The sequence below is a fragment of the Phytohabitans sp. LZ39 genome (genome assembly GCF_059359075.1).
The window spans coordinates 285,325-342,995 of sequence record NZ_JCADBM010000008.1 but is presented as its reverse complement, the minus strand read 5'-3'; the positions used below and the strand labels follow the sequence as shown (position 1 = coordinate 342,995).

Below are 57,671 nucleotides of genomic sequence, written 5' to 3'. Positions count from 1 at the left end.
GTGCCGAGCTCGGTGAGGCGTACGGCAGCGCGGCGGCGTTCGGCACGTTCGGCGAGCTGCTGCAAGGCGCGCTCCCCGACGGCGACGACTTCCTCGTGACGATGCCGATCGCCCGCTGGAGCCGGGCCCGCCTGCTGTTCGACCCGCGCGCTCACGCCGTGCACGTACGGCCGGCGCACAAGTCGAAGGCGCGCTGGCTCGTCGAGGCGATGCTGCGCCACCACGGCGCCCGCGGCGGCGGCGTGCTGCTGCTCGACTCCGACCTGCCCGAGGGCAAGGGCCTGGCGAGCTCGTCGGCCGACCTCGTGGCGACCGCGCGGGCCGTGGGACAGGCCATCGGCGCGGCACCGGCGCCCGCCGAGATCGAGGCGCTGCTGCGCCTGATCGAGCCGACCGACGGCGTCATGTACCACGGCGTCGTCGCGTTCCACCACCGGCAGGTGCGGCTGCGCGCGGAGCTGGGGCACCTGCCGCCGATGACGGTCGTGGGGGTCGACGAGGGCGGCGAGATCGACACGCTGTCGTTCAACAAGGTGCCCAAGGTGTTCTCCACCCAGCACCGCCGCACGTACCAGCGGCTCCTGGCGGCGCTGACCGCGGCGATCCGGGCGGAGGACGTGGCGGCCATCGGCGAGGTGGCCACCCGCAGCGCGGTGATGAACCAGCGCCTGTGTCCAAAGCGGACGCTCGACCGGATGCTCGACATCTGCCGCCAGGTCGGCGGGCTCGGCGTGGTCGCCGCGCACAGCGGCACCGCGCTCGGGATCCTGCTCGCCGACCGGCAGCCGGGCCACGACGAGCGGCTGCGGCGTACCCGGCGGATGTGCGCCGCCCTCACCGGCACGGTGTGGGTCGACCATTCCCTGCCGGGTCCGGACGGCACGGGCTACCTGTCCCGCGATAGCGCCGCGATAGGTAGGTGAAGGCCGGCCCGACCACCGTGTACCGGGTCAGGACGGGCAACCGGACGGAGGTGAGGCGGTGTCCAGCATGCAGGGCACGGTGCCGGCGCTGGTCGCCGCGCGAGTGGCGGCTTCGCCCGACGCGACCGCGGTGGTCGACGGTTGCGGCACACTGTCCTATCAGGAGCTGAACGCGCGCGCGGACCTCGTCGCGGCCCGGCTGACCGCCGCGGGCGTCCAGCCCGAGTCGGTGGTCGGCGTGCTGATCGACCGGTCAGCCACCATGGTCGTGGCCTGGCTCGGCGTGTTGAAGGCCGGCGCGGCCTACCTGCCCCTCGACCCGTCGTATCCGGCGTCGCGGCTGCACTTCATGCTCGCCGACGCCGGCGTGAGCCTGGTGCTGTGCGACCCGCGGACCGGCGGCCTGCTGGCCGGCACCACCCACCGGGCGATGACGCTGGGCCCGGACTGGAGCGACGAGGCCGCACCGGCGACCGCCGACGTGGCGCCGGACGACCTGGCGTACGTCATCTACACCTCCGGCTCGACCGGCGAGCCCAAGGGCGCCATGGTCGAGCACCGCAACATCGTCAACACCGTCCGCTGGCTCGTCGACGAGGTCGGCGTGTACCCGGGCGACCGGGTCGGCCAGACCGTGGCGAGCGGCTTCGACGTGGCGACCTGGGAGATCTGGGGCGCCCTGAGCGCCGGCGCGGAGGTGCACATCGCGCCCGAGCCCGCCCGCCGCGCACCGGAGGAGCTGTGCCACTGGCTGGCCGCCGCCCGGATCGACACGGTCTTCCTGATCACCTCCGTCGCCGCCGTCGCGCTCCAGCACGGCTGGCTCGACGGGACCAGCCTGCGGACGCTGATGGTGGGCGGCGAGAAGCTGCACGCGTGGCCGCCGGCGGGCGTACCGTACCGGTTCCTCAACCTGTACGGCCCGACCGAGACCGCCGTCATCGCGACGTACGCCTGGTTCGACGGACACGACGAGGGCCTGCCGCCGATCGGCCGGCCGATATCCCACACCACCGCGCACGTCCTGGACGAGCGCCGGCAGCCGGTGCCCCTGGGCGAGGTGGGCGAGCTGTACCTCGGCGGCGCCGGCGTCGGCCGCGGCTACCTCGACCGGCCGGAGCTGACCGCGGAGCGGTTCGTGGCGGACCCGTCCGATCCACAAAGGACGCTCTACCGGACCGGAGACCTCGTGCGGTGCCGGCCGGACGGGCAGCTGGAGTTCGTCGACCGCGCCGACCGGCAGGTCAAGGTCCGCGGCTTCCGGATCGAGCTGGGCGAGGTCGAGGCGCACCTGCGCGCCCACCCGGTGGTCGACGAGGCCGCGGTCACCGTCTGGACGCCGGAGAGCGGCTACCCCCGGCTGGTCGGGTACGTGTCGGGCGCAGGCGTGGACGGCGAGGAGATCCAGCGGTGGCTCGGTGAGCGGCTGCCCGCGTACATGGTCCCGGCCGCCGTCATCCCGCTGGCCCGCATGCCGTTGACGCCCAACCAGAAGCTCGACCGCGGCGCCCTGCCCGATCCCACCGCGCTGTTCGCCCGGCGGCCGGCGGTGCCCGGGGCGGACGCGTGGGAGTCGGCGCTGGCCGAAGACTGGCGCGAGACGTGCGGCGTGGTGCCCCGGTCGCCGGCGGACAGCCTCGTCGAGCTGGGCGCCGGATCGCTCGACCTGATCGCGCTGCGGGCCCGGGTCCGCGCGCGGCGCGGGCTGACCGTGGCACCGTCCACTCTCACCCTCACCCAGACGCTGCGCGAGCAGGCGCTGCTGGTGGCCGGGCTGGCGCCGGGCACACCCGCGGCGCGCCCGGCCGGAGCGCGGTCCGGCGCCGGGAGCCTCGGCCAGGAGGCGCTGGTCTTCCTGGAAGAGATCAACGGCAGCGGCATGGGCTACCAGTACCAGATGGTCCTCGACGGGCCGGGCGAACCGGAGGTCTGCCATCTGGAGGAGGCCCTGCACGCCGTGCTGGAAGGGCAGGCGGCGCTGAGCGCCCGGTGGCGGATGACCGCGCGGGGGCTGGTCGGCGAGCCGGCCGGGCCGGCGGGCCCGCTGCTGCGCAAGCACCGCGCCGGCGCCGGCGAGCTGCCCAAGCTGCTGCGCGCGCTTGTCGCCCGCCCCATCCGGTACGACGACTTCCCGTTGCTGGGCTGGGATTTGATCACCCATCCGGGCGGCACGGCACTGCTCCAGCGCGAGCACCACATCGTCCACGACGGCTGGTCCGTCGGCGTCTTCCTGCAACAGGTGCGGGAGGCGTACGGCCGCTTCGCGCGGGGTGAGGGCTGGTCCCCGCCGTCCGACACCACGAGCTACTTCGACTGGGCCCGGGAGCAGCGGGAGTGGGTCGCCGGCCCGGACAGCGCGGCGGCGCGGGAGTACTGGTCCGGACAGCTGGCCGGCGTCGCCGGCGAACCGGCCGAGGACGCCGCCGTCCCGGAGCGGGGCCTGGCCACGGCGCGGACCGACACGCAGCCGCTGGGCGAGCGGCGGTCGGCACTGGTCGACCGGACCGCGGCCGGCCTCGGCGTCACCGCGTTCGCGCTGCTGCTGGCCTGCTACCGCCGGCTCGTCTTCGAGACCGCGCCGGGCGCGTGGCAGGTCATCGGCTCCAGCTTCGCCAACCGCGACGTCGACACCCGCGACATCGTCGGCCTGCTGGTGAACGTCCTGCCGCTGGTGTCGCGGCGGGAGCCGGTCGGGTCCCCTGTGGACGGTGCGCGCGCGGAGATGGGGCTGATCGCGGCGGCGGAGGTACACCAGCGGATGCCGACGCCCGAGATCCTCCGGCTGGCCGCCGGCCGGAGCCTCGCCAACAGCCAGCTCTACCCGGTCATGTTCAGCAAGCACGACTCGCCCCAGCCGGCCCTGCGGTTCGGCGACTGGCGGCCGGAGGTGCGGGAGCTGGCCAACGGGTACGGCCGCACCGGCCTGAGCGTGATCGTGATGAACCGGGGGCTTCAGCACGCCCGTAGCACCGCGAGCCATGGCGCCGGCGCGTACGCGCTGCGCTGGACGCACGACCGGGCGCGGTACCCGGACGCGGCCGTCGCCGAGCTCCAGCGGCGCTTCGTCCAGCTCCTGGACCGGGCGTGCGCCGAACCGACCAGCCCGTGGCCGAGCCACATTCCCGCCGCCTGAAGAGGTGCTCACATGCCCACCGAGACCGTGCAGCTCGCCGAGACCATCCGTACCCGCTGGTGTGAGGTGCTGTCCGTCAGCGACGCCAGCCCGGACGACGACTTCTTCCTCAGCGGCGGCCACTCGCTGTTCGCCGTGCGGCTGACCGCCGTCCTGCGCGAGGACCTCGGCGTCCGGGTACCCGTCGCCGCCATCTTCGAGACCCGCACCCTGGGCGCCTTCACCGACCGGGTGGCGAGCTTCGTCCACGACCAGGCGCCGGCCGATGGCTGAGGTGGTCGACGTGACCGCCCGCGTCCGGGAGGCGTGGGAGGTCGTCCTCGACGCGCGGGTGTCCGACGACGCCAACTTCTTCGCGCTCGGCGGAAACTCGATGGCCGCGATGTCGATCTCCGGCCGGCTGGAGGAGGAGTTCCGGGTGCGGCCGAAGCTGCGCGCGCTCTTCGACCACCCGCGGTTCGCCGACTACGTGACCGAGGTCTCCAGGATCCTTCGGGAGGTGCCCTGATGTTGGACACGAGCGTCGACTTCGTACCCACCACGGACCCCGCGCGGATGCTCGACGATCCCGCGGCGGCCCGCGCGATCCTGCGACAGGTCCTGGCGTACCTGGACGAGCGCGCCGCCGACCTCGACCCGGCCGCGCAGCTTGACCTGGCCCGCCGGGTGGGGCTGCGGTCCGGGCTGTACGCGGCCCAGTTCCCGGTCGAGTACGGCGGCTGGGACATGACCGAGACGCTCGCCGCGGAGCTGCGCGAGGAGGCCGCCGCGACCGGCACCGGCTACTCGCGGGTGATCCTGTCCTCGCACGAAGGCCCCAGCCGGATGCTGCTGTCGGCGACGCCCGAGCAGCGGGAGCGGTGGCTGCGCCCGCTGGTCGACGGGCGCCTCACCCGGTGCCTGGCGATGACCGAGGAGCGCGGCGGCTCCGACCTGACCCGGGTCGCCAGCAGCGCCACCTGGTCGGGCGGCAAGTGGGTGCTGACCGGCCGCAAGTTCCTGATCAGCAACGCGGCGCAGGCCGACGTCGCGATCGTGCTCGTGCGGGCGGTCGGCGCGCGGGTGGAGGGGCCCACGTTCTTCGTCTTCGGCACCGACACGCCGGGGTGGCGCGTGGTCCGCGCGCTGCCCGGCATGGACCCGCTGTACACCCAGTACGAGGTCGAGCTCGACGCGATCGAGCTGCCGGAGGACGCGGTGGTCGGCGGTCCGGAGCGGGTCGGCGGCGCGGCCGGCGTGGCCAGCGAATGGCTGCCGTTCGGCCGGATCTGCCTCGCCGCCCGGGCGGTCGGCCTGGCCCGCTGGGCGCTCAACGTGGCCCGCCGCCACGCCGACCAGCGGGTCGTCTTCGGCGTGCGGCTCAGCGAGAAGCAGTACATCCGGGAGTTCATCGTCCGGTCCGACATCAAGGTCGAGGCGTCCCGCGCGCTGCTGCGAAAAGCGGCGGCGGCACTGGACGCCGGCCACCTCGCCGTACGCGAGGCGGCGATGGCCAAGCTCTGCGCGACCGAGGCGGCGTGCGAGGTCATCGACGACGCCATGCAGGTGCTCGGCGGGCGCGGCTGGCTCGTCGAGTACGGGCTGGAGCGCGCGTACCGCGAGGCGCGCCTGCTGCGGATCGTCGACGGCACCTCCGAGATGCTCAAGGAGACGGTGTTCCACATGCCGCCGCACACCGGCGAGAGGAGCTACTGATGGCGGCGCCGTCGCTGTGGCTGCACCAGATCCGGGAGGGGGACGCGCCGTTCGTGTTCTTCCCGCCGGCGGGTGCCAGCGCGTCGTCGGCCTACGCGGTGGTCGGCGCGTTCGGTCCGGAGTGGTCGGTCTGGGGCGTGCAGTATCCCGCGCGCGGACCGCGCCTGCGCGAGGCGGCACCCGGGTCCATCCGCGAGCTGGCGGCGGCCTGCCTTCCGTCCATTGTCGACGACGCGGGCCGCACCGTCCTGTTCGGACACAGCTTCGGCGCGTACGTCGCGTACGACGTGGCCCAGCTGCTGGAGGGCCTGGGCAGTCCGGCCGCCGGCCTTGTCGTCGCCGGGGTTCCCGCCCCGGGTACGCCGCTGCCCGGCCTGTCCGCCGAGGACCTGGCCGAAGGCGCGCTGATCGCGGCGCTGCGCCGGCAGGGCGGCACCGCGGCCGACCTGCTCGCCGACGAGGAGCTGATGGAGCTGATCCTGCCGGCCCTGCGCGCCGACCTCACGCTCAGCCGGGAGTACACCGACGACCACGGCCGCCGGCTCACCACCCCGGTGGCCGTGCTCGGCGGCCGCGACGACCATGTGGTCACGGCGGAGCAGCTCGAAAGCTGGGCGGGCACGACGGAGTCCTGGCTCGGCTGCGAGCTCGCCGGCGGTCACCACTTCTTCTACGTCGACGACCCCGACCTCCTGGCCCGGACCGTCGACCGCCACTGGTCGCGCGTGGCTTCGGCATGACACCGCCCGATCCGCTCACCCGCTTCGCCCGGACGGTGCGGGAGGCGCCCGCATGGCCGGCGGTGCGGTGCGGCGGCACCGTGCTCAGCTTCGCCGAGCTCGACGAGCGGACGGCACGCCTGGCCGCGATGCTGCGGGCACAGGGGATCGGGCCCGGCGACCGGGTGGGCGTCAGCCTGCCCCGCGGTGTCGACCTGGTCGTGGCGCCGCTCGCGGTGTGGCGCGCCGGCGCCGCCTACGTGCCCCTCGACCCGGGCTACCCGGCGGAGCGGCTGGCGTTCATGGCCGCCGACGCCGGCATCGCCACGCGAGTCACCTCGATCGCGCCGGCCGGCGGCCCACGACCGTCCATTTCGGACTGGGCCGCCCCCGAGCTGCCGGCGTACGTCGTCTACACCTCCGGCTCCACCGGGAGGCCCAAGGGCGTCGAGGTGACCCGCGGCCACGTCGCCGCGCTCATGGCCGCGCTCGAACAAGCCGGCGTGTATCCCGCGTGCCGCCGCGTGGTCGGCTGGAACGCCAGCATGTCCTTCGACGCCTCGGTCAAGCAGTGGATCCGGGTGTGCCGCGGCGACACCGTCGTCGTGCTGGAGGACGCCGACCGCACCGACCCGGACCGGCTGCGGGCGCTGGTGGAGACGGCCGGCATCCAGGATCTGGACATGACGCCCACCCACTGGCAGATCGCCGGCGAGGAGCTGGGCCGGCCACTGCCCGCCGGCCGGGTGCTGCGGCTGCTCCTGGGCGGCGAGCCGGTGCCGGAGCGGATCTGGCAGGAGATCGCCGAGGCGCCGTGGCTGGACGGACTCAACCTGTACGGCCCGACCGAGTGCACAGTGGACGCCACGGTCGCGCCGATCGCCGGCCCGGTGCCGCACCTGGGCACACCGTTGCCGGACAGCACCGTGTACGTGCTGGACGGGAAGCTCTGCCCGGCCGACGACGGCGAGGTGTACATCGGCGGACCGCGGGTGGCGCTCGGGTACGTCAACCGTCCCGGCCTGACCGCGCGGCGCTTCCTGCCGGACCCGTTCACCGGCGGCCGGATGTACCGCACCGGCGACCGCGCCCGCCGCACCGCGGAGGGGCTGCTCACCTTCGCCGGGCGCGCCGACCGCCAGGTCAAGTGGCGCGGCTACCGGGTGGAGCTGGGTGAGATCGAGCACCACCTGCGCACCCACCCCGAGGTCGCGGCCGCCGCCGTCGTGCTGCGGGGCGAGCGGCTGGTGGCCTACGTCGTACCCGCCGGCGCGGAGCCGCCGCGCGGCGACCGGTTGGTGCGCCACCTGCTCGGCTCGCTGCCGGAGTTCATGCTGCCGTCCACGTTCGTCGCGCTCGACGCGCTGCCGGTCACCCCGAACGGCAAAGTGGACCTCGCCACACTCGCCGGGTAGGCCGCGGGGCGCCACGGCCTACCCGGCCACGTCGCTACGCCATGATCCGGTTGACCGCCGACAGCACGGCGTTGAGCGCCGCGCGGGCCGGCGCCGGGTCGAGGCCGACACCGTAGGCGGCGGCACCGTCGACGGACGCCTCGGCGTACACGGCGGTGTACGGCCCGGCCGGGTCGGCGACGCTCTGCTCGGTCACGGCGCGCACCTCCACCGGCTGGCCCTCGCGCCCCAGGCCGTCGGCGAACGCGGCCACCACGTCGGCGCCCGCACCGGCGACCCGCGCCTCGCGGCCGTCGGCGAACGCGACAAGGGCGTCGAGCCGGACCAGGTCGCCGTCGCGCCACTCCTGAAACTCCTTGAGCAGCAACGACGGGTGCGGGTGCAGGTACTCGTTGCGGAACGTGTCCCACAGCTGCCGCGAGTCGAGCTCCATGCCGCTCTCGTCGGCCGCCCGCTGGACCACCTTGGCGAACTCCGCCCGCAGACCCACCGGGACGTCCAGGCCGTACCGGGTGCGCAGCACGTGTGCCACACCGCCCTTGCCGGACTGGCTGTTGACCCGCACCACCGACTCGTACGTGCGGCCGACGTCCCGCGGGTCGATCGGCAGGTACGGCACCGACCACGGCAGGGCGCCCGGCGGCCGCTCCTCCGCGCGGGCCCGGTCCTCCAGCGCCCGGAAACCCTTCGCGATGGCGTCCTGGTGGGTGCCGGAGAACGCGGTGTACACGAGGTCGCCCACGTACGGGTGGCGCTGCCCGACCGGCATCCGGTTGCACTGCTCGACGGTGCGGCGGATGTCGTCGATGTCGGAGAAGTCGAGCTGCGGGTCGACGCCGTGGCTGAACATGTTGAGCGCGAGCGTCGCCAGGCAGACGTTGCCGGTGCGCTCGCCGTTGCCGAACAGCGTGCCCTCCACCCGGTCGGCGCCGGCCAGCAGCGCCAGCTCGGCGGAGGCGACGGCGGTGCCCCGGTCGTTGTGCGGGTGTACGGACAGGACGATCGAGTCCCGGCGGTCCAGGTTGCGGTGCATCCACTCGATCTGGTCGGCGAACACGTTCGGCGAGTCGGTCTCCACAGTGGACGGCAGATTGACCGTCACCGGCCGGTCCGGCGCGGCGTCCCACGTCGCCGCCACCGCGTTCGCCATCTCCAGCGCGAACTCCGGCTCGGTCACGTTGAACGTCTCCGGCGAGTACTCGAAGCACAGCCGGGAGCCGGTCATCCGGTCGGCCAGCCGCGCCACGTGCGCGGCGGCGCCGGTGGTCACCTCGCGCAGCTGGGCGGCGGACATCCGGAACACCACCTCCCGCCACAGGCACGCGGTGGCCATGCACAGGTGCACCATCGCCCGGTCCGCCCCCTCGATCGCCGCGAACGTGCGCTCGATCAGGTCGAGCCGGGCGGGCGTGAACACGGCGATCGTCACGTCGTCGGGGACGCGGTCCTCGGTGACCAGCCGCCGGACGAAGGTGAAGTCCGCGTCGCTGGCGGACGGGTAGCCGACCTCGATCGCCTTGAACCCCATCCGCACCAGCAGGTCGAACATGGCGCCCTTGCGCGCCGGGGACATCGGGTCGGGCAGCGCCTGGTTGCCGTCCCGCAGGTCCACGGAGCACCACAGCGGCGGATGGTCGATGGTCCGGCCGGGCCAGGCACGGTCGGCCGCTCCTCCCGGGCGCCGCTCCTCCCGGGTGTACCGGTGGACGGGCATCGAGGACCCCCGCTGAAGGTTCCAACCGGGCTGCCCGGGCCAGGCCGGGCCCGATGGCGTCCGCAGTCCCGGATGGCTTGCCGGCGCCGTGTCTGTGTCGAACATCGGCTGTACTCCTCACCGTGCGACGGATCGACCCGTGGACGGTAGGGAGCCGCGCCATTCCCGGCCTATCGGCGGCCTTTCCGGACCCGCGGCTCGATAGCGCGGTGAGACCCGGAAGATAACCGCCGGCCCGAAGGTGCCCGCATGGACCACGACCTGGTGCCGGTGCCGCGGGCGCAGCAGGCGCTGTGGCTCGCCGACCAGCTGACCCAGGGCACCGCCGTGTACCTCAGCAACACGTTTCTGCGCCTGGCCGGCCCGCTGGACACCGACCGGCTGGCCCGGGCCCTGCGCGCGGTGGTGACCCGGCACGAGGTGCTGCGTACCTCGATCCTGCCGCGGGACGGCGAGGTCGTCGGGCGGGTCCGGCCGCCGGAAGCGTTCGCGCTGGAGGTCAGCGACGTCGACGAGGCCGGCCTCGCGGTCGCCATGGGCGCGGAGTCGGCCACGCCGGTCGACGTGAGCGAAGGGCTGCCGATCCGGGCCCGCCTGCTGCGGCTCGCCCCGGACGACCACGTGCTCTGCCTGGCCGTGCACCACCTCGCGTACGACCGCGGCTCGGTCCAGATCTTCTACCGGGACCTCGCCCGCCACTACAACGACCCGGCGGCCGGCGTCGCGCCGGTGCGGAGCTTCCGGGAGGCCGGGCTCGCCGACGACGCCCGGCAGGACGCCGGCGAGCTGGCGCCGATGGTGCGCGAGCGGTGCGCGGCGCTGGCCGACCTGACCCCCTTCGAGCTGCCCGCCGACCGGTCGCGGCCGGCGGTCCGCGGCGGCGCCGGTGCGCTGCGCCACGGTTTCGCGCTGCCGCCCGTGACCGCCGAGCGGCTGGCGGAGCTGGGCCGCGAGCAGGCCGCCAGCCTGTACATGGTGCTGCTGGCCGCCTGCCAGGCGGTGCTGTACCGGTACACCGGCCGGGCCGACGTGTCGACCGGCACGTCCTCGTCGACCCGCCGCGACCCGGACGTGGTCGGACCGTTCTTCAACATGCTCGTCATCCCGGGCGACGTCTCCGGCAACCCGACCTTCGCCGACCTTGTCCGCCGGGTCCGCGACACGACACTGGACGCGTACGAGGCGCGGTGGGTCGGCTTCGACACGCTCGTCAACGAGCTGCGGGTGCCGCGCGACCCGGCCCGTACCCCGCTGTTCCAGATCCTCGTCGACCTGACCACCCCGGTCGCGCTGCCGGCGCTGTCCGGCCTGGCGGTGACCGAGATCCTCACCCCCGGGGCGGGCGCGAAGTACGACCTGACGCTGGAGTTCCGGCACGAGGAGGGCGCGGTCGGCTGGTCGGTCGAGTGGGACACCGAGCTGTACGAGACCGCGACCGTGCTGCGGCTGATGGCGCACCTGCGGGCGGTGCTCGTCGCGGTCGCCGGCGACCCGTCGCTCCGGGTGGACGACGTGCCGATGCTGAGCCCGGACGAGATCGAGGCCGCCCGCGCGTACGCGGAGCCAGATCCCGAGCCGCTGCCCGACCGGTGCCTGCACGAGCTGTTCACCGACCAGGTGGCCCGGACACCCGGCGCGGTCGCGGTGCGCGACGGCGACACCGCGTGGACGTACGCGGAGCTCGACGCGCGCACCACGGCGATCGCGCGCGGGCTCGTCGCGCGCGGCGTCGGGCCGGACGTACCGGTCGGGATCCTGCTCGACCGCTCGGCCGACCTCGTCGCCGCGGTGCTCGGCGTGCTCAAGGCCGGCGGCGCCTACGTCCCGCTCGACCCGGAGGCCCCGCCGGCGCGGACGGAGGCGCTGCTACGCCGCTCCGGAGCGCCCGTATGCATCGCGCCCACAGCGTCCGGCTCCCGCGCGGTCGACGTCGGCACGCTGATGGAGGGCGGCGCGGGCCACGAGCTGCCGGGGGTCCGCCCGGACCACATGTGCGCCGTCTACTTCACCTCCGGCTCGACCGGCGAGCCGAAAGGCGTGCAGTCCACGCACCGCGGCTGGGTGAGCCAGATGCTGAACATGCACCGCCGCTACCGGCTGGCGCCCGACGAGCCGGTGCTGCTCAAGACCCCGCTGAGCTTCGACGACGTGGCCCGCGAGATCTTCTGGCCGCTGATGGTGGGCGGGCGGATCGAGGTGCTCGGCCCCGGGCTGCACCGCGATCCCCGGGCGCTGCTGCGGGCGGCCGCCGACCACCGGCTCGTCTGGCTCCAGTTCGTACCCAGCATGCTCGTGGCGTTCCTGGAGGAGATCGGGCCGGACGACGCCGAGCGGCTGCGGCACCTGCGGCACGTCGTCTCCGACGGAGACCGGCTCCGGCCCGCGACCGTGCGGGCCTTCCACGAACGGCTCGGCCGCTTCGGCTGCCAGCTCAACAACCACTGGGGTACCACCGAGGTCTCCATCGACTCGACCCACCACGTGTGCACCGCCGCGGACGCCGACGGCGGCGACGCGGTCACGCTCGGCCGTCCGATGGAGCATCACACCGTCCACCTCCTCGACGCCACGCTCCAGCCGGTGCCGCACGGCGCGGTGGGGGAGCTGTGCATCGGCGGGGTCGGGCTGGCCCGGGGATACCTCGGCGACCCGGGGCGTACCGCACGCGCCTTCGTCCCGCATCCCTGGCGACCCGGCGAGCGCCTTTACCGCACCGGCGACACCGGCCGGCTGCGCCCCGACGGCCGCCTGGAGTACCGGGGGCGCCGCGACCACCAGGTGAAGGTCCGCGGCGTGCGGATCGAGCTGGGCGAGGTCGAGGCCGCCGTGCGCGCGTTTCCCGGCGTGACCGACGCGGTCGTCACGACCTGGGACCCCGCGCCCGGGGACCGGCGGCTCGTCGCGTACGCGGCCATCCCCGGCGCGGGCGCCGAGGCGCGGGCCGGCCTGCGCGACCACCTCGCCGACCGGCTCGCCCCGGCGGCGGTGCCGAGCGTGGTCACGGTCCTTCCCGACCTGCCCCGCAACCCGAGCGGCAAGGTGGACCGCCGGTCACTGCCGCCGCCGGACCCGGGCGAACTGGCCGGCGCGCCGTTCACGCCGCCGGCGACCGACACCGAGCAGGCCCTCGCCGACCTCTGGGCCGGCGTGCTGGGCGCCACCCGGCTCGGCGCGGACGACGACTTCTTCGCCTCCGGAGGGCACTCGCTGCTGGTGACCCGCGCGGTCAACCGGATGCGGGAGGCGTTCGCGGTGGACGTGCCGGTGCGGTTCGTGTTCGAACACCCGACGGTGCGGCGGGCGGCCGCCCGGCTGGAGGAGCTGATCGTGGCCGAGATCGAGGCGATGAGCGACGCGACGGCCGAGCGCCTGGCCGCCGCGGAGCCGACGGGACCACAGGAGAGAGTCGATGTCAGCTGAACCCATGTACAAGGTCGTCGTCAACGACGAGGAGCAGTACTCCATCTGGCTGGCCAGCCGGGAGATACCGGCCGGCTGGCACGCCGAAGGGACCGAGGGCACCGAGGACGAGTGCGTCGCGCACATCGAGCGGGTGTGGGTCGACATGCGCCCGCGCAGCCTGCGCACCTGAGCCGGCAGGGGAGTGGCACATGAGCATCGACAGTGGACGGACCGCGGCCCTGTCGCCGCAGAAGCAGGCCCTGCTGCGCCAGCGGCTGCGGGGCCGGGCGTCGAGCGGCTCGGGCATCCCGCGCCGGCCGGACGGTCCGGCGCCGCTCTCGCCGGTGCAGCACGCCATGTGGGTCACCAACCAGTTCCTGGAGTCGACCGCCAACTACACGGTGCCGCGCGTGTTGCGCGTCGGCGGCGCGCTCGACGTCGACGCGCTGCGCGCGGCCCTGGACGCGCTCGTCGCCCGGCACGAGACACTGCGCACCACGTACTCCGGCGCCGCCTCGCCGGTGCAGCGGATCGCACCGGCCGGCCCGGCCGCACTGCGCACAGTGGACCTGCGCCAGCACCCGGGGGCACAGCAGTGGGACGAGGCGATGCGCCTTGTCGCCGCCGAGTTCGCCACCCCGTTCGACCTGGCCCGCGGGCCGGTCTTCCGGGCCCTGCTGGTCACGCTCGACGACTGCCACGTGCTCGGCCTGGCCACCCACCACATCGCCACGGACGGCTGGTCCAGCGCGGTGCTGCTGCGCGAGCTGGACGAGCTGTACGGCGCGTCGACCGCCGGCCGCCGGCCCGACCTCGCCGCGCTGCCGATCCGGTATGCCGACTACGCGCACTGGCAGCTGGAGCGCGCCGCGGCCCGGCGCGAGCGGCAGCTGGCCTACTGGCGCACCGCGCTGGCGGAGACGCCCCAGGTGCTGGAGCTGCCGACCGACAAGCCCCGCCCCACCGCCCAGTCCTACCGCGGCGAATGTACACGGTGGACACTCCCGGCCGAGCTGAGCGCGGCGGTGAGGTCGCTGGCCGCCGCCCACGGCGTGACCGTCTACACAGTACTGCTCGCGTGCTTCGCGACGGTCCTGGGCCACTACTGCGGCCAGCGGCGGTTCGCGGTGGGCTCGCTGGTGTCCGGGCGGGTGACCGCGGAGACCGAGCCGCTCGTCGGGCTGTTCACCAACCCGGTGGCGCTGGCCGTGGACCTGTCGGACGAGCCCGACTTCGCCGCGCTGCTGCGCCGCGTCCAGGACACCGTGCTCGGCGCACTGGACCACCAGGACGTGCCGTTCGACCAGGTGGTGGCGGCGTCGCGGGCAAACCGGTCGGCCTCGCGCAACCCCGTCTACCAGGTGCTGTACCAGTGCTTCGAGGGCAGCGAGCGGACCGGGCACCTGCCCGCACTCGACGCCGACCCGGTAGACCTCGTCGAGCAACCGGCCATGGTGGACCTCACGCTCACCGCCGTGAACGGCACCGACGAGATCGACCTCAACCTCGTCTACGCCACCGACCTCTTCGCACCGCGGACCGCGCGGCGCGTCCTGCGATACCTCGTGAACGTGGTGGAACACGTGACCGCGCACCCGGACGGCACCGTGACGAGCGCGGTCGTGACCGGTCCGGAGGAGCGCGCGCGAACCCTGCGCTGGGCCGGCGACGCCACCGCCCGGCCGCCCTCGGGCACGGTGGTGAATCTGTTCCGGGACCGCGCCGCCGCGGCGCCCGACGTGCCGGCCGTGTGCTGCGGCGACCGGACCCTGACCTACGGCGAGCTGGACCGGCTCACCGACCGCGTCGCCGCCGGGCTGCGGTCGCGCGGCGCCGCACCCGGAGACGTCGTCGGCGTGGCGATGGCGCCCGGCGTCGACCTCGCCGCCGTGGTGCTGGGCGTACTCAAGGCCGGCGCCGCCTACCTGGCGATCGACCCCGCCTTCCCGGCCGCCCGCCGCGAGTTCATGCGCGGCGACGTCGGCGCCCGCCTCGTCGTCGAAGACCTGGCGAGCTGCCTGGTCGACGGCGCGCCGGCCGGTGACCTGCCGGACCCGGCGCCGGCCGATCTGGCCTACGTCGTCTACACGTCGGGCTCGACCGGCACGCCGAAAGGCGTGGACGTCACGCACGGGTCGGTCACCAACCTGCTCGCCGGGGTCCGCGACCTGGCCGGCGCCGCGCCGGGCCAGCGCTGGCTGCTGCTGTCGCCGATGGGCTTCGACGGTTCCACCATCGAGCTGTTCCTCCCGCTCGTCACCGGCGCCACGGTGGTGATCGCGCCGGACTCGGCCCGGGTCGACGGCGCCGAGCTGCGCGCCGTCGTCACCGACCACGGCGTGACGCACCTGGAGGCCACCTCGTCGGGCTGGCGGCTGCTGTTCGCCGCCGGCTTCGACGGGCACCTGGACCTCGCCATCACCACCGCCGAACCGATGCCAGAGTCGCTCGCCCGGCGGATCCGCACGCACGCCGACCGGCTCGTCAACGCGTACGGACCCACCGAGATCACGGTCCTCGCGACGTACACGGACGTGCCCGACGGCGCGGACGAGAGCGTCATCGGGCGGCCCATCCCCAACGTGCGCGCCTACGTGCTCGACGAGTGGCTCGACCCGGTGCCGGCCGGCGTCCCCGGCGAGCTGTACATCGGCGGCGCCGGGGTGTCCCGCGGCTACCATGCCCGGCCCGGCCTGACCGCCCGGCGCTTCGTGCCCGACCCGTTCGGCCCGCCCGGGGCGCGGTTGTACCGCACCGGGGACCGGGTCCGACACACCCCGGACGGCGCGCTCGACCTGATCGGCCGGATCGACAGCCAGGTGAAGATCCGCGGGCACCGGGTCGAGCCCGGCGAGGTCGAGGCCCAGCTGCTCGCCCACCCCGACGTCGGGCAGGCGGCCGTGGTGGCGGTACCCGGCCCGAACGGCGGCCTCCGCCTCGTCGCCTACGTCGTGGCCGGCGGCGGTCCGGCCGTGGAGATCGAGCTGCGCCGGTACCTCGCCGGCACGCTCCCCGCCTACCTCGTGCCGAGCCGGGTCGCGGTGCTGGACCGCATGCCGTACACGCCGAGCGGAAAGATCGACCGCAAGGCGCTGCCGGCCGACCTCGGGGGAGTGGAGTTCGTCGCGCCCGGCACCGCGCCCGAACGGACACTCGCCCAGGTGTGGGCCGACGTCCTAGGGTCCGGGCCGGTCGGGGTGCACGACAACTTCTTCGACCTCGGCGGCGACTCCGTACGGGCCATCCACGTGGTTGCCGGCGCCCGCGCGGCCGGCTGGACGATCACCCCGCGGCAGGTGCTGACCCGGCAGACGCTCGGCGAGCTGGCCGCCGCGGCCGTGCCGGTGAGCGCGGCGTCGAGCCCCGGCGGCGGCGACACCTACCCGCTCACGCCCCTACAGAACGGCATGGTGTTCCACGCGCTCTTCGAGCCCGAGAGCACCGACTACATCGTCCAGTTCGTCTTCGCCATCGACGGCGACCTCGACCCGGCCGCGCTGCGCCGGGCCTGGGAGCACGTCGTCGAGCGGCATCCGATGCTGCGCACCACGTTCGCCTGGGACGACCTGCCCGAGCCGGCGCAGACCGTGCACCCACACGCGCCGGTCGAGCTGCGCGAGCTGGACTGGCGGGACACGCCGCTCGCCGAGGTGCCGGACCGGATCACCGCCCACCTGGCCGCCGAGCGGGCCCGCGGCGTCGACCTGGAACGCACGCCGCCGCGCCGGTTCGACCTGATCCGGATCGCGGACGGCAGCCACCGGTTCGTCTGGCACGGCCACCATGTCCTGCTGGACGGGTGGAGCGTGCAAATCGTCCTCGACGAGGTGCGCGCGACCTACGACAGCCTGCACCGCGATGGCACGCTGCCGCGGCTGCCCGAGCCGGTGCCGTTCCGGCCCTATGTGGACTGGCTGCGCGGCCACGACCCGGCGAAGGCCGAGGAGTACTGGCAGCGGGTCCTCGACGGGGTGACCGCGCCCACGCCGCTGACCCTCTTCGCGCCGCGCACGGCAGGCGGCTGGGGCACCAACCAGGGCGTGGCGATGGCGTTCGGCACGGTGCCGCCGGACGTCATGACCCGGCTGCGGGACCTGGCCCGGCGGCACCGGATCACGGTCGGGTCGATCGTGCACGCCGCCTGGGCGCTGCTGCTGTCCCGGTACGGCGGCGGGCCGGACGTGCTGTTCGGATCGACGGTGACCGGCCGGTCCGCGCCCGTGCCGGAGGTCGAGCGGGCCGTCGGCCTGCTGATCAACACGCTGCCGGTCCGGGTGCGGATACCGCACGAGGCCACCGTCGAGGAGTGGCTGCGCGGCGTCCACGAGCAGCTTGTGGAGCTGCGCGACTTCGAGCACTGCGCGCTCGTGGACGTGCAGCGGCAGAGCCGGATTCCGGCCGGCCAGCGGCTGTTCGACACCATCCTGATGTTCGACAGCCCGGCACCCGGTCCGGAACTCGCGCCGGACGGCCTGGCGATCACCCCGGTGCGGACCTGGGAACAGACCGGCTATCCCTTGGTACTCAACGCCCAGCTCCGCGACGAGCTGCGGCTGCGCCTGGACTACCAGCCGGCGCGGGTCGACGCCGGCAGCGCGGAGCGGCTGCTGACCCACCTGCGGTCCCTGCTCGCGACCCTCGGCACCGGCGTGACCGAGCGGGTCGGCGCGCTGCCGGCGCTGCCGGCGGAGGAATGGCGGGCGGTGGTCCGGGAGTTCAACGACACCGCGGCCGCCTACCCCGCAGAGCTCTGCCTGCACCAGCTGTTCGAGGCACGGGCGGACCGCCAGCCGGACGCCGTCGCGGTGGTGTCCGGCGGCGAGCCGGTCTCGTACCGGGAGCTGGACGAGCGGGCCAACCGGCTCGCCAACCACCTGCGCGCCCTCGGCGCCGGACCCGGGTCGTACACCGGGATCTGCGTGGAACGCGGCGTCGAGATGGCGGTCGCCGTGCTCGGCGTGCTCAAGGCCGGCGCCGCGTACGTGCCGCTGGATCCGGACTATCCGGCCGAGCGGCTCGGCCTGATGCTGGAGGACACCGCCGCGCCGGTGGTGCTCACCCAGGTCGGGCTCGTCGACCGGCTCGCCGGCTACCGGGGCCGAGTGGTGTGTGTGGACGGTGGCGAGGACGCGGCCCGCATCGCCGAGAGCCCGGCGTCGCGGCCGCGGCCCGCCGTCACGCCGGAGCATCTGTCGTACGTCATCTACACCTCCGGCTCCACCGGACGGCCCAAGGGCACGCTGATCCGGCACAACGGGATCGTCAACTACATCTGGTGGATGGTGACCGCGTACCCGCTGGCCGAGGGCGACCGGGTGCTCCAGCTCGCCGGGCTCAGCTTCGACATCTCCGTGTACGAGATGTTCTGGCCGTGGAGCACCGGCGCGACGGTCGTGCTCGCCCGCCCGGACGGCTACCGCGACCCGCAGTACATCGTGGACACCATCATCGGCGAGTCCATCACCGCCGCGCATCTGGTGCCCTCCATGCTCCGCGCGCTCCTGCCGCTGCTGGACGGGCGGACCCTGCCACTGCGCCAGCTCCTCGCCAGCGCCGAGGCGCTCACCCCGGACGTGGTGTCGGAGCTGGCGCGCCGGTGCCCGGACGTCCGGCTGGACAACCTGTACGGCGCCACCGAGGTCTCCGTCGACTCCACCGCGTGGCGCTGCGACCCCGCCGCCGGCCAGATCTCGGTGGGCGCGCCGATCGCCAACACCCGCGTGTACGTGCTGGACGGGATGGGCCAGCCGGTGCCGGTCGGCGTGGCCGGCGAAGGGTACCTGGCCGGCGACAGCGTCGGCCGTGGCTACCACGACCGGCCGGGCCTGACCGCGCGGCGCTTCGTGCCCGACCCGTTTGGCCCGCCGGGCAGCCGCATGTACCGCACCGGCGACCTGCTCCGCTGGCAGCCCGGCGGCACCCTGGAGTTCCTCAGCCGGCTCGACCACCAGGTCAAGCTGCGTGGGTTCCGGGTGGAGCTGGGCGAGATCGAGGCGGCGCTGAGCGCACAGCCGGGGATCTCCCAGGCGGTCGTCGTCGTCCGCGAGGAGCTGGCCGGCCAGAAGCGGCTCGTCGCCTACCTGGTGCCCACCGGCGCCACCCCGCCGACGACCTCGCAGCTGCGCGCGCACCTGCGCGCCCGGCTCCCCGACTACATGGTGCCGGCGGCGTTCGTCACGCTGCCCGCGCTGCCGCTCAACCCGAACGGCAAGGTGGATCGGGCGGCCCTGCCCGCACCCGAGGGCTCCCGCCCCGAGCTGTCCACGGAGTTCGTCCCGCCGCGCAGCCGGGTCGAGAAGATCCTCGCCGACATCTGGAGCCGCGTGCTGCGCGTGGAGAACGTGGGCGTGCACGACAACTTCTTCGACCTCGGCGGTGACTCGATCCTGTCGATCCAGGTGATGGTGACCGCCCGCCGGGCCGGTGTCGTGTTGACACCGCGGCAGATGTTCGCCGACCCGACCATCGCGCAGCTGGCCGCCGCGATCGGCGTCGAGCCCACGCCGCCAGTGCCGGTCAGCGCCGAGCAGGGCACCGTCACCGGCGAGCTGCCGCTCACCCCGATCCAGCGCTGGTTCACCGCGCTGGACTGGCCGCACGACCACTACAACCAGGCGGTGCGGCTGTGCTGGGACCGGCCGGTCGCGGAGGAGACGCTGCGCGCGGCGCTGGTGGCCCTCGTGGCACACCACGACGCGCTGCGGCTGCGACTGCGCCGCCAAGAAGGCGGTGTGTGGCACCAGCACGTGGCGGCCGCGGAGAGCGCGGAGCTGCTGCGCGTCGAGGACGTCAGCGGCCGCGAGGAAGCCGTCGAGCGGCTCGCCGGCGACCTGCACGCCAGCCTCGACCTGGAAACCGGCCCGCTGCTGCGCGCGCTGCTGCTGCGGTACGGCAACGGCCGCCCCGACGAGCTGATCGTCACCGTGCACCACATCGCCGTCGACACCGTCTCGTGGGGCATCCTGCTCGAGGATCTGGCCACCGCGTACCAGCAGGGCGCGTTGCCCGCCAAGACCACGTCGTTCCGGGCCTGGGCGGCGCGGCTGGCCGAGCACGCCACGAGCGACGCGTTCGCCGCCGAGGCCGGCTACTGGCGGCTGCCGCGGCCGCGGCCCGTGCCGCTGCCGGTGGACCATCCGGGCGGGCGCAACACCGAGGGCTCCGCGGCCACTGTGACCCGCACGCTCCCGGACGGGCAGACCGAGGCGCTGCTGCGGTCGGCGCACACCGCGTACCGCACGCGCGTCACCGACCTGCTCGTCACCGCGTTGGCCCAGACGATCGGCGAGCGCACCGGAAGCTCTACTGTGGACGTCGACCTGGAGGGGCACGGCCGGGAGCCGCTGTTCAACGACGTCGACCTGACCCGGACCGTGGGCTGGTTCACCACGTTCCACCCGCTGCGGGTGGAGCTGGGGCGCGGGCCGGACCCGGCCCGCGACATCAAGGCGGTCCGCGAGCACCTGCACACCACCCCCAACCACGGCATCGGGTACGGGATCGCCGGCGTCGACGGCCCGCCCGCGAGTGTCAGCTTCACCTACCACGGCCAGCTGCACAGCGATCCGGGCGGCCGCCCGTTCGTCCAGCTCGGCTCGGTTCCGGGTGCGGTCAGCGCGCCGGGGGGCATCCGGCCGTACCTGATCGAGGTCGACGGTGTCGTGGTCGACGGCGTCTTCCGGGTGCACTGGACGTACTCCACCGAGCAGTTCGACGACGGCACGATCGGCGCGCTGGCCGACCGCTTCGTCGAGCGGCTCCGCGCGCTGCTCGACCACTGCCGCGGCGTCGCCGCCGAGCACCACCGGGCGGCCCTGCCCGAGCGGGCCTTCCTCGGTCGGCTCTCCCCGGGCGTACCGGCGATCCGGCTGTGCCAGCAGCGGCACCACATCGCCGGTGCCAGCGTGGCCCTCGTCGCCGACGGCCAGGTCGTCGAGGCGTGGGGCGAGGGCGTCACCCGGGCCGGCGGCGGCGTGCCGGTGCGCGCGGACACGGTGTTCCAGGCCGGGTCCACGAGCAAGCACGCGGCGGCGGTCGCGGTGCTCCGGCTCGCCCGGGAACGCGTGCTCGACCTCGACGAGGACGTCAACCTGTACCTGCGCGGCGGCTCGTTACCGCCGGTCGACCCGGACCGGCCGGTCACGCTGCGTGGCCTGCTCTCGCACACCGCCGGTGTGAACGACGGCGACTTCGGCGGGCTCGGCGCCCGTCCCCGCGACCTGCCCGTGCCGACCGCCCGCGACGTGCTCGACGGCCGGCCACCGGCGCGGACCCCACCGGTGCGGTGCGTCGCGCCCGCCGGCGCCGGGTTCTCCTACTCAGGCAACAACTTCGTCGTAGTCGAGCAGATCCTGGAAGACGCGACCGGCCGCCCGTTCGCGGACCTGATGCGCGAGCTGGTCTTCACACCGCTCGGCATGGCCGACAGCGGCTACGGCGAGGAGTTCGCGGCCGCCCGCGGCGAGCACGTCGCCACAGGGCACGACAGCACGGGAGCACCCGTAGACGGCGGCTGGCGGGTCTACCCGTCCGCGACCGGCGGCCTCTGGACCACGGCCGCGGACCTGGGCCGCATCGCCGCGGAGATCCAGCGCGCCCACGCCGGCAACGGCACCGTCCTCGACCGCTGGGCGGTAGGCGAGATGCTGGCATCCCTGCCCGACGCCGCCTACGGGCTGGGCACGGTCGTCCGCGTCAGCGACGGCGTCCGCTGGTTCGGGCACTCGGGTGAGACCGTCGGCTACCGGTCGCACTCAGCCTTCGGCCTACAGACCGGCGCCGGCCTCGTCGTCATGGCCAACGGCGACGCGGGCAACGAGTTCGTCATCGACCTGCTGGTCGAGATGGACCTCGGCCTACGGGTGTGGGTCGACCGCGGCGTCGACTGGGGCACGGCCGCGCGCGGCCGCTGAAAACCGGATCCCAGACAGAGATGCGAGCTACCGCGACGTCCGCGGTGGTCCGGACTACCGCGGACGTCGCGGTAGCCCAAAATCTGTGTTTCGAATCGGTGGTGGAAAAGCCCCGCCAAACGAAACCGGCCAGCTCTCGCGAGGGCTGGCCGGTTTCGTGTCACCGTCAGAGGCAGCGCTGTGCCTCTGCACTGTGGATGGTCTCGCGGACGGTGCTGAGGAAGTCGCCGACGACGCCCTCGTCGTCCCGGTACGCGTCGACCCGCTTGGCGAGGAGGTCCAGGAGGTCGCGCACACCCGGGCTGAACCGGTCGAAGCCGGTCATCGTCGCGGCCTGGAAGCAGGCGGCGGCCAGCACGGAGACGATCGTGCCGACGTTGTCGACCAGCCGCAGCGACTTGCGGGCCGCGATGAGGCCCATGCTGACGACGTCCTGGTTCTGGCCGTTCGACGGGATCGTCTTGACCGACGCGGGCGCGGCCAGGTCGAGGTTCTCCGACGCGATGCTCGTCGCGAGGTACTGCGCGCCCTCCAGGCCGCAGTACAGCCCCTCCTCGCCGAGGGCGAAGAAGGCCGGGTACGCCTTGTTCAGGTGGGGGTCGAGGAGCCGGTTGAGCTGCCGCTCAGCCAGGACGCCTATCTCGGTGACCGCGATGTTGAGGAAGTCGCACGCCATCGCCACGTACTGGCCGTGGAAGTGTCCACCGTGGAAGATGCTTTCTGGCGACTCGAAGATCAGCGGGTTGTCGTTGCAGGAGTTCAGCTCCTCCTCGACAATGGTCCGGCAGTAGCCGATGGCGTCCACCACCGGGCCGAGGATCTGCGGCACGCAGCGCAGCGTGTACGCGTTCTGTAGGTAGTCGTCGACCTGGGTGACGTCGGACTCGGCGCTCGTGGCCGCGGAGATCATCCGCATGATCTCCTCGTGGTCGCGGGTCAGCTCGCCGCCGGCGAGCAGGTCGCTGATCCGCTCCGCGACCATGGTCTGTCCACTGTGGTTCTTCAGCACGTGCCCACGCTTCTCGAAGGCGCGGGTGGATCCCCGCAGCACCTGGACGAACACTGCCGAGGTCCACAGTGCCAGGCGCACCAGCCGCTCGGCGCGGACCAGGGCCAGGCAGGCGGCGCCGGTCATACCGGAGGTGCCGTTGATCAGGGACAGGCCGTCCTTGTACCCCAGCCGCACCGGGTCCAGACCGGCCTCGGCCAGCACGGGCGCTGATTCGCGTACCGCGCCGCGGTGGCGCACCCGGCCGGCCCCGATCAGCGGGAGCGCCAGGTGCGACAGGGGCGCGAGGTCACCGCTGGCACCGAGCGAGCCCTGCTGCGGCACCACCGGGTGGATACCGCGGTTGAGAAACTCGCCCATGAGGTGCAGCGCGTCCGCGGTGATGCCGGAATACCCCTTCGTCAGGCAGTTGAGGCGGGCCACGAGCATCGCCCGCACCACCTCGTCGGGAAAGTCCTCACCGCCGCCCGCGGCGTGGCTGCGCAGCAGGTTCTCCTGAAGTTCCGTCTCGTACTTCGGGGGGATGCTCATGTAGACCATCTCGCCGAACCCGGTGGTCACGCCGTAGATGGGATGGCCGTCAGCGCCCCAGCGCTTGACCCGTTCACAGGTCTCGTCGACCATCTTGAGCTGGGTCTCGTCGATCCGGACGTCCTCACCGTGTACCGCGACACGGTAGACGTCCTCGACCGTGAGACCCTCGCCTCGAATTAACACAGCACCTCCCTGGATATGTCGCATGTGGACATAGGTGAGGCAAGAGTGCCGCGCGGCGCCATCACGAGCCTTTCGAACCCGTATCGCCCCAAGGGGTTGACCCGCGCCGACTCCAGCGGCCCATACTGCGGTCATGCGCCCGCGTCCCCGACTGGGCTTGCTCGGTGACCCCGACTTCCGGCACCTGTTCCTGGCCGACACCGTCAGCCAGCTCGGCAGTCAGATCACCCTGCTCGCGCTGCCGCTGGTGGCGGTGCTCGCCCTGCGGGCGTCCAGCTTCGACGTCGGTGTCCTGGTCGCCTGCCACACGGTGGCATTCCTGCTGGTCGGGCTCCCGGCCGGGGCCTGGGTCGACCGGATGCGGCGGCGCACCGTGCTCATCGCCAGCGACCTGGGCCGCGCCCTGGTGCTCGCCTCGGTGCCGGTGGCGTGGGGCCTGGGCGTGCTGCGGATGCCCCAGCTGTACCTCGTCGCGCTCGCCACCGGCGTGCTCACGGTGTTCTTCGACGTGGCGTACCAGAGCTACCTGCCACACCTGGTCGGCCGGGAGCGCCTCGCGGAGGGCAACGCCAAGCTGGAGGCGGTCCGGGGGGTGAGCCAGGTGGCCGGGCCGACGCTCGGCGGCGTGCTGATCCAGGTGCTGACCGCGCCCCTCGCCGTGCTCGCCGACGCGGCCAGCTACGCGGTGTCGGCGCTGTTCCTCCTGCGCGTCCGCAAGCGCGAGCCGCGCCCCGAGCGCGCTCCGGACGTGCGCCTGCGCCACGAGATCGCGGAGGGGCTGCGGTTCGTGTTCGGCAACCGTCTGCTGCGGGCGATCGCGGCGTCGACGGCGACGTTCAACTTCTTCGCCGGCATCACCAACGCCATGCTCGTCGTGCTGCTCGCGACGGTCCTGCGGCTTCCGCCCGGCACCATCGGCGTCTTCTACTCGGTCGCCGCCGCGGGCGGCCTGGCCGGCGCGCTCGTCGCCACCCGGGTGGTCGCCCGCTTCGGGCAGGGACCGACGATCTGGCTTTCGCTGCTCGCCACCGGCGTGTGCGGCTTGGCGGTGCCACTCGCGCAGCGCGGATGGCCGCTGTGGGGCGCCGCCGCCGGGTTCGCGCTCTCCTGTGCGGCCAACGTTGTCTACAACGTCACCCAGCTCAGCTTCCGGCAGGGCCTGACGCCCGAACGGCTGCTGGGCCGGATGAACGCCAGCATGCGGTTCCTGGTGTGGGGCACCATGCCGCTGGGCGGCCTGCTCGGCGGCGTGCTCGGCCAGCTGGCCGGGGCCCGCACCGCCCTGTGGGTGTCGGCGGTGGGTGCGCTGCTCGCGCTCCTGCCGATGGTGCGGTCGCCGCTGCGCACCACGCGCGCGCTGCCGACCCTGACCGAGACCCCGAGCGGGGCGCCGGTCAGCACCGCCGATAGATGACGTACATGTACGGCGAGATGAGCAGGGCCAGTTCATACCGCTCGTCCGCCCGCGCGATCGTAAATGTCAGCGTGATTTCCGTGTTGGCCGCGGGCAGTCCCAGCTCGGCGAAATAGGCATTCGTCTCGAATGTGATGCGGAACAGGCCCGGATCCGCTTGCCCGAGACCGCGTAATTGCGCAGTTGTACCATCCTCGCCGGTCGACCCGGCCGCGACCGTTCGCCATCGGTCGTGGCCCAGCCGGTCCAGCCGGACCGAGACGCCGGCCGCTGGCCGCCCGCTCCAGCCGTCGACCACGAGGGTCGAGATGACCACTATGCCCTCCTGTCCTCGATGTGCAGAAAATCATTCACCGGCGTGCTATCGCGCGACTACCAGCGCATTGTCGAAGGCAATTGGCTCAGATTGCCGGCACCAGGGTGTACCGCTATCCTGACGAGCAGGGATCTCCTACAAAAGGACTACGGTTTCGTGCGTTACCGGATCCTCGGCGAGCTCGAAGTCGCCGGCCCCAGAGGAGTCCTTCAGACGTCCGCGCCGCGACAGCTCGTCGTGTTGGCCACGCTGTTACTCGACGCCAACCACGCCGTTTCGGTCGACCGGCTCGTCGACGCGGTGTGGGACGAGACGCCGCCGCCGACCGCGCGCGGCCAGATCCAGATCTGCGTGTCCGCGCTGCGCCGGGCACTGGTAAACGCGGGCATTCCGGACGCGATCCACACCCGGCCGCCCGGCTACCTCATCCGCGTCCCGAGCGGGGAGCTCGACCTCCAGGTGTTCGGCCAGCTTGCCGCCAACGGCCGCGCCGCCGTCATGGAGCAGCGGTTCGCCGACGCCGCCAAGCTCTACCAGGAGGCGATCACGCTGTGGCGGGGCCCGCCGTTCACCGGCGTCGAGAGCCGCCTGCTGCAAGGTGCCGCGGTGGGCCTGGAGGAGCGGCGCATCGCCCTGCTGGAGGAGAGCATCGAGGTGCGGCTCCAGCTCGGCCGCCACCACGAGCTGATCGGCGAGCTGATGGCGCTGACCGCCGAAAACCCGGTACGCGAGCGGCTGCGGGCCCAGCTGATGACCGCCCTGTACCGGGACGGGCGGCAGGCCGAGGCGCTGGAGGTCTACCGGCAGGCCCGGCAGGTGTTCGTGGAGGAGCTGGGGCTGGAGCCGGGCAGCGCGCTCCAGAGCCTCGAGCGCGCGATCCTCGCCCGTGAGCTGGCACTCGACCCGGCCGAGGCGGACCCCGCCGGCGGCGGGGGTGCCGAGCGGGTGCCGGACACCGACGCGCCGCCCCGCATGCTGCCCGCCGACATCGCCGACTTCACCGGGCACGAGACGATCGTCCGTGAGCTGCGCGAGGTGCTCGCTCAGCGCGCCGACACGTCCCCGGTGGCCATCGCCGCGCTGAGCGGCAAGGGCGGGGTCGGCAAGACGACGCTCGCCGTCCACGTGGCACACCAGCTGAGCCACGACTTCCCCGACGGCCAGCTGTACGTCACGCTGCGCAGCAACGACGCCCGGCCGGTCAGCCCGGCCCAGGTGCTGGAGCGGTTCCTGCGCGCGATGGGCGTGCCCGGCTCCGCGCTGCCCAAGGGGCTCGACGAGCGCGCCGAGATGTACCGCGACCGGCTGGCCGGCCGCCGCGTGCTCGTCGTCCTCGACGACGCCACCGACGAAGACCAGGTGGCCCCCCTGCTCCCCGGCACCGGCACCAGCGCGATCGTGGTCACCAGCCGGCCACGGCTGACCCGGCTCGCCGGCGCGCACCGGGTCGACGTCGCCGTGTTCGACCTGACCCGCGCGACCGAGCTGCTGAGCAAGGTCGCCGGCGAGGATCGCGTGCACGCGGAGCCGGAGGAGGTGCGCTCGCTCGTGCGGCGCTGCGGCGGGCTGCCCCTCGCCCTCCGGATCGCCGGCGCGCGGCTGGCCGCCCGCCCACATTGGACGTTCGCCCGGCTGGTGGCCCGGCTGGAAGACGAGCGGCGCCGGCTCGACGAGCTCGACTACGGCGGGCACGGCGTCAGGTCCAGCCTCGCCGTCTCGTACGAGGCGCTCGACGAGCGCGCCAAGCGGTTGTTCCGGCGGCTGGGCGTGCTGGAGGCGTCCGACTTCGACTCCTGGACCGCCGGCGCGCTGCTCGACGAGCCGGCCGACGACGCGGAAGACGCGCTCGACGCGCTGGTGGACGCCCGCCTGCTGGACGTCGAGCGGACCGGGCGGCACGGCGTCCGATACCGCCTCCACGACCTGATCCGCGTGTACGCGCGGGAGCGTCTCGCGGTCGCGGAGGCGCCGGAGGAGCGGCGCGCGGCGCTGCGCCGGGTAAACGGCGCCTGGCTCCACCTGGCCGGTGAGGCGCACCGCCGCGAGTACGGCGGCGACTTCACGATCCTGCACGGGACGGCCGCGACCTGGCCTGTCCCCGGGACGGACGAGCTGCTCGCCGAGCCCCTCGACTGGTACGAGCGGGAGCGGTCCGCACTCGTCGCCGCCGTCCGGCAGGCGGCCGAAGCCGGGCTCGACGAGCTCTGCTGGGACCTGGCGATGAGCCTGGTGACGCTCTTCGAGGCGCGCAGCTACCACGAAGACTGGCGGGAGACCCACTACGTCGGCCTGGCCGCCACCCGCAAGGCCGGCAACCGCCGGGGCGAGGCGGCGATGCTCTACTCGCTCGGCTCGCTCAACATGCTGGAAAAGCGCTTCGACGACGCCGCGCAGCGCCTCGGCACCGCGGCGGAGATGTTCACCCAGCTGGGCGACGAGCACGGACGCGGGCTGGCCGAGCGCAACCTCGCGTACATCGACCGGGTGCGCGGCGACGCCGCGGGCGCGCTGGCGCGGTACGAACGCTCCCTCGACGACCTGCGGCGAGCCGGCGACACGATCGCGGAAGCGCACGTGCTCACCAACATCGCGCAGGTCAAGGTCGAGGCGGAAGAGTACGAGGAGGCGGAACGGCTCCTCGGGACGGCGCTGGAGATAGCACGAAAGCTCCAGGCCAAGCGGGTGGTCGCGCAGGCCCTGTACCGCCTCGGCGAGACCTACCACCACCAGGGCCAGTACACCCGTGCCGCCAGCGCGTTCGAGTCCGTACTGGAGATCGTCGACGCCACCGGCGACCGCGTCGGCGCCGCCTTCGCCCGATACGGGCTGGGCCTCGTCAAGGTGCGGCTCGGCGAGATCGGCCAGGCCGAGTCGAGCCTGCGGGCGGCGCAGCTGATGGCCGCAGAGGCGGGGGAGTCGCTGCTGGTCGCCCAGGTCCTGCTGGCACTCGGCGACGCCTACCGCACGTCCGGCCGGCTCGCGGAAGCTCTGGAACGGCTCACCGCCGCGCGCGACTGGTTCGCCCGCATCGGCGCCACACCCTGGCTCTCCCGAGCCGAGCAACTCCTCGCCGAAACCCGCGCCGCCGCCGGGTAGCGCCGCGGACTTCTTTCCCAGAAGATTTTGGGCTACCGCGATGTCCGTCGTGGTCGCTCTCCGTTGCTCCCGCGGCCTCACCCGTCCGCTGTTGCTTGCGGTTACTGCTGCGCCTCCGGCGGGGCCTCGGGCTCCGGCCGGGCCGTCCCCGGCTTGGTTCGGTTTGGGGATGTGGCTCGGCAGGTGGGCGGCACCATGATCGTTAGCCCGAAATGGGCGTGACACGGCGAAGAGCACGCCCCTATCGGGCTAACGATCATGCGATGCGGCCGCCGCGGTCTCGCATCTCCCACGTGACGGGAACATCGGGCCATGATCTGGAAGGCATCACCGAAGCGCGAGAGACACCGGGCTTGCGGAGCCTTGCTCGGCCGGGCCCCACGCCCGCCTGAAATCGCGAAAGTCGAGTGGTTGCCCCGGCGACCATGAGTCTTCTTGATCTACTTGGGTCGTCCCCGGCTGCCTGCGAGAAGGCGACAAACGGCCTAAAGCTGGCGGCGAAGGCGTCCTGAAAGCGTCGATCTCGGCGTCCGCCCCGGTGACGCGCACGCAGAAGCGGGGCAGCTCTACAGCGAAAGGGTGAGCGACCAACAGCGGATGGGTGAGGCCGCGGGAGCAGCGGTCCGGACCACGGCGGACATCGCGGTAGCTCAGAATCTTGAAATGCCTCGAGGTCACGGGCGCTGAAGCGGCCCGACCTCGGCGGGAGTCGCGCGGACGGTCAGAGGGTCTTGCCCCAGTGGGTGTCCTTCGGGGTGGTCATGGCGAGTGCGGCGCTGGATCGCGTGACAGACACGTTGGGCTCCTATCCGGTTCGGACTTTCGGTTACCTCGTACCCAACGAACGGCGACTATTGCTGGCCCTTCGTCTGACCATCGCTGGCCGGAACGGTGGCGATAGCCCGGCGATACCGTCTGCTCCCACGCTGGTCCCATGCGATTCGCATCGATCGTGGCCGCCGTCGGGCACACTCCGCTGGTCCAGCTCCGCCTTGGTCCGGGCGACGCGGTCTGCCACGCCAAGCTGGAGATGCAGAACCTCTACGGGATGAAGGACCGCGTGGCGCGGCAGGCGATCCTGCACGCGCGGGAGACCGGGGAGCTGGCGCCGGGAGCCGCGATCGTGGAGAGCTCGTCGGGCACGATGGCGCTCGGCGTGGCCCTGGTCGGCACCGCGCTCGGCCACCCCGTGCACATCGTCACCGACCCGCGTATCGACCCGATGACCCTGACCAAGCTTCAGGCGTTGGGCTGCGCCGTGCACGTCGTGCCGCGGATGACCGGCAACGGCTGGCAGAGCGCGCGGCTGGAGCGGCTCGCCGACCTGATGGCCGAGCTGCCCGGCGCGTTCTGCCCGCAGCAGTACCGCAACCCGCAGAACCCGCTGGCGTACCGGGCGCTGGCCGAGGAGCTGCTGGCCGATCTCGACCGGATCGACGTCCTCGTCGGTACGGTCGGCAGCGGCGGCTCGCTGTGCGGCACCGCCCGTGCGCTGCGCCGTCACCTCGACCGCCTGTGGGTGGTCGGCATCGACTGCACCGGGAGTGTCCTGTTCGGACAGCCCGACCGCCCGAAGCGGTTGCAGAGCGGGCTGGGCAACAGCCTGATCCCGGCCAACCTCGACCTGGACCAGATCGACGAGGTGCACTGGCTCAACGACCGGGAGGCGTTCGAGGCGACCTCGCGGCTCGCCGCCGAGCAGGCCATCTTCGGCGGCAACACCTCCGGCTCGGTGTACCGCGTGCTGCGGCACCTGGCCCGCGAGCGCGGTCCCGGCGCGAGCGTCGTCGGCCTGCTCCCGGACCGCGGCGACCGCTACCACGCGAGCGTCTACAGCGAGGACTACCGCCGCGAGCACCGGCTGCACGAGCTGGCGACCCGGGACGAGCCGGAGCTGGTGACCTGGCGGACCGAGGTCGGCGCGTGGTCCCGCGCGCTGGTGCCGCCGGAAGCGGAGAGGAGTCGGGTTGCCCAGGCGGCTGCTGTTCGTTGAGTCGAACACCACCGGCACCGGGATGCTCGCGCTGGACATCACGCGACGCCTCGGGCTGGAGCCGGTGTTCCTCACCGGTGACCCCGGCCGTTACCGGGGCCTGGACGACACCGGCGCGGAGGTGGTCGGCTGCGACACCAACGACGCCGGCGAGCTGCTGCGCGCGGCCGCGCGCGTGCCCGACGTGGCGGGCGTGACCACGACCAGCGAGTTCTATCTCCAGGCGGTCGCGGAGGTGGCACAGGCGTTCGGCCTGCCCGGCAACCCGCCCGACGTCGTGCGGGTCTGCCGCGACAAGGCCGCGGTGCGCCGGGCGATGGCGGCTCGCGGCGTGCACCAGCCCCGGTTCGCGGAGGTGCGGTCGCCCGGCGAGGTGCCGGCGGCGGTGGCACACACCGGATCGCCGTACGTGCTCAAGCCGGTCGACGACTCGGGTTCGGTCAACGTCCGGATCTGCACCGAGGTGGCGGAGGGGATCGTGCACGCGGCGACGATCCTGGCGGTCCGGACCAACGTACGCGGCCAGCCGGCGGCCGGGGCGGCGCTCGTCGAGCAGTACGTCAACGGCGCGGAGTTCAGCGTCGAGATGTTCAGCGCGGGCGGGCGGGCCCACTGCGTCGGCGTCACCCGCAAGGCGGTGAGCCCGTCCCCGTACTGCGTGGAGACCGGCCACGTCTACCCGGCCGACGTCGACGCGGCGACCGGGGAGGCGTTGGTCGGCGCCGCCCGCGCGGTCCTCGACGCCACCGGCGTCCACTTCGGACCGACGCACACCGAGCTGCGGCTCGGCCCCGACGGCCCGGTCGTGATCGAGCTCAACTGCCGGCTCGCCGGCGGCATGATCCCCGAGCTGGTCCGGCTGTCGACCGGGGTCGACCTCATCGAGCAACAGCTGCGCTGCGCCACCGGCGAGCCACTCCGGCTGCCCGAGATGCGCACCGGCCGGTGGGCCGGGATCCGGTTCGTCACCGCGCCCCGGCGGGGCGTCTTCGCGGGCGTGACCGGGATCGAACAGGCCCGCCGGCATCCCGGCGTGGTGCGCGCGGCGGTCACGATGCGTCCGGGCACCGCGGTCGACCGGCCGCGAAACGCGTACGACCGGATCGGCTACGTCATCGTGGCCGGCGACTCGCCCGCCGGGGTGGCCGACGCGCTGGCCGCCACGAGCCTCATCGAACCGATCCTGCGGTAGCGGTCTGGGTCAGCGGCGAGCGCAGCAGCCAGAGCGCCGACACGCTGATGCCGGCGGCGGCGGCGAAGAGGGCACCGCGGGCACCCAGCCACGTGCCGAGAACCCCGCCGACCATGCCACCCACCGGCACCGAAGCCCAGGCGAGCACCCGGATGGCCGCGCCCACCCGGCCGAGCGTCCCCTGTGGACAGATGACCTGGCGGAGGCTCAGCTGGGTGACGCTGTAGAGGGCGCCGCCGTAGCCGAGACCGAACCAGCCGGCGGCGAACAGGACGGCCCGCCAACCCGGCCCGGTCAGGGGCAGCAGGAAGGCGAGCGGTTGGGTGGCCACAAGGGACAGCCAGATCGTCCGGTACGAGCCGAGGCGTGCCGTCCACACCCGCGCGGTCGCCGCGGCCGCCAGCCCGCCGGCACCGGTCGCGCCGAGGATCAGACCGACCGCCCCCGGCGACAGGCCGATGTCGCGGGTCAGGAAGTACACCGCGAGGGCCGCCAGCATCGACATCCACAGGTTGACCCAGCTGGAGCAGCAGGCGATCGCCCGCAGCACCGGATCCCGGCCGACCCACCGTAGCCCGTCGACCATTCCGGCGAGGACCGCCCGGTTACCCGATCCGCTCCGGGCCGGCTCCGGATCGCACCGCATCCCGCGCAGGGTGGCCGCGGAGCCGAGCAGCAGGGCGGCCGACCCGAGCAGGGTGCCGCCCGCACCGGCGACGGCCACCATCACGCCGCCGGCACTCGACCCGGACACCGTGGCGGCCGACTGGCTCGCCTGCATCCGGGCGTTGGCGTCGACGAGCCGGTCCGGCTGTACGAGCGCGGGCAGGTAGGCCTGCTGGGCGAGGTCGAAGAACACCGTGGCGACGCCCATCACCAGGGCCACGGCGACGAGCTGACCCAGGGTGAGCCACCCGGCCGCGAGCGCCACCGGGACGGTCAGCAGCGCGAGCACGCGGGCGAGGGAGGCGGCGATCATCAACGGCCGGCGCCGGACGCGGTCGACGACGACCCCGGCCGGCAACCCGACCAGCAGGACCCCGACGGTCTGCGCCGCCGCGAGCACGCCCATGTCCAGCGGTGTCGCGCCGAGCCCCCGCACCGCCAGCAGCGGGATCCCGATCTGCGCGATCCGGGCGCCCAGCAGGCTGGCGGTGGTCGCGGTCCACAGCCTGGTGAAGTCACCGGTCACCAGGCGATCGGCAGCTCGGCCGGTCCGCGCCCGGACAGGCCGGCCTTCCACGGCACGTCCTCCACCTCCACGCCGAGCCGCAGCGCGGGGAACTTGTCCATCAGCGCGCGGATGGCCTCCTGGAGCTCCATGCGCGCCAGTGACGAGCCGAGGCAGTGGTGCACGCCGGGGCCGAAGACGACGTGCGGGTTCGGGGTGCGACCGAGGTCGAGCGTGGTGGGGTCGTGGAACACGCGCGGATCCCGGTTGGCCGCCGCGGTGGAGACCATCACGGCGTCGCCGCGACGGACCAGCACACCGCTGATCGTCACGTCCTCCTTGGCGATCAGCGCGAGGCTCACCCCGGTGCCGATCACGACGTAGCGGAGCAACTCCTCCATGGCGGTGGGAAACAGCTCCGGCGGGATGCCACGCAGCCGATCCAGAAGTCCGGGGCGGGCCAGCAGCGTGTAGATGATGTTGGCCAGCTGGTTCGCCGTGTTTTCGTGCCCGGCCACGAGCAGCACGCCCACGAACGTGAGGAGCTCCTCCTCGCTGAGCAACCGGCCGTCGTCGCGGGCGCGGACCAGCGCGCCGAGCAGGTCGTCGGTGGGACGTTCGCGGCGTTCCGCCACGAGCTCGGCGACGTAGTCGGAGAACTCGTCGATCGCCTGGTCGACCTCTTCGGGCGTACACGCGGTCGTGGACGTCAACGCCACGACCCAGCCCCGGAACCGGCCCCGGTCCTCGTACGGGACGCCGATCAGTTCGCAGATCACCATCGTGGGCAGCGGCAGCGTGAAGTGCCGCACCAGGTCGGCCGGTGCGCCGTTCTCGGCCATCGCGGTCAGCAACTCGTCCGCGTGTGCCGCCACGTGTGGCCGCAGCTGCTCCACCCGCCGGGTCGTGAACGCCTGTGCCACAAGCCGGCGCAGTCTCGTGTGGTCGGGCGGGTCGGTCAGCAGGATCGACGCCTGCCCGCTGGGCAAGGGCTTCATCCGCGGGACGCCGGGGCCGGTCGCCTGAGCCCGGCTGAACCGCGGGTCGGACAGTACGAACCGGACATCCTCGTGACGGGTGACCAGCCAGGCCTCGCCGTCGTACGGCAGCTTGATCCGCGACACCGGCTCGTGCTCGCGCAGCTCCTCCAGGAGCGGGTCGACATCGAGCTTGTGCGGAACACTGAACGGGTACGTGCGCACCGTGCTCTCGGTGATCACTGGCCCTCCATCCTCGTCGTCGATTGGTGTGCGCCGCGGACCGGCGGGAAGGAGCAGCCGGGCCGCGGCGCACGCGTGTCAGCAGGCCGCTAGCTCGTCGTGCCCGCCGTGCCGGACGGCTTCGAGCCGGTTGGCTTCGAGCCCGCCTTCTTCACCCGGAACTGTGCGTCGACAATGTGCCGCATCGGTCCACCTCCCTCCCACCGCTCGCCGTTGACAGGACGCGGGCGTGTTCGACGGCCCGCGTCAGGTCCTCGTCGGTGACCTCCGGCCGCTCCAGCAGCAGGCAGGTCCCCATCGGCGTCGTGGCCAGGTCCAAACCGGACCGGCGGTGTACCACCAGCCGCGGCCCCTCGCCTCGCGCCGCGTCCAGCGGTAGTCCGAATCGTGTGGCGTAGATACCCGGTCGACCCGTCCGGCGCCGGGCCGTCTCCTCCCGCGCCAGTGGCCGCAGACGCGCCAAGGTGTGTCCCCAGGCCGCGGAGAGCGGCACCCGCTCGTCCGTGCTCGCGACGAGCCGGCACAGCTCCGGGGCGAGCGCCAGCTCCGCCGCGTGGCCGCAGACCACGTCGGCGAGCCGGTCACCCAGCCGCGACTCCAGGGCCCGCGCGAGGACCAGCAGGTCGAGCCGGTCCTTCGCCCGGAACTTGTGCTGGAACCGTTCCTCGGCCACCGCGAACAGACCGGCCAGGTCGTCCGGCCCGGGTGCCCGCACGCGCAGCGGGACACGCTTGAGATCCCCGCCGAACGCGTAGGTGGTGATGTCGACGCCCATCGGCTTGTCCAGGAAGGGCTCCTCGGCGGGCCACTTCAGAAACACCGCGACGTGCGTCTCCCCGCCGGACCGGAGCACGCTGACGCACCGCGGCACCGCGCCGAGACGCTCGCGCAGGTCCAGCGCGGCGTTCCACAGGGCGTCCTCGTCGGGTGCGACGAGGTCGCAGTCGCCCGACTGCCGCAGCAGGCCGGGCGGCATGTATGCGGCGATCCGCGCGCCCTTCAGCACCCGCAGCCCGTAAGCCGTCGCCAACCGGTCGCCAAGCCCGTGCAGCTCCGCCACGCGACGCCGGACCCGGTCCAGGTAGGACCGTGCGCCCGCACCGATCGCGATACCCCGGAGGGTGGCGGAGGACAGCCAGGTGGCGAGGATCCGCGCGCGACTGGCCGCGTCCGCCGCCTGCCAAGCCGGCAAGCCGGGCGGCAAGCCCAACAAGCGCTCGACCACATCGGGATCAAGCGAATCCTCGTTCATACGGGCACTTTCGAGCCGCCGGTTATCTTCCGGGTCTCGCCGCGCTATCGACCCGGGGCAGGGGCGGGAGGATCGACCAGGCAGGATGGCCACCATGACGAGCGGAGCTGACACCGTAGGCCTGGCCGGGGCGCCGTTGCTACAGGCCCGTAACTCCGCCGCCTTCTGGGCGGCCACCGGGCGGTCGCGCGGCCACGAGGTGATCCGCCGTCCCGGCTTCCTCGCCGTCGCCGGTGACGAGCGCGCGGGCACGCGCGTGCTGATCCAGGAGCCCGACCTCGACGCGGGCGCGCTGGCCGAGATCACCGAGCTGGCCCGCCAGGCCCCGGGCCCGGTGGACGCCGAGGATCCGTTCAGCGCGACCGATCTGAGCCACCTGGGCATGCGCAGCTGGCAGATGCCGGTCATGCTGCGACAGCCCGGCCCGGTCGCCGCACCGGCGATGAGCGTGACCCGGGTGCGCGACGAGGAAGACCTGCGCGGGGCCGAGCGTGCCGTGATCTCCGGCTTCGAGCTGACCAGGTTCGAGCCCTATCGCGGCGGCGAGATGTTTCCGATGGCGCTGCTCGACCAGCCCGGTGTGGACGTGTTCGTCGCCCACCTCGACGGCGAGGTCGCCGGTGCGTGCGTCACCGTCGTGGCGAACGGCTTCGGCAGCCACTACTGGGTCGGCACGCCGCCGGCCTTCCGCTCCCGCGGCGTGGGGCGGGCGGTGATGCTCGGCTCCCTCGCTCCTCTGGTGGACCTGCCGGTCACGCTCACGTCCTCGCGACTGGGCCGGCCGCTGTACGAGTCGCTCGGCTTCGCCGCCGCGGCGCCGTCGACGTGGTGGTCGTCGCGCTGATGCGGATCGTCGTGGTGGGTGGCAGTGGTTTGATCGGCGCTCACGTCGTAGACGTGCTGCGCGAGCGGGGACACGCGGCGACCGCGGTGGCGCGCACCGCGCATCCGGGCGTCGATCAGGTGCTCGATCTCGGGTCCGCCTCGGTCGACGAGCTGCGGGCACTCCTCGCCGGCCACGACGGTGTGGTGTACGCGGCCCGCACGGACGAGCAGCGACCGCTGCGCAAGCCGATCTATCCGGTGTTTCGCCGGAGCATGGTCGAGCCGGTGGTGCGCCTGTTCACCGCGGCCCGGCAGGAGGGGCTCACCCGCGGGGTCGTCATGGGCTCCTACTACACCTACTTCGACCGCCTGCATCCACAGTGGAGACTCGCGGCCCGCCACACCTACATCCGGTGCCGGGTCGAGCAGGCACGCGAGGGACGCGCGGCCGCCGGCGCCGACCTTCCGGTCGCCGTGATCGAGCTGCCGTTCGTCTTCGGCCGGGCCGGCGACCGGCTGCCGAACTGGTCCGGTCCGCTGGACCGGTGGGCCAGGTCCCGACTACCCCTCGTCGTGCCCACCGGCGGGACCGCCGCGGTCTCGGCGCGCGGCGTGGCCGAGGTCGCGGTCGACGCCCTGGAGCAGCGCAGCGGCGGCGACATCCCGGTCGCGGACGAAAACCTGACCTGGCGCGACATGGTCGCGCGCATCGCCGAGGCGGTCGGCCGGCGACGCCGCGTCGCTCGCCTTCCCACCGGCGTCGCGGGCGCCGCCCTGCGGCTCGGCGGCGTGCTACAGGCCCTCGGGCGCAAGGAGTCGGGCGTCAATCCAGCCCACGCCGCCGACCTCCTGCTCGCCGAACTGTTCGTCGAGCCGGCGACCGGTCGGTCACTCGACCCGGCGCTGCGCCAGACCTTCACCGGCCCGGCCCAAGGCTGACAACGTCTCCGGGCTGCCCGTGTCGAGGGCTGTACGCGGTGGTACCCGGCTGCCCTGGGAGGGTGGCCGGGTACCAGGTTTGCCGGTGGCTACGGGGTGACGTCCGCGCACGGGGCGGTGCCGCTCACGACGCAGTTGGTGGGCGGGCTGCCGATGCCTCCCAACGGCAGGGTGATCTGGAAGGTGCCGCCCGGCCGGATCGGGTACGGGTCGGTGGACGCCCGGCTGACCGTGATGTGGCGGCCGTTCGGGATGTTGGCGATCTGTATCCGGACGAACGGCGACGGCCACGGTGTCGGCCAGGTGTCCAGCGGCAGGTCGAACTCCACCCGCCAGTCGTAGTCGGGTTCGCTGGTGTCGTTCGTGACCACGAAGGTCAGGATGTGGAACGTGTGCCCGTTGTGCACCTTGCTGGTGCGCGCGTACGTGGCCGTGGCGGCATTGGCGACCGCGGCCGGTGCTAGGGCCATCAGCGCGCCGGTCAGGGCGGCGGTGGCGACGAGGAGGGGGCGGCGGAATGCCCCGCGTCGAAGAATCATGGTCAACAGTGTGATAGGCGTCAATGGGTGGCAACAGGATCGATCGACTGATGTAACTCCACATGGCCTTGTGCTATTAACGATAGGGCGATCTTCGTGATGCAGAAGTAGAAGTGTGCGGGATGCAGAAAAGTCGAGTAGCTATTTAGCTGATTTCAAGTCATCGCTGAGACGATTGTCGTCAGATCGGTGCTTGTCTCGTGTCGGTGAAAAGGGGAGGCTCACACATGTCATCCACCAAGCGGCGCGGCTTATTGAGGTCGCTTGTCACGTCGCTCGTGCTGCTGGCGGGCGTTCTGGCGCCCGTCGGCCCGGCGCAGGCGGCGTGGGGCACCACCGTTCCCGTGACGATCCAGGTCGTGGGCTACTTCAACGGCTACACGCTCAACCTGGGTCGGGCGGAGGGCTCGGTGCAGTTCGACGACGGCGGCAGCGCGTTCCGGTATTCGTTCACCTTCTGCCGGCAGTCCAGCTACCAGTTGCCGTACATGCGGATCTCGGCGAATGTGACCTACAGCGGTGGCCAGCGCCACGCCACGCCGCTCGCCACCGTCCACGCGTCCTACACGGGGAGCTCGACCACGCAGCCCTGCTACTCGTCCGTCGGCACGGCCGCGGGCGAAAGCAGCTATCCGAACTTCTACAATCTCGAGCTCCAGCTATTCGGCAGCACGTTCGTCGGCCAGAGCCATGTGGAATTCATGGAGGACCAGACGCTCTACAACCCGTACTGACGGATCCCTCCGTCCGGGCCCGGCCGCCGAGCGCGGCCGGGCCCGGCGCGCGTGGGCAACACCGCGGGTGCTCGCCGGCCGTGAAGTCGAATTGAAGGCGGCGCGCGTTACGGTCGCCTCGTTGCAGAGCGATTGCAGCGGTCCTCCAGCCGCCCAGGTCAGCATGCCCGCCTGGGGAGGCGAGCGGAGGACCGGTGACCGACATGGTGTTGCTCAGCGACGAGCGGATCGCGGCCGTGCCCGTGCGGGATTGCGGCGAGCCACTCGTCGACCTGCGGACGGTGGGGGAGTTCGATGTGGACGACCGGCAGGCCGACCCCGACGGCTGGTACGCCCAGGTGCGCATCGGCGTCGCCGGGCGGCTGCGGGCCGCGCAACGGGCGTTGCCGGCGGGATACCGGCTGGTGCTCGTCGAGGGCTACCGCCCGCCGGAGCTCCAGGAGCGGTACTTCGCCGAGCACGTCGGGTTCCTGACCGGGCGATACCCGGGCCTGCCGGCGGCGCTGGTGCGGGAGCGGGCCAGCGCGTACATCGCGCCGCCGGAGGTGGCGCCGCACCCGACCGGCGGGGCGGTCGACGTCACGCTGCGCGGCCCGGACGGATCGCTCTGCTGGATGGGCACCGAGGTCAACGCCTCGCCCGAGGAGAGTGACGGCGCCTGCTACACGGACGCGCCGAACATCACCGCGGGCAGCCGCGCCAACCGCACGACGTTGCGGGCGGCGATGGGCGTCGGCGGCTTCGTCAACTACCCCACCGAGTGGTGGCACTGGTCGGTGGGGGAGCGGTACTGGGCGTTCGTGACCGGCGCGGGATCCGCCCGGTACGGCCGGCTGGCGGCGGCACGGGGGATCGATGGAATTCCGCCTCCTCGGGGCACCTGAGGTCTGGTTGGACGGCCGGCGGCTGGAGCTGACCGCCGGTAAGCCGGTGGCACTGCTCGCCGCCGGGCTGTTGCGGGCCAACCGGATCGTGTCGACGGCGTCCCTTGTGGACGCGATCTGGGGCGACGCGCCGCCGGCGACGGCCGCGGCGCTGGTGCAGACGTACGTCTCGAACCTGCGGCGCACCCTGCACACCGGCGGGCGGCAGGTGATCGTGACCCGCCCGCCCGGCTACCTCTTCGACGTGGTGCCGGACGCCGTGGACGTGGCCCGCTTCGAGGCGCTCGCCGCCGACGGGCGCGCGGCCGCCGCCGAGGGCCGGTACGGGCCGGCGGCCGAGACGCTCCGGTCCGCGTTGGACATCTGGCGGGGACCGGCGCTCGACGGCCTCAACAGCGCGATCCTGCGGCAGGCCGCGAACGGACTGGACGAGCTGCGCCTCACCGTCATCGAGGAGCGGGTGGCGGCCGAGCTGCGGCTGGGCCGGCTGGCCGCGCTGGCCGCCGAGCTCGCCGCCCTCGTCGCCACGTACCCGCTGCGGGAGACGCTGCGCGCGCAGCAGATGCTCGTGCTGTACCGGCTGGGGCGCCCCGCCGACGCCTTGGAGGCGTACCGGCGGGCCCGGCAGGTGCTCCGTGACGAGCTCGGTGTCGAGCCCGGCGCGGAGCTGCGCCGCCTGCACCAGGCGATCCTGCGGGAAGACTCGGCCCTGACCGGCGAACCGGCCGCCAGGAAGGCGCCGCCGCCGGCCGAGCCGGTCACGCCCGATCAGGTACCCCGCCAGCTGCCGACCCAGGCGGGCGAGCTGGTCGGCCGCGACGCGGAGGCGGCGGCGCTCGCCGAGGCGCTGCGCACGGCGGCCACCGGCGACCGTCCAGTGTGCTGCGTCATCACCGGCAAGGCGGGCAGCGGCAAGACCGCGCTGGCCACGGCGGTCGCGCACGGGGTGAGCGACGCGTTCCCGGACGGGCAGCTGTACGCGATGTTCGGCGGCGCCGGCCCCGCGGAGACCCGTGAGGTCCTCGGCGCGTTCCTGCGCGCGCTCGGCGAGCCGGCGGCGCAGCTGCCCGAGTCCGTGGAGGAACGGGGTGCGCTGTTCCGCAGCCGGATCGCCGGCCGGCGGGTGCTCGTCGTGCTCGACAACGCCGGTTCGGAGGCGCAGATCCGGCCGCTGCTGCCGGCGCACGGCGGCGGCGGGGTCGTGCTCACCAGCCGCACCGCGCTGCTGGGCCTGGAGGCGCGGTGCCACCTGACCCTGGACGTCCTGGCGCCGGACGACGCGCTCCGGCTGCTGGCCCGGCTCGTCGGCGCCGACCGGACCTCGGCGGAGCCGGACGCGGCCGAGGAGATCGTCCAGCTGTGCGGCGGGCTGCCGCTGGCCATCCGCACGGTCGGCGCCCGGCTCGCCCTGCGGCGGCGGTGGCCGCTGAGCGTGCTCGCCGGCCGGCTCCGCCACGAGCACCGGCGCCTCGACGAGCTCGTCGCCGGTGACCTGGAGGTCCGGGCCAGCCTCCAGCTCAGCTACGCCGGCATGGCCGACCCGGTGCGGCTGGCGTTTCGCCGGCTCGGCGTCGTGGGCCCGGCGCAGTTCTCGCCGTGGCTGCTCGCCCCGCTGCTCGACGTCACCGCGGCCAAGGCGGAGTACGTCGCCGACCTGCTGACCGACGCCCTGCTCATCGACGCCACCGGGGTCGCCGTCGACGGCCACCCGCGATACGTCATCCACGAGCTGACCCGACTCTTCGCCCGGGAACGGGCCGAGGCCGAGGAGCCCACCGAGGAACAGCGCCGGGCCGTCGAACGCCTCGGCGGGCTGCTGCTCGGCCTGATCGACGAGCTGCGGATCCGCACGCCGGGCGGGGGTGGCCGCGGCGCGTTGGGCGCGCGACCGGCGCGCACCCTGGCGGTCCCGCTGCCCGACGACGTACCGGCCTGGTTGGAGCAGGAGCGCTCCGTGCTGGTGCGGACCGTGGTGCGGGCCAGCGAGCTCGGCCTGCACCGGCTCGCCTGCGAGCTGAGCGCGGCGCTGCTGTCCTCGTTCCGCCTGCGCAACAGCTTCGACGCCTGGTGGCGCACGCACGAGGCGGCACTCGGCGCCGCGCGTACGGCCGGCGACCGGCTCAGCGAGGCGATCCTCCTCCGTGGACTCGGGCAGCTGCGGTACCAGCAGGACCGCCTGGCCGACGCCGCCGACCTGTACGGGCAGGCGCTCGCCACGTTCCGCGCCGAAGGCGACGTGGGCGGGGAGGCGGACTGCCTGATCGGTGTCGCCGCCGCGTACCGCGAGCTGGGCCGCTTCGGGCCGGCCCGGCAGCTGCTCGACGAGGCCGGCGTGCTGTACGCGCGGCTCGGCGACCGCGCCGGCCTGGCCGAGTGCGCCTACGGCATCGGCTACGTCGACCGGGAGGTCGGCGACATCGCCGGCTCGCTGGCGGTGCTGGAGCGCGCGCTGGCCGCGTACCGGGCGACCGGCGACCCGCGCGGCGAGGGCCTGACCCTGCGCTCGATGGCGCTCACCCACCGGGCGGCCGGGGCGCTCGCCGAGGCCGAGCGGCTGTCGGTGGAGGCGATCGCGATGCTCGCCGGCATCGGGGACGACCTGCTCGTCGCGTACGGCCGGCAGTGCCTGGCGAAAGTCCACATCAGACAGGGGCGGATCGGGGCGGCGGCGGAGCCCCTGCGCGAGGCGCTGGCCGTCTGCACCACCCTCGGCGACCGCTTCGGCGAGGCGCTCGTGCGCCGGACGATCGGCGAGCTGCACCTGGCCGGCGGCGACCTCGACCGCGCGGCCGAGCACCTGAGCGCCGCGCGGGAGCACTGGGCCGCGATGGGCCTGGACCTGTTCCGGGCCCGCGCCGAGCGCGACCTGGCCGAGGTGTACCGGCGCCGCGGCGACCACGCCGCCGCCGGCGAAACGCGTGCGCTGGCACTCGCGACGTTCGAGCGGTGCGGCAGCCGCGAACGGCTCGAGCTGGCTGTACAGGCGGGCTGAAGCCGGCCTGCTGCGCCGCTGAAGGGCCGCTCCAGCGACGGCCTCCACCGTGGTGCGCGACGACGAGCGTCGTCGCGTGAAACAGGAGGAGTCTCGTGACCGTTCGAGAAAGAACCCGGCGGTTGGTCGGCGCGCTGGCCGTCGCCACCGCGCTCTCCGGCGCGGCGGTGACCGCGGGCCTGGCGCACGACGTCGCCGACGGCGCCCGGTACGCGTACGCCGCGCCCAGCCGCCAAGCGATCGCCAACACGGCCAACGCGGAGGTCGGCAACAGCGAGGGCAACGGCGGCTGCCTGAAGTACGGCCCCTGCCGGACCTACGAGTGGTGCGCCATGTTCGCCGAGTGGGTCTGGAAGACCGCGGGGGTCTCGCCCGCGCCCACCTCCTGGGTGGCCACGGCGGTCGGCACGTGGGGGGTCGATCGCGGGCTGTTCAAGCGGCGGCCGGCGGGCCAGCGGGGCAACCCGCTCCCCGGCGACATCGTCGTCTACGGCGAGCCCGGCTCCGGCGAGGGCGGCCACGTGTCCATTGTGTACTCGGTGAACGCGGACGGCTCGATCACCACGATCGACGGCAACTACAGCGCCCGGGTCGCGCGCCGCACCATCGACCCGAGGACCGCCCGCGCGGGCGGCCGCAACGTGCTGATCTCCGGATACGTCTCGCCGCCCGGCGTCGTGGACACCCAGCCGCCGGCGGGGCCGCCGTCCGGTCCGATGTTCCACCAGGTGCGCGACACGGAGGGAAACTGGTCGGGCTTCCAGCCGCTGGCCGGATACCTGACCACGCTCCCCGGTGACGCGCGGGACATGTCCGTGGCCGCCATGCCGGACGGCTCGGCGCAGGTGCTGATCGTCGGCGCCGACGGCGGCGTGTACCACGAGGTGCGCAAGGCGGACGGCAACTGGACCGGCTTCCAGCCACTGCCCGGCCTGGGCACCCCGGACACGGCCCAGGCCAGCCGGGTCGCCATCGCCGGCCTGCCGGACGGCTCCTCGCAGGTGCTGATCATCGGCGCGGACGGCGGCGTGTACCACCAGGTGCGCGACAAGGACGGCAACTGGACCGGGTTCGCGCCGGTCGCCGGCATGAACACCACCGACATGGCCAAGGGTGGCGACGTCGCCATCGCCGGCCTGCCGGACGGCTCCGCGCAGATCCTCATCATCGGGGCCGACCGCGGGGTGTACCACCAGACCCGCGAGCCGGACGGCCACTGGACCGGCTTCCGCCCGCTGGCCGGGCAGGGCACCACGGACACCGCGCAGGGCAGCCGGGTCGCGATCGCCGGCCTCGAAGACGGCACGTCACAGGTGCTGCTCATCGGCGCGAACGGCGGCGTGTACCACCAGGTGCGGTACCCCACCGGCAGCGTGATCCCGGACTCCGACTCCGACACCGTCCGGGTCTGCCGGGACCTCGACGGCTGCTGGACCGGCTTCCGGTCCGTCGCCGGCATGGGTACGACCGACCCGGCTCGTGGCGGTGACGTGGCGATCACGGGCATGCCGGACGAGTCGGCGCAGGTGCTGATCGTCGGTGCGGACGGCGGGATCTACCACCAGATCCGGGACGTGGAAGGCGAGTGGACCGGCTTCCGGCCGCTGGCCGGGCAGGGCACCACGGACACCGCGCACGGCAGCGGCGTCGCCATCGCGGGCATGCCGGACGGCACCGCCCAGGTCACCATCGTCGGCAAGCGCTAGGAGCCGGACATCATGAGAATCACCGCCTCGTTGGGCGCGGCGGCGTTCGCGTTCGCCGCCATCCTGACCGCCCACGCCGCACCGGCCAGCGCGAGCCCGCAGAGCGACTACATCGCCGTCGCCGGGCCGGCCGCGCAGACCGTCCGGCAGCAGTACGACATCCCGGCGTCCGTCACGGTCGCACAGTCCATACTGGAGTCCGCCTGGGGGCAGAGCCGGCTGTCCGTCAACGACCGCAACTACTTCGGCTTCAAGTGCACGGCGGCCGGCCAGCCCGGCCCGATCGCGACCGGCTGCCACGACTACCCGACCCAGGAGTGCACGCCCGGGTGCCACACCGTCCACGCGTACTTCCGGGTGTACGCCTCGATGACCGACTCGTTCCGCGACTACGGCCGGCTGCTCACGACCAGCGCGACGTACGCCGACTCGCTGCCGTACCGGCACGACCCGGACCGGTTCATCCAGGCCGTGGCGCGGCACTACGCCACCGACCCCAACTACGCCAGCAAGGTCATCAACCTGATGCGCACCTACGACCTGTACCGGTTCGACACCGGCGCGCCACCGGCACCGGCCGGCGGGCCGATGTTCCACCAGGTGCGCGACACGGCCGGAAACTGGTCGGGCTTCCAGCCGCTGGCCGGGTACGGCACGACGCAGCCGGGTGACGCCCGGGACATGTCGGTCGCCGGGTTGCCGGACGGCTCGGCGCAGGTGCTGATCGTCGGCGCGGACGGCGGCGTGTACCACCAGGTGCGCAACGCCGACGGCAACTGGACCGGCTTCCAGCCGCTGCCCGGGATCGGCACCACCGCGACCGCGAAAGCCAGCCGGGTCGCGATCGCCGGGCTGCCGGACGGCTCGGCCCAGGTGCTCATCGTCGGCGCGGACGGCGGCATCTACCACCAGGTGCGCGAGCCCGACGGCGACTGGACCGGGTTCGCGCCGGTCGCCGGCATGAACACCACCGACATGGCCAAGGGTGGCGACGTCGCCATCGCCGGCCTGGCGGACGGCTCCGCGCAGATCCTCATCATCGGCGCGGACGGCGGTGTGTACCACGAGATCCGCGAGCCGGACGGCGACTGGACCGGCTTCCGCCCGCTGGCCGGGATCGGCACCACCGACACCGCGAAGGGCAGCCGGGTCGCCATCGCCGGGATGCCGGACGGCTCCTCCCAGGTGCTCATCATCGGCGCCGACGGCGGGGTGTACCACCAGGCCCGCTACCCGGAGCGCTACGTCATCCCGGCCTCCGACCCGAACCTCGTCCGGGTGTGCACCGACACCGACGGTTGCTGGAGCGGGTTCCGGCCCCTGGCCGGCATGGGTACGACCGACCCGGCCCGCGGCGGTGACGTGGCGATCGCCGCGACGCCGGATGAGTCGGCGCAGGTGCTGATCGTCGGTGCGGACGGCGGGATCTACCACCAGATCCGGGACGCGGAAGGCGACTGGACCGGCTTCCGTCCGCTGGCCGGGCAGGGCACCACGGACACCGCGCACGGCAGCGGCGTCGCCATCGCGGGCATGCCGGACGGCACCGCGCAGGTCACCATCGTCGGCCGGCGCTGACCCACCACCGAGGCGGGCGGCTCCGGCCGCCCGCCTCACCATCCGTGACGGTCCACAGTGTACGTCGCAGCCGGGTAGGCGAATCCGGCGCGAAGTCGAAATGAAGCAGCTCTCTGATGCCATGTACGCGCCGCCGGCGTTCGGCGGCGTCGTGGCGTCCTGTTCGCGAGGGGAAATCAGCCGTGCGCACAACTGATGGAAAGACGATCGCCGCCGCGCTCCTGGCCGGGGCGCTGCTGGCGACGGGCGGCTGGGTAGCCGCCCCGGCACTGGGCATCGCGGACGGAGCACCGGACACCGGTGCGGCGTACGGGTTCGTGGCCCGCCTCGACGTGGGTCTGGAGAAGCGCGGGTGCTCCGGTACCCTCGTCGATCCTGAGTGGATACTCACGGTGAAGTCCTGCCTGACCGGCGCGGTGCCGGTGCCGGGCGGGCCACCGCTGGTACCCATGAGAGCGAGCGTCGGCGCCACCGTCGACCGTCCGGTGGTCGAGATACAGGGGCATCCCGACCGCGACCTCCTCCTCGCCCGCCTCGCCAAGCCGGTGACCGACGTGGCGCCGGTGCGGGTCGGCACGGGCGCCCCGCAGGTCGGCGAGGCGCTGCGGGTCGCCGGCTACGGCCGGACCGCCACCGAGTGGGCGCCGGAGAAGGCGCACTCCGGCACGTTCACGGTGCGGGCGGTCGGTGCCGCCAGTATCGACGTGGCGGGCGACGCGGCCGCTCCGGCGACCGTGTGTCCGGGAGACGCCGGCGGTCCGGCGCTGCGCCAGACCGGCACCGGCCTCGAGGTCGTCGCGGTGAGCAGCCTGTCCTGGTCGGGCGGCTGCCTCGGCGTCCCGGCCTCCGAGACCCGCCGCGGCGCCGTGCAGACGCGCGTCGACGACGCGAAGGAGTGGATCCGCCAGACGCTCCGCGAGACGTTCGTGCGCCTCGCGTCGAGCGCGCAGGTGCTCGACACCCGGTCCGGCATCGGCACCACGGCCGGCACCCGTGCGGCGCAGAGCACCACGACGTTCCAGGTCTCGGGTGTCGGCGGGGTGCCGGCGACCGGCGCCCACGCGGTGCTCGTCGACGTCACCGCGGTCCCGGCGGCGGGCACGAGCACGTTCTTCACCGTGTATCCCGCCGGAGTCGCACCGGGCGGGCCACTGTCCATGGTGAACGCCCAACCCGGCGAGATCATCTCGAACACCGCGGTCGTGCCGCTGCGCGCGGACGGCAAGCTCTCCGTCTACAACCACGGCGCCGCGGACGTCGTCGTCGACGTGCAGGGCTACTACACGCGGGGCGCGGGCGGTGGCTTCGTGCCGCTCGACCACACCCGCCTGGCCGACACCCGCACCAGCGGCGGGGCCGTCCCCGCCTGGGGCAGCCGCGTGTTCAACGTCGCCACCACCGGCGGTGCGGTACCGGCCGGCGCCGGCGCCGCCTTCCTCGACGTCATCGTCGTCGGCGCGACCGCCGGCGGCTGGCTGGGCGTGTACCCGACCGGCGGCGCCAACAACCGCAGCGCGATGGACTTCGTACCGGGTGAGACCGCGCACGCCGTGTCGGTGAAGCTCGGCACGGACGGGAAGGCCACCTTCACCAACAACAGCGGTGCCCCGATCCACCTCGTGCTCACCGCCACCGGCTACCACACGGCCACCGCCACCACCGGCTACGGGCTGCGGACGGCGCCCGCCACCCGGATCCTGGACACCCGCCTCGACAACGGGCCCGCGGTCGCGGCGAACGGTGTCGTCGACGTCCCGCTCGGGCTGCCGGCCGGCTGGGGCGCGCTGCTCAACCTCACCGTGGTCGACAACACTCACGGCGGGTTCCTGCGCGCGTGGCCGGTGGGCGGCGCCGAGCCGGGGACATCCCTGAGCAACTACCCGGCGCCGGGCGGTGTCCGGGCCGGACTCACCGCCGTCAAGGTCGGCACGGACGGCAAGGTGCGGATCCGCAACGTCGGGCCCGGCACCACCCACCTCCTCGTCGAGATGCAGGGCTGGTACGCCCCGCCGATCGCCTGACCCGCGCCTCCACAGTGGATTGGAGTACGTCATGCGCAAGACCAAGGTAAGAGCGGTCGCCGCCGCGGTGGTGGCGATCCTCGCCGGGGGCCTGCTCGTCGCGCCGGAGCGCGCGGCCGCGGCCGAAGTCGAATACGACCGGGGGTTCGCCGTCTTCCTGCTGTCCGAGGGCGGCCCCTCGACCCGCCGGGCGGCCGAGACCGCGCTGCTCGGCTCGGACGGCGACCTGCGCGAGTTCCTGGCCTCCGGCCGGGTCGCCGCGCAGCGGGCCGACGACCGGGCCGCGGCGCAGGTCCTGGCCGGGATGGACGGCCCCGCGGTACGCGAGGCCGCGGTGCGCGCCCTCGACGGGCCGCCCGAGCAGCTGCGCCAGTTCGTCGAGGAGGGCTGGAAGCAGCCCTGGGCGGCGGACGAGCGGCTGCGCGTACACCGGGTCTGGGAGGCCGGCGGCCCGCGGACCAAGCAGGCGGCGGCAGCCGCGCTGGCCGGTGACGCCGCGGACTGGTCCGAGTTCCTGCTGACCGGCCGGGCCACCGCCGAGCTGGCGGACGACCGCCTCGCCGCGACGCGGATGCTGGCCGGTGCCCCCAACGCCAGCGGTCCGAACCTCGACGCGGCCGCCCAGCGGGCGCTCGGTGGCAGCGCCGACCAGCTGCGCGAGTTCCTGGTGTACGGGCAGTTCGTGGCCCGCGCGCGGGACACCGAGATGGCCTCGATCAAGAGCCTGACCGAGCAGGCCAAGCAGGCCGGCGAGACCACCGCGCGGGAGTCGCTGGCCGCGGCGGAGGCCTCGGCACGGGCGGTGAACGCCGCGGCCGAGGCGAAGAAGGCCGCGGAGACGGCGGCGGCCGAGGCCGAGGCGGCCGGCGGCGCGGCGGGCAAGGCGTCCGCGGCGGCCGGCCGGGCGGCGGACGCGGCGGCGGGTGCGGCGCAGGCGGCGCGCGAGGCGATCGCCGCCTCGAACGCGGCCATGCGGGCGGCCCAGGTCGCCGCCGACGGGGCCCGGCAGGCCACCGCGGCGGCGTCGCTCACCGCGCAGGCCGCCACCCGCGCCCAGCGGGCGGCGGCGAACGCGCGCACCGACGCCGGCCAGGCCGCGGCGGCGCGGCAGGCGGCGCAGGCGGCCCGGGACGCGGCCGCCAAGGCACGCGAGCTCCAGCAGATCAAGGCCGAGCGGGACCGGGCGATCGCCCAGGCCCAGGCGGCGGCCCAGTCGGCACACAGCGCCGCCGCCAACGCGGACGCCGCCGCCGTCGCCGCGAACGAAGCCAGCCACCACGCGGGGGTTTCGGCGGCCCAGGCGGAGCGGGCCCGCGCGGCGGCCGCGGCCGCACAGCGCGAGGCGCACGCCGCCGCGCGCGCGGCCGACCGGGCGCTGTCGTTCGCCCGCGCCGCGGCCGCCGCGTCCGACGAGGCGTTCGCGTTCGCCGCGCAGGCGGCCGACCACGCCGAGCGCGCCGCCGCGGCGGCGGACACCGCGGCCGAACAGGCCGGTATCGCGGAGAAGGCGGCGGAGGAGTCGGCCAAGCACGCGGCCGCCGCGGTCGAGGCGGCCAACGTCGCCGTCGCCGCCGCCAACCAGGCCGTGACCCTGGAACAGCTGGCCCGGCAGGAGGACGCCGCCCGGCTCGCCGAATGGACCGAGCAGGGGGTCAAGGACGCGCAGGACGCCGTCGCGCAGGAGCAGGCGCGCGGCACCGACGCGGGTGAGTACACCGCCTGGAACCGCAAGCTGCTGTGGGACACCGCGGAGCAGGACCGGGTGCCCCCGGCCACGCGGACGCTGCTCACCGAGGCGGCCGCTCCCGGCGCGCCGACCGCGGTGGTACTCGACAAGGGCCGCCGGGCCGCACTGACGCTGGTCTCCACCGGCGGCGAGTGGACCCGGGCCGCCGCCGAGGACGCCCTCGCCGGCGACGAGTTCGAGATGCGGATCTGGCTCGCGACCGGGCGTATGGCCGCGGCCGGTGAGGACGACCGGGAGCGGGTCTGGCGGCTCGTCGACACGCTGCCGGACGGCCCGGAGAAGACCGCCGCCCGCGCCGCGCTCGACGGCGACAACGCGGCCGTGGCCACTTTCCTGCGTACTCGCGCGTACACGGGCAAGGCCGCCGAGGACCGCCGCAAGATCTTCGCGATCCTCAACGCCAACCCCGGGCCCAACGTGCGGGCCGCCGCGGAGCGGGCGCTGGCCGGCACGCCCGCCGACGCGCACCAGTTCCTGCGCGCCGGACAGCACCCGGCACGGACCGCCGACGACCGCCTGGAGATCAACCGGATCATGGCGGCGGGTGGCCCCGAGGTGAAGGCCGCCGCGCAGGTGGCACTCGCCGGACCCGGCTCCTACGCCTCGTACTTCCTGGCCGCCGGCCGGTACCTGGCCGCGCAGCGGGACTACGAGCAGGCCACCCACGTCGACGCGGTACACGCGCTGATCAAGCAGGCGCAGCAGTACGCGGAGACCGCCCGGGCGGACGCCGCCGAGGCCAACCGGGTCGCCGCGGTGGCCCGTAACGCGGCGGAGGAGGCTCGGCGGTGGGCCGACCAGGCGGCCGCGTCGGCGGACCTCGCCGGCCAGCACGCCGCCGCCGCGCAGGCGTCGGCGATCGCGGCCAAGCGTTCGGCGGACGAGGCCGCGCAGTCGGCGGAGACCGCCCGCAACGCGGCCAACTCGGCGCAGGCCAGCGCCAACGCCGCCGCCCAGTCGGCCGCCACCGCGACCGCGGCGTCCCGGCGGGCGCAGGCGGACGCGCAGACCGCGCAACAGGCGAAGCTGGACGCGCGGCAGGCCGCCATGGATGCCAGCAACGACGCCCAACTGGCGGCGCAGGCCGCCAAGGAGGCGATGGACATCTACACCAACCGCCTGCGGACGATGCAGCAGGAGGACCGCAGCACGGACCCGGGCAGCGGCCCCGGTGGCAGCGGTACGGCGGCGGACCAGCACCGAAACTGGTCGTGCCTGTCGATCGAGGCCGTGACGATGCCGAAGGACTGCCTCAACGTCTACCTCAGCTTCACCGAGGCCCTCGTCAACCCGATGAAGTGCGCGTCGCCGGCGGGCAAGGCCACGGCGGGCTGCCAGATGCTCCACGACATCCAGCAGTTCATCGAGGAGAACCCGGAGATCATCCTCGACTTCCTCCAGCTGGCGCTGATGGCGTGCGGGCTGGTGCCGGTCGTCGGCGAGCCGTGCGACGCCATCGACGCGGCCATATCGTTCGCACGCGGGGACATCGTCGGCGGCTTCCTGTCGCTCGGCTCCCTGGTGCCGGTCCTGGGCTGGGGTACGGCGGCGGCCAAGATGTCGGACAAGCTGCGCGACGTCATGCGCATCGTCGACAAGTTCAAGGACAGCTGCAAGACCACGAGCAGCTTTGTGCCGGGTACCCGGGTGCTGCTCGCCGGCGGGCGCACCGTGCCGATCGAGGATGTGCGTGTCGGTGACACGGTGGTCGCCGCGGAGCCCTCCGCGGGCCGGACGGCGCCGAGACCGGTAACCGCCCTCGTCGGCAGCTCCGGCGACAAGGTGATCGTCGACATCGCCGTCGACGACGACGGCGACCGCCACACCCCGGCGCGGACCGTCTCCGCGACGGCGGGCCACCCGTTCTGGGTGTCGCAGCTGGGCCGTTGGGTGCCGGCGAAGTCGCTCGTCTCCGGGGTGTCGCTGCGCACCGCGGACGGCACGACGGCCGACGTGGTGGCGGTGTCCCGGCGGACCGTACGGACGGCGGTGCACAACCTCACCGTCGACGGCCTCGCCACTTACTTCGTGGTCGCGGGAGACGCGCGGCTGCTCGCGCACAACTGCACGAACCTCAAGAAGGACGAGGAGAACACCCCCGCCCACACGATCGAGGAGCACGTCGACCCGAGCGACGCGGACATCCTCGCCCGGGCCGCGGACACCGGCAAACCCGTCGGCCGTTGGACGGACGTCGACACGGCGCAGAAGGTCGTCACCGACGTGGTGGCCGGCAAGCGGCCCGAGATCGACGGCTGGGTCAACCGCGCCTCCCAGGGCGGCAACAGGGAGAAGGTCATCAACGGCTACGTGAAGGACGGCGGGTCGCTCGGCGTCGTCGCCCTGCCGAACGGGCAGATCGTCCCCGCAGGCAACAAGTACCGGATCGTGCTCCAGTACCGGCCGGGTCACAAGAACGGGTTCATCGTGCTGACCTCGTTCCCGCTGAAGTAGTCAGGAGATCGACCAACCATGAAGACACCGCACTTTCTCGTGGCTACGACACTGGTGGCCGGATCGGTGCTGGCACTGACGAGCGGCGGCTCGGCCGCCCGCGAAGCGGCGGACGCACCGGCACCGGCCGTGGAGAACTACGCGTATCCCAACGCCGACCAGGTGCTGGCCCAGCACAACCTGAAGGTGTTCCGCGGCGACGGGCGCATCGTGCTCGACAGCTCCCGCACCTACGACGACGGGCAGTGCGCCCCCGGCCAGATCCAGGTCGAGAAGGCGCTGCCCGACGCACCGTACGGCGTGTACTACTGCTTCCGCACGTGGGGCACGCGGGGCTTCCTCACGCTGGAGGTGCCGGCCACGTTCGGCGTCCGGGGCGGCGACCGGCCGTTGCAGGCCACGGCGGATCTGCCCGAGGGCGAGGACCGGACGTACGCGGTGCCGGCCAACGGGTACGTCGCCATCGAACCCGGCGAGGGATCCGAGCTGCCCAAGGCGATCCTCGTCGAGCTGCGGCTCACGCCGTAGCCACTGGCCGGCGTGTGCCACCCTGGCGCGGTGACTCTGGGAAGGGTGGTCGCGCGCCAGGTCGGGTGGATGCTGCTGGCGGTCGGTGCCGTCCTGCTGGTGGCCGGCCTGTTCCTGCCGTGGGACTGGGCAGGGACACGCCGGCCGCCCACCGCCGCCGTGCTCGCGCTCGTCGGCCTCGGCCCGGTCACCAGCGCCGCCGTCATCCTGCGGTACTGGTGGCCGGGCTCCCGTCCACATCGGGGGCCCGGCCCGCCGCTGGCAGCGGCCGGCGCGGCCGCCCTGGCCACGGTGATCGCGGCCGGGCTGCTGCTACGGATCGACCCCGAGCGGGGCATCCGGATCGGCGGGCCGGAGGCGACACTCGGATGCCTCGGCCTCCTCGCCGGCTGGCTGCTGGTGGCCGCCGGGCGCGACGGCCGTCTCAAGTGGACCCTGACCGCTCTGCTGGCCGCCCTGGTCGTGCTCCTGCTCGGCCCTGCCGCGGCGCCGGCGCTCAGCTGGTACGCCGACGGCCGCTTCGTCCGGCACGACACCAGCACCGCACTGCCCGACGTGGTGCCGGCCGCGCCGGCCGCCCCCACACGCACCAGCTGGCAGGCACGCGTGCCGCTGGTCGAGACCTACCAGGATCCGGCCGCACCGCTGGTGGCCGGCCGCTACCTGGTCCTCACGCACGCATACGGCGCGAGCGCGGTCGACGCGGTGACCGGAGAGACCCGGTGGTCGTACACCCGCTCGGACGGGCTGACCGTGGTCGCCGCGGTGGTCGCCGGCGGCGGCCGGACGGCGGCCGTGCTGTTCGACGGCTACATCGGCGGACTCGTGGTGGGGCTGGACACCGCGACCGGCCGCCAGCTCTGGCAGCGCCGCGACCGCGGCTGGGGCCGGGCGACGACGATGTTCGGCACCGACGCCGCCGTGCTCGTCAACGACCGCACGGCACGCGGCGGCGAGGCGGTGACCCAGGCGCTGGACCCGCGCGGCGGCGTCCTCCGGTGGACCTGGCGGTCGGGCACCGGGGAGCGGCACGGCTGCTGGGCACAGACCGGCACCCCGGCCAGCGACGTGGTGGCGATCGTCGTGCTCTGCGACGCCCGCGAACAAGACTTCGTCGCCGCCTTGTCCACGCAGGACGGCCACGAGCTCTGGCGGTGGCAGCCGGGCGGCGGCGGCGACCGGACCCCCTTCCCACGGTCGATCCGGGCCACCGGCGCCGGCTTCTGGGTCGCGACCACCACACCCGCCACCCGCGACGGCGCCCCGGCCGTCGACACCGCCCGGGTGCTGGACCCGCGGACGGGCACGCCAAGCGCCGAACACCCGCTGCCGCCGGGCCTCCCGGTGTTCGCCGGTGCCACCGCCGTATACGTCGGCGACTCCACCACCGCCGTCGACCTCACCACCGGCCGCGAACGCTGGCGCCGCGACGTACCCGACCTCGCCGGCCGGGCACCGGCCGCGGTCACCGAGCGGGACGGCGCCGCCTACGTGCTGGCGGCAGCCGACGGCGACGCGGCCGCCCCGGGCACCCGGCTGCTCGTGCTCGACACCACGACCGGCACGGTCCGCGCCCAACACCCCTTCGACCCGCCCGGCTGCCCGGCCACCCCACGCTCGACTCTGTCGCTGGCCGCCGCGGCGCTGGTGGTCGCCTCAACCGACCGCTCCGGCGACACCACCTGCCTCACCGCACTCGGCTAGCCCTTCCCCCAAGAGGGGTGAGCGCGACCAGCCGCGAAGGGTGAGGCCCTGACAGGAACTCAGAGCGAAGCCACCTCGGCTCCGGAAGGTCATGGAGTCTTTGCTGTCGAGGTTGGTGGCTCCGTCGGCGCCGGCCCGGTCAGTGTGGCGATGAGGTCGCTGGCGGGTGCGTGGAGCCGCGCGTGGACGTCGTGCCCGTGGATCGACTCGTGGCTCTCGGCCTCGACCTCGACGACGAGGCCGTCCTCCGCGACGATCAGGCCGTCCTGGTCGGCGGCGAGGCCGCCCTGGTCCGTGCGGAGTGAGCGGACGAAGCCGCTGGCGACCGAGCGGACCACGTCTTCGACGAACTGCGGCGCGAGGTGGGCGCGGCGGACCAGGTCGTACTCGTCGGGGCGTTTCAGCAGCTCCTGCGTCAGCGTCGTGTGCGCGGCGAGCGTGCGGTAGAGGTGCTGGTATCCGGGCAGGGCCCCGGCGCTCGCGGCCTCGACGCCGAGCCGCACCGTGCCGCGCTGGCTGTGCGTGGCGATCGGCAGCCGGCGCAGGAGGTCGCTGCCCTCCTCGGTGGTGAGGCCGACCTCGTTGATGAGCTCGGTCAGGGCGTACCCCTGCATGCACGGGCACGCGGTCATGTTGGTGGCCGTGACCCCCTGGCCGACCCTCGGCTCGGGCCCGGCGGTCGCGACGGCCGAGATCTCGACGGTGTCCGGGGAGGGGAGGCCGCTGACCCGCGTGCGCGTGGCGAGCGGGACCCTGGCGCGGAGCCGCACCTCGGCCGCCTCCTGCCGCTGGGTGTCCTGGACGCGCGCGGCGATGGCGGCGGCGAGGTGGCTCAGCGGCAGCGACTCCGGCGCCTGGAGCGCGGTCTGGATCCGCGACATGTGGATGCCGCGCTGGTCGGCGCGGAGCGAGACCCGGACGTCCACGTCGCAGAGCAGGGGCAGGGTGCCGCCGACGAGGTCGTCGGCGACGTGCAGCAGGACCTGCTGGTTGCGCACCGACACGACTTGCAGGGCGACGGGCACGGCCGGGCGCTGGTTGGGCACGTCGTAGAACGCCTCGTCGTATCGGACCGGCGAGGTGACGGACGACATCGGCGTTGGCATGGTTGCCAGTGTGCCGCCCGCCTACTTCAAATCGCTTGCACAGACCTTTCAGGTGGCCGTGGGGACGTGGTAGCTCATCCCTTGCTGCCGAGCTGCCCCATTTGTGCGAGCAGGTCGACAGCCTCCCTGGGATGCACAACCCTCCGGTGTTGTCCCGTCGGCCATCGAGACCACGACGGACGTCGCGGCAGCCCAGGTCTCGCCGGTGGCCGGGTCAGGCTTGGCCGACGAGGTGGCGGGCGTAGGCCTCGATGGTGAAGAACGGCGGCAGCTCCTCGCCGAGCGCGCCGGCGGCGAAGATGGCGGCCGCCTCGGCGAGCCGGCCCTGGTCGCTCGGGCCGCGGTCGAGCCGGAGCGCGGCCAGCTCTTCGTCCATCATGGACCGCACCAGGTCGGCGGTGACGTGGCCACCGCCGGCCAGCGGCGTGCCGTGGTGGATCCATTGCCAGATCTGGCAGCGGGCGATCTCGGCGGTGGCCGCGTCCTCCATCAGGTCGAAGATGGCGACCGCGCCCGTGCCGCTCAGCCAGGCGTCGATGTACCGGAGGGCCACGGCGACGTTGTTGCGGACGCCGTGATAGGTGACCTGGCCCGGCGTCCGGTCGACGGCGAGGAGCGCGTCGGCGGTCACGGTGACGTCCTCACGCAGGCGGTCGATCTGGTGGGGGCTGTCGCCGAGCGCGGTGTCGAACGCCTCCCGGCACACCGGCACCAGGCCCGGGTGCGCGACCCACGAGCCGTCGAAGCCGTCGCCGGCCTCGCGGTCCTTGTCGGCGCGGACCTTGTCCATGGCCACCCGGTTGACCGCCGGCTCCTTGCTGGGGATGAAGGCCGCCATGCCGCCGATGGCGTGCGCGCCGCGGCGGTGGCAAGTGCGGACGAGCAGCTCGGTGTACGCGCGCATGAACGGCACCGTCATGGTGACCGCCGAGCGGTCGGGCAGCACGAAGTCGTCGCGGTTGCCGAAGTTCTTGATGATGCTGAAGATGTAGTCCCACCGGCCGGCGTTGAGACCGGCTGAGTGCTCCCGCAGCTCGTAGAGGATCTCCTCCATCTCGAACGCCGCGGTGATGGTCTCGATGAGCGTCGTGGCGCGGATCGTCCCCTGTGGAATGCCCACATAGGTCTGCGCGAAGCGGAAGACGTCGTTCCACAGCCGCGCTTCCAGGTGGCTCTCCAGCTTCGGCAGGTAGAAGTACGGGCCGCGGCCGGCGTCGATCTGTCGCTGCGCGCAGTGGTAGAAGTAGAGCCCGAAGTCGACGAGGCTGGCCGAGATCGGGCGGCCGTCGACGACGATGTGCTTCTCCGTGAGGTGCCAGCCGCGCGGCCGCACGACGATGGTGGCCGGGTCGTCGCCGAGCTCGTAACGCTTGCCGTTCGGCGCGGTGAAGTCGATGCGGCGGTCGATGGCGTCGATCAGGTTGAGCTGGCCGCTGATGACGTTGTGCCACGTGGGCGACGTCGCGTCTTCGAAGTCGGCCAGCCAGACCTTGGCGCCGGAGTTGAGCGCGTTGACGGTCATCTTGCGGTCCGTCGGGCCGGTGATCTCGACGCGCCGGTCGACCAGGCCCGGTGCCGGCGGCGCCACCCGCCACGACAGGTCTTCGCGGATCGCCCGCGTCTCGGGCAGGAACCCGGGCAGCTGGCCCTCCGCGTAGCGGGCCCGCCGGGCGCGGCGGGTGTCGAGCACCTGCACCCGCCGCGTGGCGAACTCCCCGTCGAGCGCCACCAGGAAGTCGAGCGCCTTCTGGTCGAGGACCTCGCCGAAGCGGTCCTCCATGCGTCCGGTGACCTGGATTCTCATGAAAACTGGGCCTCCTCGGTCGAGCCGCGCAGGGCGGTGGTCTCGGCGTCCGGGTTGAGCACGGTGCTGATGAGGTCGAAGTAGCCGGTGCCCACCTCGCGCTGGTGCTTCACCGCGGTGTAGCCGTCCGCCTCGGCGGCGAACTCCCGCTCCTGGAGCGACACGTAGGCCGGCATGCCCTCGGCCGCGTACCCGCGCGCGAGGTCGAACATCGAGTAGTTGAGCGCGTGGAAGCCGGCGAGGGTGATGAACTGGAACTTGTACCCCATGTGGCCCAGCTCGCGCTGGAACTTGGCGATCGTGGCGTCGTCGAGGTGCTTGCGCCAGTTGAACGACGGCGAGCAGTTGTACGCGAGGAGCTGGTCGGGGTGCTCGCGCTTGACCGCCTCGGCGAAGCGGCGGGCCACCTCGAGGTCGGGCGTGCTGGTCTCCATCCACAGTAGATCCGCGTAGGGCGCGTAGGCGATGCCGCGCGCGATGCACGGCTCGATGCCGTCGCGGACCCGGTAGAAGCCCTCGGCCGTGCGTTCGCCGGTGACGAACGGCCGGTCGCGCTCGTCGACGTCGGTGGTGATGAGCGTGGCCGCCTGCGCGTCCGTGCGCGCGACGATCACCGACGGGATGCCGGACACGTCGGCGGCGAGCCGGGCGGCGTTGAGCGTGCGGATGTGCTGGCCGGTCGGGATCAGCACCTTGCCGCCGAGGTGGCCGCACTTCTTCTCCGACGCGAGCTGGTCCTCCCAGTGCACGCCGGCCGCGCCGGCGGCGATCATCGCGGTCATCAGCTCGTACGCGTTGAGCACGCCGCCGAAACCGG

At 73.5% G+C, this 57,671-nt stretch carries 35 protein-coding genes (2 of these 35 only partly in view); 25 read left to right on the top strand and 10 right to left on the bottom strand.

Annotated features, from left to right (window positions below):
• The 7 genes from AC5L36_RS18525 to AC5L36_RS18495 all read left to right on the top strand — a co-directional run.
• Window positions 1-923, top strand: partial view of a GHMP family kinase ATP-binding protein gene (locus AC5L36_RS18525; RefSeq protein ID WP_441217617.1) — the 3' portion only. The gene continues 22 nt to the left of window position 1, outside the view; only the last 923 of its 945 coding nucleotides appear in the window; its start codon lies beyond the left edge, outside the window; it ends in the stop codon at window positions 921-923.
• Window positions 924-990: 67 nt separating this feature from the next.
• On the top strand, window positions 991-4,056 hold the full coding sequence (locus AC5L36_RS18520; RefSeq protein ID WP_441217732.1) for a non-ribosomal peptide synthetase: 3,066 nt from the start codon (window positions 991-993) through the stop codon (window positions 4,054-4,056).
• Window positions 4,057-4,068: 12 nt separating this feature from the next.
• Window positions 4,069-4,329 (top strand): phosphopantetheine-binding protein, encoded by a 261-nt coding sequence (locus tag AC5L36_RS18515; protein WP_441217615.1) that lies wholly within the window; start codon window positions 4,069-4,071, stop codon window positions 4,327-4,329.
• Window positions 4,322-4,564, top strand: coding sequence for a phosphopantetheine-binding protein (locus AC5L36_RS18510; protein ID WP_441217613.1), 243 nt, complete (start codon window positions 4,322-4,324; stop codon window positions 4,562-4,564). Before AC5L36_RS18515 ends, AC5L36_RS18510 begins: the two co-directional genes overlap by 8 nt.
• Entirely contained in the window at window positions 4,564-5,751 is a 1,188-nt protein-coding gene (locus AC5L36_RS18505; protein ID WP_441217612.1) for an acyl-CoA dehydrogenase family protein, read from the top strand. The genes AC5L36_RS18510 and AC5L36_RS18505 overlap by 1 nt, the downstream gene beginning before the upstream one ends.
• Window positions 5,751-6,491, top strand: coding sequence for a thioesterase II family protein (locus AC5L36_RS18500; protein WP_441217610.1), 741 nt, complete (start codon window positions 5,751-5,753; stop codon window positions 6,489-6,491). Before AC5L36_RS18505 ends, AC5L36_RS18500 begins: the two co-directional genes overlap by 1 nt.
• The gene (locus tag AC5L36_RS18495) at window positions 6,488-7,885 is read left to right on the top strand and encodes an amino acid adenylation domain-containing protein (RefSeq protein WP_441217608.1); all 1,398 of its coding nucleotides are present in this window, start codon (window positions 6,488-6,490) and stop codon (window positions 7,883-7,885) included. The genes AC5L36_RS18500 and AC5L36_RS18495 overlap by 4 nt, the downstream gene beginning before the upstream one ends.
• Window positions 7,886-7,919: 34 nt before the next feature.
• Here AC5L36_RS18495 and AC5L36_RS18490 read toward each other — a convergent pair whose 3' ends face one another.
• On the bottom strand, window positions 7,920-9,599 hold the full coding sequence (locus tag AC5L36_RS18490; protein WP_441217606.1) for a 2-isopropylmalate synthase: 1,680 nt from the start codon (window positions 9,597-9,599) through the stop codon (window positions 7,920-7,922).
• A 249-nt stretch (window positions 9,600-9,848) separates the two neighbouring features.
• On the opposite strand from AC5L36_RS18490, the gene AC5L36_RS18485 reads away from it, so the two are divergent.
• Genes AC5L36_RS18485 through AC5L36_RS18475 form a run of 3 tightly spaced genes read left to right on the top strand, consistent with a single transcriptional unit; the run spans window position 9,849 to window position 21,913 of the window.
• Window positions 9,849-13,019, top strand: a complete 3,171-nt coding sequence (locus tag AC5L36_RS18485) for a non-ribosomal peptide synthetase (RefSeq protein WP_441217604.1) — start codon at window positions 9,849-9,851, stop codon at window positions 13,017-13,019.
• The gene (locus AC5L36_RS18480; RefSeq protein ID WP_441217602.1) at window positions 13,009-13,191 is read left to right on the top strand and encodes an MbtH family protein; all 183 of its coding nucleotides are present in this window, start codon (window positions 13,009-13,011) and stop codon (window positions 13,189-13,191) included. Before AC5L36_RS18485 ends, AC5L36_RS18480 begins: the two co-directional genes overlap by 11 nt.
• 19 nt (window positions 13,192-13,210) lie before the next feature.
• Window positions 13,211-21,913 carry a non-ribosomal peptide synthetase gene (locus AC5L36_RS18475; protein ID WP_441217600.1) on the top strand — a complete coding sequence of 2,901 codons (8,703 nt, stop codon included), beginning with the start codon at window positions 13,211-13,213 and terminating at the stop codon, window positions 21,911-21,913.
• Between the two features lie 166 nt (window positions 21,914-22,079).
• Here AC5L36_RS18475 and cmdF read toward each other — a convergent pair whose 3' ends face one another.
• Window positions 22,080-23,639 carry a tyrosine 2,3-aminomutase gene (cmdF, locus tag AC5L36_RS18470; protein ID WP_441217598.1) on the bottom strand — a complete coding sequence of 520 codons (1,560 nt, stop codon included), beginning with the start codon at window positions 23,637-23,639 and terminating at the stop codon, window positions 22,080-22,082.
• Between the two features lie 133 nt (window positions 23,640-23,772).
• Between cmdF and AC5L36_RS18465 the strand changes: the two genes are divergently transcribed.
• Window positions 23,773-25,053: an MFS transporter gene (locus AC5L36_RS18465; protein WP_441217597.1), complete on the top strand. Its 1,281-nt coding sequence runs from the start codon at window positions 23,773-23,775 to the stop codon at window positions 25,051-25,053.
• Here AC5L36_RS18465 and AC5L36_RS18460 read toward each other — a convergent pair.
• On the bottom strand, window positions 25,034-25,369 hold the full coding sequence (locus AC5L36_RS18460; RefSeq protein ID WP_441217595.1) for a hydroxyisourate hydrolase: 336 nt from the start codon (window positions 25,367-25,369) through the stop codon (window positions 25,034-25,036). The two genes, AC5L36_RS18465 and AC5L36_RS18460, sit on opposite strands and share 20 nt — an antisense overlap.
• A 156-nt stretch (window positions 25,370-25,525) precedes the next feature.
• Here AC5L36_RS18460 and AC5L36_RS18455 point away from each other — a divergent pair, with 156 nt between their 5' ends.
• The 3 genes from AC5L36_RS18455 to AC5L36_RS18445 all read left to right on the top strand — a co-directional run bounded on the left by AC5L36_RS18455 (window position 25,526) and on the right by AC5L36_RS18445 (window position 31,650).
• Window positions 25,526-28,465, top strand: coding sequence for an AfsR/SARP family transcriptional regulator (locus AC5L36_RS18455; RefSeq protein WP_441217593.1), 2,940 nt, complete (start codon window positions 25,526-25,528; stop codon window positions 28,463-28,465).
• 934 nt (window positions 28,466-29,399) lie between these two features.
• On the top strand, window positions 29,400-30,458 hold the full coding sequence (locus AC5L36_RS18450; RefSeq protein WP_441217591.1) for a PLP-dependent cysteine synthase family protein: 1,059 nt from the start codon (window positions 29,400-29,402) through the stop codon (window positions 30,456-30,458).
• Window positions 30,433-31,650: an ATP-grasp domain-containing protein gene (locus tag AC5L36_RS18445; protein WP_441217589.1), complete on the top strand. Its 1,218-nt coding sequence runs from the start codon at window positions 30,433-30,435 to the stop codon at window positions 31,648-31,650. Before AC5L36_RS18450 ends, AC5L36_RS18445 begins: the two co-directional genes overlap by 26 nt.
• On the opposite strand, the gene AC5L36_RS18440 is transcribed toward AC5L36_RS18445, so the two are convergent.
• From AC5L36_RS18440 to AC5L36_RS18430, 3 genes are all read right to left on the bottom strand, one after another.
• Window positions 31,628-32,842, bottom strand: a complete 1,215-nt coding sequence (locus AC5L36_RS18440; RefSeq protein ID WP_441217587.1) for an MFS transporter — start codon at window positions 32,840-32,842, stop codon at window positions 31,628-31,630. The two genes, AC5L36_RS18445 and AC5L36_RS18440, sit on opposite strands and share 23 nt — an antisense overlap.
• Window positions 32,839-34,041: a cytochrome P450 gene (locus AC5L36_RS18435; protein WP_441217585.1), complete on the bottom strand. Its 1,203-nt coding sequence runs from the start codon at window positions 34,039-34,041 to the stop codon at window positions 32,839-32,841. Before AC5L36_RS18435 ends, AC5L36_RS18440 begins: the two co-directional genes overlap by 4 nt.
• Window positions 34,042-34,192: 151 nt before the next feature.
• Entirely contained in the window at window positions 34,193-35,293 is a 1,101-nt protein-coding gene (locus AC5L36_RS18430; RefSeq protein ID WP_441217583.1) for a hypothetical protein, read from the bottom strand.
• Between the two features lie 94 nt (window positions 35,294-35,387).
• Between AC5L36_RS18430 and AC5L36_RS18425 the strand changes: the two genes are divergently transcribed.
• Both AC5L36_RS18425 and AC5L36_RS18420 read left to right on the top strand, forming a co-directional pair.
• Window positions 35,388-36,137: a GNAT family N-acetyltransferase gene (locus AC5L36_RS18425; RefSeq protein WP_441217581.1), complete on the top strand. Its 750-nt coding sequence runs from the start codon at window positions 35,388-35,390 to the stop codon at window positions 36,135-36,137.
• On the top strand, window positions 36,122-37,057 hold the full coding sequence (locus AC5L36_RS18420) for an NAD(P)H-binding protein (RefSeq protein WP_441217579.1): 936 nt from the start codon (window positions 36,122-36,124) through the stop codon (window positions 37,055-37,057). Before AC5L36_RS18425 ends, AC5L36_RS18420 begins: the two co-directional genes overlap by 16 nt.
• An 89-nt stretch (window positions 37,058-37,146) precedes the next feature.
• On the opposite strand, the gene AC5L36_RS18415 is transcribed toward AC5L36_RS18420, so the two are convergent.
• Entirely contained in the window at window positions 37,147-37,596 is a 450-nt protein-coding gene (locus tag AC5L36_RS18415) for a hypothetical protein (RefSeq protein WP_441217577.1), read from the bottom strand.
• A gap of 227 nt (window positions 37,597-37,823) precedes the next feature.
• On the opposite strand from AC5L36_RS18415, the gene AC5L36_RS18410 reads away from it, so the two are divergent.
• The 9 genes from AC5L36_RS18410 to AC5L36_RS18370 all read left to right on the top strand — a co-directional run bounded on the left by AC5L36_RS18410 (window position 37,824) and on the right by AC5L36_RS18370 (window position 53,944).
• Entirely contained in the window at window positions 37,824-38,330 is a 507-nt protein-coding gene (locus AC5L36_RS18410; RefSeq protein ID WP_441217575.1) for a hypothetical protein, read from the top strand.
• Between the two features lie 203 nt (window positions 38,331-38,533).
• Window positions 38,534-39,214 carry a M15 family metallopeptidase gene (locus AC5L36_RS18405; RefSeq protein ID WP_441217730.1) on the top strand — a complete coding sequence of 227 codons (681 nt, stop codon included), beginning with the start codon at window positions 38,534-38,536 and terminating at the stop codon, window positions 39,212-39,214.
• On the top strand, window positions 39,186-42,206 hold the full coding sequence (locus AC5L36_RS18400; RefSeq protein WP_441217573.1) for an AfsR/SARP family transcriptional regulator: 3,021 nt from the start codon (window positions 39,186-39,188) through the stop codon (window positions 42,204-42,206). Before AC5L36_RS18405 ends, AC5L36_RS18400 begins: the two co-directional genes overlap by 29 nt.
• A 95-nt stretch (window positions 42,207-42,301) precedes the next feature.
• On the top strand, window positions 42,302-43,912 hold the full coding sequence (locus AC5L36_RS18395) for a CHAP domain-containing protein (RefSeq protein ID WP_441217571.1): 1,611 nt from the start codon (window positions 42,302-42,304) through the stop codon (window positions 43,910-43,912).
• Window positions 43,913-43,924: 12 nt separating this feature from the next.
• Window positions 43,925-45,490: a glucosaminidase domain-containing protein gene (locus AC5L36_RS18390; RefSeq protein WP_441217569.1), complete on the top strand. Its 1,566-nt coding sequence runs from the start codon at window positions 43,925-43,927 to the stop codon at window positions 45,488-45,490.
• Window positions 45,491-45,672: 182 nt separating this feature from the next.
• Window positions 45,673-47,511 (top strand): trypsin-like serine protease, encoded by a 1,839-nt coding sequence (locus AC5L36_RS18385; protein ID WP_441217567.1) that lies wholly within the window; start codon window positions 45,673-45,675, stop codon window positions 47,509-47,511.
• A 31-nt stretch (window positions 47,512-47,542) separates the two neighbouring features.
• The gene (locus AC5L36_RS18380; RefSeq protein WP_494908471.1) at window positions 47,543-51,712 is read left to right on the top strand and encodes an RNase A-like domain-containing protein; all 4,170 of its coding nucleotides are present in this window, start codon (window positions 47,543-47,545) and stop codon (window positions 51,710-51,712) included.
• A gap of 18 nt (window positions 51,713-51,730) precedes the next feature.
• Entirely contained in the window at window positions 51,731-52,240 is a 510-nt protein-coding gene (locus AC5L36_RS18375; RefSeq protein ID WP_441217563.1) for a hypothetical protein, read from the top strand.
• A 30-nt stretch (window positions 52,241-52,270) separates the two neighbouring features.
• On the top strand, window positions 52,271-53,944 hold the full coding sequence (locus AC5L36_RS18370; RefSeq protein ID WP_441217562.1) for an outer membrane protein assembly factor BamB family protein: 1,674 nt from the start codon (window positions 52,271-52,273) through the stop codon (window positions 53,942-53,944).
• An 89-nt stretch (window positions 53,945-54,033) separates the two neighbouring features.
• Here AC5L36_RS18370 and AC5L36_RS18365 read toward each other — a convergent pair whose 3' ends face one another.
• From AC5L36_RS18365 to aceA, 3 genes are all read right to left on the bottom strand, one after another.
• Window positions 54,034-55,050 (bottom strand): GTP cyclohydrolase, FolE2/MptA family, encoded by a 1,017-nt coding sequence (locus AC5L36_RS18365; RefSeq protein ID WP_441217560.1) that lies wholly within the window; start codon window positions 55,048-55,050, stop codon window positions 54,034-54,036.
• Window positions 55,051-55,264: 214 nt separating this feature from the next.
• Complete coding sequence (gene aceB / locus AC5L36_RS18360) at window positions 55,265-56,854, bottom strand: malate synthase A (protein WP_441217558.1); 1,590 nt, start codon at window positions 56,852-56,854, stop codon at window positions 55,265-55,267.
• Window positions 56,851-57,671 carry the 3' portion of an isocitrate lyase gene (gene aceA / locus AC5L36_RS18355; protein WP_441217556.1) on the bottom strand. Its footprint extends 451 nt past the window's final position, so only the last 821 of its 1,272 coding nucleotides appear in the window; its start codon lies beyond the right edge, outside the window; the stop codon is at window positions 56,851-56,853. The genes aceB and aceA overlap by 4 nt, the downstream gene beginning before the upstream one ends.

Excerpts from the sequence above, each read along its gene's own strand:
- AC5L36_RS18390 (WP_441217569.1), top strand. The coding sequence starts at position 43,925 with ATGAGAATCACCGCCTCGTTGGGCGCGGCGGCGTTCGCGTTCGCCGCC.
- AC5L36_RS18485 (WP_441217604.1), top strand. The coding sequence starts at position 9,849 with ATGGACCACGACCTGGTGCCGGTGCCGCGGGCGCAGCAGGCGCTGTGG.
- AC5L36_RS18425 (WP_441217581.1), top strand. The coding sequence starts at position 35,388 with ATGACGAGCGGAGCTGACACCGTAGGCCTGGCCGGGGCGCCGTTGCTA.
- AC5L36_RS18490 (WP_441217606.1), bottom strand. The coding sequence starts at position 9,599 with ATGCCCGTCCACCGGTACACCCGGGAGGAGCGGCGCCCGGGAGGAGCG.
- AC5L36_RS18500 (WP_441217610.1), top strand. The coding sequence starts at position 5,751 with ATGGCGGCGCCGTCGCTGTGGCTGCACCAGATCCGGGAGGGGGACGCG.
- AC5L36_RS18515 (WP_441217615.1), top strand. The coding sequence starts at position 4,069 with ATGCCCACCGAGACCGTGCAGCTCGCCGAGACCATCCGTACCCGCTGG.
- AC5L36_RS18450 (WP_441217591.1), top strand. The coding sequence starts at position 29,400 with ATGCGATTCGCATCGATCGTGGCCGCCGTCGGGCACACTCCGCTGGTC.
- AC5L36_RS18400 (WP_441217573.1), top strand. The coding sequence starts at position 39,186 with ATGGAATTCCGCCTCCTCGGGGCACCTGAGGTCTGGTTGGACGGCCGG.
- AC5L36_RS18405 (WP_441217730.1), top strand. The coding sequence starts at position 38,534 with ATGGTGTTGCTCAGCGACGAGCGGATCGCGGCCGTGCCCGTGCGGGAT.
- AC5L36_RS18475 (WP_441217600.1), top strand. The coding sequence starts at position 13,211 with ATGAGCATCGACAGTGGACGGACCGCGGCCCTGTCGCCGCAGAAGCAG.
- AC5L36_RS18365 (WP_441217560.1), bottom strand. The coding sequence starts at position 55,050 with ATGCCAACGCCGATGTCGTCCGTCACCTCGCCGGTCCGATACGACGAG.
- AC5L36_RS18495 (WP_441217608.1), top strand. The coding sequence starts at position 6,488 with ATGACACCGCCCGATCCGCTCACCCGCTTCGCCCGGACGGTGCGGGAG.
- AC5L36_RS18375 (WP_441217563.1), top strand. The coding sequence starts at position 51,731 with ATGAAGACACCGCACTTTCTCGTGGCTACGACACTGGTGGCCGGATCG.
- AC5L36_RS18480 (WP_441217602.1), top strand. The coding sequence starts at position 13,009 with ATGTCAGCTGAACCCATGTACAAGGTCGTCGTCAACGACGAGGAGCAG.
- AC5L36_RS18465 (WP_441217597.1), top strand. The coding sequence starts at position 23,773 with ATGCGCCCGCGTCCCCGACTGGGCTTGCTCGGTGACCCCGACTTCCGG.
- AC5L36_RS18520 (WP_441217732.1), top strand. The coding sequence starts at position 991 with ATGCAGGGCACGGTGCCGGCGCTGGTCGCCGCGCGAGTGGCGGCTTCG.
- AC5L36_RS18505 (WP_441217612.1), top strand. The coding sequence starts at position 4,564 with ATGTTGGACACGAGCGTCGACTTCGTACCCACCACGGACCCCGCGCGG.
- AC5L36_RS18415 (WP_441217577.1), bottom strand. The coding sequence starts at position 37,596 with ATGATTCTTCGACGCGGGGCATTCCGCCGCCCCCTCCTCGTCGCCACC.
- aceB (WP_441217558.1), bottom strand. The coding sequence starts at position 56,854 with ATGAGAATCCAGGTCACCGGACGCATGGAGGACCGCTTCGGCGAGGTC.
- AC5L36_RS18430 (WP_441217583.1), bottom strand. The coding sequence starts at position 35,293 with ATGAACGAGGATTCGCTTGATCCCGATGTGGTCGAGCGCTTGTTGGGC.
- AC5L36_RS18510 (WP_441217613.1), top strand. The coding sequence starts at position 4,322 with ATGGCTGAGGTGGTCGACGTGACCGCCCGCGTCCGGGAGGCGTGGGAG.
- AC5L36_RS18410 (WP_441217575.1), top strand. The coding sequence starts at position 37,824 with ATGTCATCCACCAAGCGGCGCGGCTTATTGAGGTCGCTTGTCACGTCG.
- AC5L36_RS18380 (WP_494908471.1), top strand. The coding sequence starts at position 47,543 with ATGCGCAAGACCAAGGTAAGAGCGGTCGCCGCCGCGGTGGTGGCGATC.